Genomic DNA, 49,166 nt, shown 5'->3' with positions numbered 1-49,166 from the left:
TAATCCACCCAATCGCAATGGACCCAGGTCTACGTTTTGCGATCCGTGAAGGTGGTCGTACAGTTGGTGCTGGTGTTGTTGCGAAAGTAACTGCATAATAGGTACACAAGTTTTAAGTCGAGAATTTCGATTCTCGACTTACACTGCAGGCTAGTAGTTCAATTGGTAGAGCGTCGGTCTCCAAAACCGAATGTTGGGGGTTCGAGTCCCTCCTAGCCTGCCACTTTTTTAGTAAAAGAGCTTGATGCTGGCTAAACTAGTCATATAATAAATCGCGAATTCTACGACGAGTAAAAAAATGTCGAATGATAAATCGCGTGACGCATTAAGCGACGCGCCAATCCCTCAAAGAAATAATTCTGCTGAAGTTGTTAATTCTGGCTCACCATTAGATGTTGTGCTGTGGATTATTGCATTAATTTTAATTATTGGTGCAACCATGGTGAATCAGCATTTGCCAGCATATTGGGCACCAGCAAATAATGTTTGGGTGTGTGTTGGTGTAATTTTGTCTTGTATCATTGTGGCTTTAGGTTTAATATACGCCACCCATCAAGGCAAAGGCTTTGTTCGTTTGCTAAAAGATGCGCGCATTGAATTACGTCGTGTCACATGGCCAACCAAGCAAGAAACGATGACCACTTCGTGGCAAGTTCTTGCAGTTGTAGTTATTGCATCCTTAGTATTGTGGTGTTTTGATTATATTTTAGGCTGGTTTATGAAGTTTATTATCGGGTAAGAGAGCTATGAAACGTTGGTACATTATTCATGCCTACTCAGGTTATGAAAAACAGGTGATGCGTTCACTTAATGATCGAATCCAGCGTAGCGCTGTAGCCGATAGCTTTGGTGAAGTTCTTGTTCCTACCGAAGAAGTGGTAGAAATGAAGGATGGTAAGAAGCGTAAGTCTGAGCGTAAATTCTTTCCTGGCTATGTGTTAGTTGAAATGGAAATGAATGATGAGACTTGGCACATTGTTAAAGAATGTCCTAAAGTTTTAGGTTTTATTGGTGGCACGGCGGAAAAACCTGCACCAATTACGCAAAAAGAAGCTGATGCGATTCTTGCGCGTGTACGTAATACTGGTGAAGCACCTCGTCCTAAGACGATGTTTGAGCCAGGTGAAGAATTACTCGTAATTGACGGTCCATTCACCGACTTTAAAGGCGTGGTGGAAGAGGTTCTATACGAGAAGTCACGTTTAACGTTGACGATTAATGTATTTAATCGACCAACGCAAGTTGAATTGGAATTTCGCCAAGTCGAAAAAACAATTTAATTAAGATTGGTTAAAAACGCCCGATTTATTCAGTCGGGCATTGTTGTTGTAGTGGTTCTTACTACATAAAATATTGGGGAGCTGTAAAAGGCGTTTGTACCCAGAGGTAATTTGAAATGGCTAAGAAGATTGACGGCTATATCAAGCTGCAAGTTCCAGCTGGTAAAGCGAATCCATCTCCACCGATTGGTCCTGCATTGGGTCAACGTGGTGTTAACATCATGGCATTCTGTAAAGAATTCAATGCTGCAACACAAAAACTTGAAGTTGGTTTGCCAATTCCAGTCGTGATCACTGTGTACAACGATAAGTCGTTCACATTCATCATGAAAACTCCACCTGCATCTATTCTTCTTAAGAAAGCTGCTGGTATCCAAAAGGGTTCATCTGTACCTAACAAAACTAAAGTTGGTAAGTTGACTCGTGCTCAATTGGAAGAAATCGCGACTACTAAAGAACCAGATTTAACTGGTGCTGATTTAGACGCACGTGTTCGTACCATCGCTGGTTCTGCACGTTCTATGGGCTTGGAAGTGGAGCTATAAGACATGGCAAAGTTAACTAAACGTCAAAAAGCCATTGCTGCTGCTATTGAAGCAAACAAAGTTTACACTTTAGAAGAAGCAGTAGCTGTTCTTGCTGGTCTTCCTGCTGCGAAATTCAAAGAATCTTTGGATGTTGCGGTAAACCTAGGTGTTGACCCTCGTAAATCTGACCAAGTTGTTCGTGGCGCGACTACACTTCCTGCAGGTACGGGTAAAACTGTACGTGTTGCTGTGTTTGCTCAAGGTGCTGCTGCTGAAGCTGCTAAAGCTGAAGGCGCGGACATCGTTGGTTTTGATGACTTGGCTGAAAGCATTCAACAAGGTAACCTTGACTTTGACGTAGTAATTGCTGCTCCAGATGCAATGCGCGTTGTAGGTAAGTTGGGTACGATCCTTGGTCCACGTGGTTTGATGCCAAACCCGAAAGTGGGAACTGTAACTCCAGATGTTGCTGGTGCAGTTAAAAATGCTAAAGCTGGTCAAGCACGTTACCGTGTAGACAAAGCGGGTATTATCCACGCTGCGATCGGTCAAGTAGACTTCTCTGCTGAAGCTGTTCGCCAAAACGTTGAAACTTTGATTGCAGACTTGAAAAAGTTAAAGCCTGCAACTTCTAAAGGTGTATACATCAAAAAGATCACTTTGAGCTCAACTATGGGTCCTGGTCTTGTTGTTGATGTAAACAACGTTTCTAACTAAGTTTTTACTTAGACAGAATTTTAAAGCCCTGAGTAAAACTCAAAGTACTGCTTTGAGTTTTAGGCAAGAAAAACCAGTTTTGGTGAAATTGCAAACTTAGGCAAACTTTGAATTGATAAATTTAATTTATCAGCGTCAAAGACCTCAGGCGAAAGTGATTTCGATTACTTTCTTAATTTTCCAGCCTGAGTAGACGCGGTGGTGTGATTTGTTCATCCTCCGCGTGTAAGTTCAGTGATGAACTTGCGAATTGGGAGTGTGCCTGTGTATTCGGGTACATAAATCACCGTTAGGAGGTTTTACAATGGCTCTTCTTATCGAAGGCAAAAAACAGATCGTTGCTGAAGTAACTGAAGTTGCTTCTACTGCGTTTGCTGCTGTTGTTGCTGACTACCAAGGTTTAACTGTTGAGCAATTAACTGCTCTTCGTGTTGAAGCTCGTAAGTTGGGTGTTGCTACACGTGTTGTACGTAATACTTTGGCTAAACGCGCTCTTCAAGATACTCCTTTCAATATCTTGAACGACAACCTTGTTGGCCCAACAATTTTAGCTTTCTCAACTTCTGCAGATGATATGGGTGCTGCGGCACGCTTATTTGAAGAATTTGCGAAAACTAACAAAGCATTTGAACTTAAAGCTGCTGCATTTGAAGGCAAACTTTATCAAGGCGCAGAAGTTAGCGTTATCGCGAATCTTCCAAACCAAGAGAAAGCGCTTACTATGCTTGCAAGCGTTCTTCAGGCTCCTATTTCGAAATTGGGTCGCTTACTTACAGCGCTTCAAGAGAAAAACGAGTCAGAAGCTGCATAAGCTCAAACTTAAACACACATCATTCAATACCCATTTGGAATTAATCTCATGGCTTTAACAAACGAAGAAATCCTAAACGCAGTTGCTGAAAAAACTGTTCTTGAACTTGTAGAACTTATTTCTGCTTTTGAAGAAAAATTCAACGTATCTGCTGCTGCTGTAGCTGTAGCTGCAGGTCCTGCTGCTGCTGCTGTTGAAGAGCAATCAGAATTCAACGTTGAGTTGACTTCTTTCGGCGCGAACAAAGTAGCGGTAATTAAAGCAGTTCGTGAAATCACTGGTCTTGGCTTGAAAGAAGCTAAAGATTTAGTTGAAGGCGCTCCTTCAGTTCTTAAAGAAGCAGTTTCTAAAGAAGAAGCTGAAGAACTTAAGAAAAAACTTGAAGAAACTGGTGCTACTATTACTATTAAGTAATGTTACCAGGGGGAGGAATATTAATTTCACCCCCAAAAATTGGCTGATGGCTCTTGGGTCATCAGCCTTTTTGCGTTACAATAATCGGCTCGACTTTAATTTGATTGATTTAAAAACCATCAAATTTAAACAATAAAGATAAATTTTAAACGCTTACCAATATTTTTCTATTCAAAAAATATTGTTAAGCGTTTTAATACCACTAAAAATTGCAGCATTTGTAAACAGTGGTGGCCATATCGGCCTGCGTAATTCCTTCTAAACCCGTTCTGCAGGCGGGTTTAGTTTACTTTCCGAGGACTCCAGATGGCATACTCATATACCGAAAAGAAACGGATCCGTAAGAATTTTGGTAAATTGCCTAGTGTTATGGATGCTCCGTACTTGCTCGCGATTCAAGTCGACTCGTACAGAACGTTCTTGCAAGATGGCAAATCACCAAAAAACCGCGAAGATATCGGTCTCCAAGCCGCATTTCGTTCAGTTTTTCCTATAGAAAGTTATTCTGGCAATGCTGCTCTAGAATTTGTTGAGTATAGCCTTGGTAAGCCGGAGTTTGATGTTCGCGAATGTATTCTTCGTGGCTCAACTTATGCGGCACCAATGCGTGTAAAAATTCGTTTGATCATCAAAGATCGTGAAACGAAATCAATCAAAGACGTGCGTGAGCAAGAAGTGTACATGGGTGAAATGCCACTCATGACGGATAACGGGACATTCGTTATTAATGGTACTGAGCGTGTAATCGTATCTCAGTTACATCGTTCACCTGGCGTGTTCTTTGATCATGATAAGGGTAAAACTCACTCAAGCGGTAAAGTGCTTTATTCAGCACGTATTATTCCTTACCGTGGTTCATGGTTAGATTTTGAATTTGATGCGAAAGATTTAGTCTATGTTCGTATTGACCGTCGTCGTAAATTGCTTGCGACTGTGGTACTTCGTGCATTGGGTTATAGCAACGAACAAATTCTAGACTTATTCTACGAGAAAGTACCTGTCTATTTAGATATGGGTAGCTACCAGATTGACCTTGTTCCAGAACGCCTGCGTGGCGAAATGGCACAATTCGACATTACCGATAATGAAGGTAAAGTGATTGTTGAGCAAGGTAAACGTATTAACGCGCGTCATGTACGTCAAATGGAAGCTTCAGGCTTAACTAAGCTTTCTGTTCCAGATGAATACTTATATGAGCGTATCACTGCTGAAGATATCACTTTACGTGATGGCGACGTCATCGCTGCGAACACCTTATTAAGCCATGAAATTATGGTGAAATTGGCTGAAGGCGGCGTGAAACAGTTCAATATGCTGTTCACGAATGACATTGACCGTGGTTCATTCATTGCAGATTCTTTACGTGCAGATACAACAACAGGTCGTGAAGAAGCGCTTGTTGAAATCTACAAAGTAATGCGTCCAGGCGAGCCACCAACAAAAGAAGCTGCTGAAAACCTATTCAATAACTTGTTCTTCTCTTCTGAGCGTTATGATTTATCGCCAGTAGGTCGTATGAAGTTTAACCGTCGTTTGGGTCGTCCTTACGAAGTGGGAACTGACCAGAAGTCACGTGAAGTTGAAGGCATTCTTTCGAACAGCGATATCACTGATGTATTAAAAACATTGGTTGAAATTCGTAACGGTAAAGGTGAAGTCGATGATATCGATCACTTGGGTAACCGTCGTGTTCGTTCTGTTGGTGAAATGACAGAAAACCAATTCCGTGTTGGTTTGGTTCGTGTTGAACGTGCTGTAAAAGAACGTTTAAGCCAAGCAGAAGCAGACAACTTGTCTCCGCAAGATTTAATCAATGCGAAACCAGTTGCAGCTGCAATCAAAGAATTCTTTGGTTCAAGCCAATTGTCTCAGTTTATGGACCAAAACAATCCATTGTCTGAGATTACGCACAAACGTCGTGTATCGGCGCTTGGTCCTGGCGGTTTAACACGTGAGCGTGCGGGCTTTGAAGTACGTGACGTACATCAAACTCACTATGGTCGTGTATGTCCGATTGAAACGCCTGAAGGTCCAAACATTGGTTTGATCAACTCGCTATCTGTTTATGCAAAATGTAATAACTTCGGTTTCTTGGAAACGCCATACCGTAAAGTTGTTGATGGTCGTGTAACGGATGAAGTTGAATACTTATCTGCGATTGAAGAAGTAGGCACAGTCATTGCACAAGCCGACTCTGCAGTTGATGCAGAGAATCATTTGACTGAAGAATTTGTTTCTGTACGTCACCAAGGTGATTTCGTACGTATGCCACCTGAAAAAGTGACGCATATGGACGTATCTGCTCAGCAGGTTGTTTCTGTTGCTGCATCACTGATTCCATTCCTTGAACACGATGATGCGAACCGTGCATTAATGGGTTCGAACATGCAGCGTCAGGCTGTTCCAACATTATTGGCTGACAAGCCGCTTGTTGGTACTGGTATGGAAGCAAACGTAGCGCGTGACTCAGGTGTGTGTGTTATCGCAAACCGTGGTGGTGCGATTGAATACGTAGATGCTTCTCGTATCGTGATTCGTGTAAACGAAGAAGAAATGATTGCGGGTGAAGCGGGCGTAGATATCTACAACCTCATCAAATATACACGTTCTAACCAAAATACATGTATCAACCAAAACGTTGTTGTTCGCATGGGTGACAAAGTTGCTCGTGGTGATGTATTGGCTGACGGTCCATCGACTGATGGTGGTGAACTTGCGCTAGGTCAAAACATGCGCGTCGCGTTCATGACATGGAACGGTTATAACTATGAAGACTCGATCTTGCTTTCTGAGCGTGTACTTCAAGAAGATCGCTTAACGTCGATTCATATCCAAGAATTATCGTGTGTTGCACGTGATACCAAATTGGGTGCTGAAGAAATTACTGCTGATATCCCGAATGTGGGTGAAGCTGCACTGTCTAAGCTAGATGAATCAGGTATCGTATATATCGGTGCTGAAGTTGCTGCGGGTGACATTCTAGTCGGTAAAGTAACGCCTAAAGGTGAAACGCAATTAACACCAGAAGAAAAACTGCTTCGCGCAATTTTTGGTGAAAAAGCGGCTGACGTTAAAGACTCTTCTTTACGTGTTCCATCTGGCACCAAAGGTACAGTGATTGACGTTCAAGTGTTTACACGTGACGGTCTTGAAAAAGATGAACGTGCACAAGCAATTGAAAAAGCTCAATTAGATGCTTACCGTAAAGACTTGAAAGAAGAATACAAAATCTTCGAAGAAGCAGCACGTGAACGTGTTGTTCGCTTGTTGACAGGTCAAGAGTCGAATGGCGGTGGCGGTACAAAACGTGGCGACAAAATGTCTGAGGATATGTTGTCTGGCTTAGAGTTGGTTGATTTACTTGAAATCCAGCCAAGTGATGAAGCCATTGCTGAGCGTTTAACGCAAATTCAAGTGTTCTTGAAAGAGAAGAGCTTCGAAATTGACGAGAAATTTGCTGAGAAAAAACGCAAGCTTTCTACGGGTGACGAACTTACAACTGGCGTATTGAAAGTTGTGAAGGTTTACCTTGCAGTTAAACGTCGTATCCAGCCTGGTGATAAGATGGCAGGTCGTCACGGTAACAAAGGTGTTGTTTCTAACATCTTGCCAGTTGAAGACATGCCGCATGATGCCAATGGTGTACCAGTCGATATCGTATTGAACCCATTGGGTGTACCGTCACGTATGAACGTGGGTCAGATTCTTGAAACTCACTTGGGTATGGCTGCGAAAGGTTTGGGTGAGCAAATTGATAAGATGCTCAAACAACAGCGTGAAATTGCTGAGCTACGTATTTTCCTAGACAAGATCTACAACAAAGTGGGCGGTCAGCAAGAAGATTTAGACAGCTTAACTGATGACGAGATTCTAATCTTGGCGGGTAATTTACGCGCTGGTGTGCCTTTAGCTACTCCTGTATTTGATGGTGCTGAAGAAGCTCAAATCAAAGAGTTGCTAGAGCTGGCTGAAATTCCACGCTCGGGTCAAACCGTATTATATGATGGACGTACAGGTGAACGTTTCGACCGTCCTGTAACTGTAGGTTATATGTACATGCTCAAGTTGAACCACTTGGTTGACGACAAGATGCATGCGCGTTCTACTGGTTCTTACTCATTAGTAACGCAACAACCATTGGGTGGTAAAGCACAGTTTGGTGGTCAGCGTTTCGGTGAGATGGAGGTCTGGGCACTTGAAGCTTATGGCGCAGCTTATACACTGCAAGAAATGCTTACTGTGAAGTCGGATGATGTTGAAGGTCGTACTCGTATCTATAAGAACATTGTAGATGGTAACCATTATATGGACCCGGGTATGCCTGAATCGTTCAACGTATTGACCAAAGAGATCCGTTCTTTAGGTATCAACATTGAACTGAAAAATGGTGACTAAGAAATCTCCCCCGACCCTTCTTTAAGAAAGAGGGGAGAAGTCCCCCTGAGTAAAGGGGGACTTAGGGGGATTTTTTGAGATTCCCTGTTCAGTGAAAAAACAATATTTGTGACCCAGTCGAGAAGTGAAAATCTCCTCGACACACGGAGAAAAAAATTGAAAGACTTGCTCGATATCATGCGCAAAAAGACGGACTCAGACGGTCATGCTCCTGTAGAGTTTGATCGCATCCGTATTGGTCTTGCGTCACCAGAAATGATTAAGTCATGGTCTCACGGTGAAGTGAAAAAGCCAGAGACAATTAACTATCGTACGTTCAAGCCAGAACGTGATGGTTTATTCTGTGCCAAAATCTTTGGTCCAGTCAAAGATTACGAATGCTTGTGTGGTAAATACAAGCGTATGAAATACAAAGGCGTCATTTGTGAAAAATGTGGCGTTGAAGTTACAACTGCGAAAGTTCGTCGTGAGCGTATGGGTCACATCGAACTCGCTTCTCCAGTTGCGCACATCTGGTTCTTGAAATCATTACCAAGCCGTATCGGTTTGCTTCTTGATATGACGCTACGTGATATCGAACGTGTATTGTATTTCGAATCTTATGTAGTCACTGACCCAGGTATGACTCCATTTGAGAAATACCAACTTCTTAACGATGAAGAATACTTCAATGCGTTAGAAGAACACGGTGATGAATTCACTGCAAAAATGGGTGCGGAAGCGGTTCAAGACTTGCTGAAAGATATCGATCTTGAAGCTGAGATTTCTCGTCTTCGTGAAGAAATTCCACAAACAACTTCTGAAACGAAGTTGAAAAAAGCGTCTAAGCGCTTGAAGTTGATGGAAGCATTCAAAGAGTCGAACAACAAGCCAGAATGGATGGTGATGAACGTACTTCCTGTACTTCCACCAGATCTTCGTCCGTTGGTTCCACTTGAAGGTGGTCGTTTCGCGACGTCTGACTTGAACGATCTTTACCGTCGTGTCATTAACCGTAACAACCGTTTGAAGCGTCTTCTTGATCTTGCTGCACCAGACATTATCGTACGTAACGAAAAACGTATGTTACAAGAGTCTGTAGATGCATTGCTTGATAATGGTCGTCGTGGTCGTGCAATTACTGGTTCGAACAAACGTCCATTGAAATCTTTGGCAGACATGATCAAAGGTAAACAAGGTCGTTTCCGTCAAAACTTACTTGGTAAGCGTGTTGACTATTCGGGTCGTTCGGTAATTACTGTAGGTCCTAACTTACGTTTGCACCAATGTGGTCTTCCGAAGAAAATGGCACTTGAATTGTTCAAGCCGTTTATTTTTGCGAAATTACAAGCGTCAGGTCAGGCAACAACCATTAAAGCTGCGAAGAAAATGGTTGAGCGCGAGACTCCAGAAGTTTGGGACGTTCTTGCATCGGTTATTCGTCAACATCCAGTCATGTTGAACCGTGCACCGACACTTCACCGTTTGGGTCTTCAAGCATTTGAACCGATCCTAATCGAAGGTAAGGCAATCCGTTTACACCCGCTCGTTTGTGCTGCGTTTAACGCCGACTTCGACGGTGACCAAATGGCGGTACACGTACCATTAACACTCGAAGCTCAATTAGAAGCGCGTGCGTTAATGATGTCAACCAACAACATCTTGTCACCTGCAAACGGTGAACCAATCATCGTTCCGTCTCAGGACGTTGTATTGGGCTTGTATTACATCACGCGTGATGCAATCAATGCCAAAGGTGAAGGCATGGTGTTTGCGGATACGCATGAAGTTAACCGTGCATTGGCGACAGGTCAGGTTGCATTACACGCTCGCGTTAAAGCACGTGTACATCAAACTGTCATTGATGAAAATGGTAACCGTGAACAACAAACCATCGTTGTAGATACAACACCAGGTCGTTGCTTACTTTGGGAAGTTGTGCCTGAAGGTATGGATTTCCAACAAATTAACGTTGAGATGACCAAGAAAAACATCTCGAAGTTAATCAACTCTTGCTACCGTAAATTGGGTCTAAAAGATACTGTTATCTTTGCCGACCAATTGATGTACCTTGGTTTCCGTCAAGCGACACGTTCAGGCGTATCGGTAGGTATGGAAGACATGGTTATTCCGCCGACGAAGCAAGTGATTATTGACAAAGCAGAAACTGAAGTTCGTGAAATTGAACAACAGTTCGAACAAGGCTTTGTAACTGCGGGCGAGCGTTATAACAAAGTTGTCGATATCTGGGCACGTACTAACGACCAAGTTGCGAAAGCGATGATGGACAACTTATCTTACACCACTGTGAAAAATAAACAGGGTGAAGATGAGAAGCAAAAATCATTCAACAGTATCTACATGATGTCTGACTCAGGTGCCCGTGGTTCGGCAGCTCAGATTCGTCAGTTAGCAGGTATGCGTGGTTTGATGGCAAAACCAGATGGCTCGATCATTGAAACGCCAATTAAGGCGAACTTCCGTGAAGGCTTAACGGTACTTCAGTACTTTATTTCGACGCACGGTGCGCGTAAAGGTTTGGCCGATACAGCATTGAAAACGGCGAACTCTGGTTACTTAACCCGTCGTCTGGTAGACGTAGCACAAGATTTAGTTATTACTGAGCCTGATTGTGGTACTTTGGGCGGTCTTGTGATGACTCCGTTCATTCAGGGCGGTGACGTGATCGAGAACTTAGGTACTCGAGTATTGGGTCGTGTGGTTGCAGAAGACGTGAAGAAAGCGGGTTCTGACGACGTTATCTTGCCACGTAACACTTTAATTGACGAAAAACTTGCAAACTTCCTTGAAGAAGCAGGTGTCGATGAAGTTAAAGTCCGTTCAGTTGTAAACTGTGAATCTACATTTGGCGTGTGTGCGAAATGTTATGGTCGTGACTTGGCGCGTGGTCACTTGGTGAACCCAGGTGAATCTGTGGGTGTAATGGCTGCTCAATCGATTGGTGAGCCAGGTACACAGTTAACCATGCGTACCTTCCACGTGGGTGGTGCAGCGAGCCGAACTTCTGCCGCAAACAGTGTACAAGTACGTAACAAAGGTACTGTACGTTTCCATAACGTGAAAACTGTACAACATGCTAAAGGTCATTTGGTTTCTGTTTCACGTTCAGGTGAAATCGGTATTGCAGATGACTTAGGTCGCGAGCGTGAGCGTTATAAACTGCCGTACGGTGCGTCAATCTTGTTGAAAGATGGCGAAGCTGTAGAAGCAGGTGGTATCGTAGCGACTTGGGATCCACATACACATCCATTAGTAACAGAAGTTGCAGGTAAAATCCGTTTCAGCCAGATCGCTGACGGTGTAACAGCAACTTCTAAGACTGATGATGCAACAGGTATGACGACTGTTGAAATCTTGCCTGTAACAGCACGTCCTGCTTCTGGTAAAGATTTACGTCCTGCGGTTGTTCTTGATACGACGGATGGTGGTGAACAGTTCTACTTCCTACCACAAAACACCATTCTTTCTGTCCGTGATGGCGAAACAATTGGTGTGGGTGACGTTATTGGTCGTGTACCTCAAGAAACTTCACGTACGCGTGACATTACCGGTGGTCTACCACGTGTAGCTGACTTGTTCGAAGCACGTAAACCGAAAGAACATGCAATTCTTGCTGAAATTTCAGGTGTTGTAAGCTTTGGTAAAGAGACCAAAGGTAAGAACCGTTTAGTGATTACACCAGATGATGGTTCTGAGATCTACGAAGAACTGATTCCAAAATGGCGTACCATGAACGTGTTCGAAGGTGAACATGTGAACCGTGGTGAGACTGTTTCTGACGGTCCGCAAAACCCACATGACATCTTACGCTTGAAAGGCGAAGTTGCGTTGACCAACTACATCGTGAACGAAGTTCAAGACGTATACCGTCTGCAAGGTGTAAAAATCAACGACAAGCACATTGAAGTGATCGTACGTCAAATGTTGCGTAAAGTTGATATCACTGATGGTGGTGATACTAGCTTCATCAAAGGCGAACAAGTGGATTACATCCGTGTTATGGGTGAAAACCAAGCTGTGCTTGCACAGAATAAGTTCCCTGCGAAGTTTGAGCGCCAGTTGATGGGTATTACCAAAGCGTCGCTTTCTACTGACTCGTTCATCTCTGCTGCATCGTTCCAGGAAACAACACGTGTGTTAACTGAAGCTGCTGTAACAGGTAAAGAAGATGATTTACGTGGTTTGAAAGAGAACGTAGTTGTAGGTCGTTTGATTCCTGCAGGTACAGGTTTGGCATATCACTTAGAGCGTCGTCGTCAAGAATCTGAAGCTGCAGAGCTTGAGCTTCACAATGACTTCTCTGATGTAGACCAAGCACTGAGCCAAGCATTTAGTGATGAGTTTAATGGTCTTTAATTAGTCCTTAAACCCTGATGAAAAGCCACCTTCGGGTGGCTTTTTTACATTTTGAAGCAGAACAACTAAAAAAAATCACATAATAAAATGCTTAAAGCTCTATGATTAAACGTAAATCGATAATTAAAAACAAGGTTTAATGGTATGAATTTTAACAAAAAAATATTTTTAAGTGTGTTTGGGGTGATGGCGGCGAGTTCATCATTTGCAGCACCAATGCCCAACACAATTGTGATTGAAGATAAAGCTGTAGTTCCTATTGTAAAAACTCAAGTTATTCGGACTCTGCCAGGTAGAGAGCCGGTACGTACTGTGAATGCCACTATTTTTGAAGTGACGAATAAGGGTAAGGATGTTGTTGCGCGTGATGTGGTCATTGTAGATGACAAGGCTGAATTTTCCGATGAGAAAATGAGAACACCCGTTGTGCAACAGGGCGGTGTGATTGTTCCAACTTCTAAAATTGAAGTGGATTCAAAAGTGATGAGAGATGGGGAAGTGGTTGCTGAAGCTAAGCAGCTAGATGCTTCTGGAATTGAGTTTAAAAAAGGGCAAGAGCCTGTCCAGAAGAATTTGAAACTTAATCAGATTCAAAATCATGAGCATAGTAAAAGTGCAACCCATGCCGTGATTCAAAATGATGGTAAAACCACTAAAGATGTAGTGGTCATTAAAAATGAGTAGTAGGGGATAAACTTTTTCAGTTTTGAGGTTACAAAATTCTCGTAATTTTACGGGGATTTTTTTATAAAACTTCATCTTCACTCCTTAATGCTTCGATAAAGTAGGCACTAAGGTAATGGGAAAAGGAGATACTCTCATGAAAAAATTGATGAATTTAGCCATTATTGCAACAGTTTCTGCATTCGTATTCACAGGATGTAGCAATATGTCGACATCAGAGCAGCGCGTAGGTGCAGCCGCCTTAGGTGGTGCTGTAGGTGGTAGTGTTGGTAGTCGTGTAGGTGGCAGTACGGGTGCTGCTCTTGGTGCAGGTGCAGGTGCCGCGGTAGGAAGTAAATCTCAAAGTGGTTCGACCAAGAATGCAACGTATAGTGGTGTAGGTGCAGGTGTAGGTGCTGTTATTGGTAAGTCGGTATTTGGTGGCGATGCTGGTGCTGCAATTGGTGGTGCGATTGGTGGTGGTGCGGGTGCAGCAATAGAAAACAATAATCGTTAAATCTCTTTTGCACCGCATCTGAGATTTGAAGGATTGAAAAAAGGCGCTGAATATAGCGCCTTTTTTATTTTAAATCGGGTTTAGCTTTTTTACGTCGAATGTAGACCGTTTTTTCTACTTCAGCAATGCGAACTCCAGTTTCATCATAAATACTTAACTGATAAATACGATTTACTGCAGAATAGTCTTCTGCCAAAGTTTTAATTTGTTTAATTTCTGCTGCATCAATTCGAATATCTGCATAGACAGTGCCACGCCCAGGGGATAAAAACTGAATCTTGGCAGCTTTGTCCCAGACGATGTATTTTGAGCCAAGGTGATGCATCAGCAACAACATGTAGAATGGATCAATCATCGAATAGAGACTGCCGCCAAAATGTACCCCAACAATATTTTGGTTCTTGCGTGTCAGGGGCATTTTGACCCGAATATGGTAGTTGGGAAAGTCAATCTTTTCGACCTGAATACCAGCACCCCGATAGGGAGCGTAACGATTCAAAATAAATTTAGTGATGGCTGGAACGCTTTGTAATCTTTTGAGAACACTCATGATGCAAAATATTTTTCTTAAAGTCTGATCTCATCTTAACCTGACACCCAAAAAAAGCAAATGAAGTGACGGTAGCTCGTCTGATTGTAGAAAAATTACGATAAAACAAAAAGGAAACACAATATGCAAGTCCAAACCCAATGGGTAAAAACCACTGATCAGCAGCGCCTTTATGTCAAAACATGGGGAGAGGTGCACAACCTAGCCTTAGTCTTGGTGCATGGTTATCCAGATAATCAGGAAGTGTGGGAACCTGTAATTCGGTTATTGGCCAACCAGTTTTATATCATTACCTATGATGTACGTGGCGCAGGGCAATCTTCTGTACCCAAATCCATTCAGGCTTACGCATTGTCGCAACTTTCAGCAGATTTACAGGCGGTGGTCGATGCGGTACTTCCAGAACGTGAATTTCATCTGGCTGCACATGATTGGGGATCTATACAATCTTGGGAGTCGGTTACAGATCAGCACTTTGGGCAGCGGATTTTATCCTACACCACCATTTCTGGACCATGTTTAGACCACGCCGCTTTTTGGATGCGTGAGCAATTTAAGACACAGCCACAACAGTTTTTAAAACAACTGGGTAAGTCATGGTACATCATGGCATTTCATTTACCATTTGTAGCACCTACGCTCTGGCGATTCTTCAAACCTAAACATTGGGGGCAAGTGCTACAAAAGTTGGAACACACTCAGAACTTGCCATTAAATACACATATTGCCAAAGATGGTCAGTATGGCGTAGGGCTGTATCGGGCGAATTTTCTGCCTCGACTCAGTAAACCGCGACAACGTTTTGCACAATGTGCGGTACAAGCCATTGTGTTGAAAAAAGATAAGTTTGTCAGCCCAGCACTGATTGATGAAATACCAAAATGGAGTCCTGATTTTCAGCGGGTCGATTTAGATGCAAACCATTGGGCAATTTTGAGTCAGCCTGAGCAAGTGGCTTCGTATATTCAGCGCTTTATTGAACGTAATCAACTCACCAGTTAAACCGTCACTTGCTTTGCTATTCCTGTTCTTCAAGCAGCATGAGAAAGAGAAGTAATTTTCAGTTTTAACTCTGTTAGAATGCTTCTTTTTTCTCATACTTGTTTGTTATGTTCGCGATTATTGCTGCTATTACAGTCATGTTTGGACTGTCTTTGGCTCGTGTTCCTGTGGTATTTGCATTGGTCACTGGTGCAGTTACAGGAGGTTTATTGGCTGGTTTAGGCTTACAAGGTACCTTGGATGCTTTTAACAATGGGCTAGGAGGCGGGGCAAAAATTGCTTTGGCTTATGGCATATTAGGCGCATTTGCCTTGGCTTTGGCACGTTCAGGCTTACCTGATTTACTGGCTTATAAATTAATTAAAACGGTGAAGAACGAAGCGGATCACAAGGCACAAACCAAAGTGAAATATGTGATCTTTTTTACCGTAGCTTTAGCAGCAGTATTTTCACAGAATTTAATTCCTGTGCATATCGCTTTTATTCCAGTATTGATTCCACCGCTATTAAGTGTATTTAACCACTTAAATTTAGACCGACGTGCAGTTGCGTGTTTGCTGACGTTTGGTTTAGTCGCAACCTATATGTGTTTGCCTGTTGGCTTCGGTGCTATTTTCTTAAATGACATTTTGGCACATAACATCAATACCTTTGGTAAGCCTTATGGTTTTTCCATCACCAATGAGCAAATTCCACATGCGATGATTATTCCCGTGGCTGGAATGTTCTTGGGTTTATTGATCGCAGTCTTTTTTAGCTATCGAAAACCACGTGTATATGAAGATTTAGAAGTCGGTAATACCCTTCACCGTATTTCATCGGATGTGAATCAAAGCCATGATGGTAAACCGCAAATCGCACAATTTACCTTGTGGATGGCAGCATTTGCAGTGATTGCGACGCTGGCTGTGCAGCTCTATTCAGATTCCATGATTCTCGCAGGTCTGGTCGGGGTTGCCATTTTAAGCTGTGCGGGCATTTTCAAGTGGAAAGAAGCGGATGATGTCATCATTAGTGGTATGCGTATGATGGCTTTAATTGGCTTTATTATGATTGCAGCACAAGGCTTTGCAGCAGTGATTGAAGCGACCAATCAGGTTCCTGCCTTAGTTGAAGCATCTGTTGAGTGGATTGGTAACAGTAAAGCACTTGCTGCTTTCCTTATGCTACTGATTGGCTTATTGATTACCTTGGGGATCGGTTCCTCTTTCTCGACAGTGCCGATTTTAGCAATTATTTATGTTCCTTTATGTCTACAGTTTGGTTTCAGTCCATCAGCGACGATTGCGATTATTGGGACTGCTGCAGCGCTGGGTGATGCAGGCTCCCCAGCATCAGATTCAACATTAGGCCCAACCTCAGGTTTAAATATGGATGGTCAACACGATCACATGCGAGATAGTGTAGTGCCAACGTTTATTCATTTTAATATTCCTTTGTTGGTCTTTGGTTGGATTGCAGCCATGGTGCTTTAATTAAATTCTGAGATTTTAATCTATTTTATTTTAATAGATTAAAAGGTATATTTAAAATATATTAATATGTGTGGTTATATTAAAAACTTGAGTAATATACTCTGAATATAATAATAAATATCTGATTAATATGGTTGGTTTTAAATACCAACCATATTAGTCAAATTAAAATAAATAACATTATTAATCAGTGGTTTGAAATAAGTTGTATTTATATTATTTAATAAGTGTTGCATATTAATAACAGTCTTGTTTAATATTAATTAAGCGTTAGGTTTTTTATTATAAAAGGGTTGTTTAATATGTTAAAACAAGCTGCACTTATTGCATTATTGGGGTTTTCTGCATCTGCGATGGCAGGTGGCTGGCAGGCAAAAGTAGGAGCTTCAGTACTTTCTCCAACTGGTGACTCGACTTTGGCGCCAGGCCTTTTGGTTGAAGCAGATCACGAGTTCGGTTTTACACCATCTATTGAATATTTCTTTGGTGATACACCTATTTCTGCTGAATTATTATTGGCTACGCCATTTAATCATGATGTGCTTTTAAATGGCAGCAAAGTGGCGAAGGTGAAACATTTACCGCCAACTATTACGGCAAAATATAACTTTAAAAACTCAACTCGTTTCACACCATATATTGGGGTAGGTGGTACTGCATTTATTGCTTGGGATGAAGAAGGGGTCGCAAAAGACGTTAAAAACGATTATGGCTTTGCAGGTCAAATTGGTTTTAATTTCCAACCAGCAGATGCGAAAAATTGGGGCGTATATTTAGATGTGCGTTATGCCGATTTAAGCCCAGAAGTTACATTGGATGATGCGACTGCTCAGGCGGTAGGTAAAAGTAAATTTGATTTAAATATTGATCCAGTGGTTTATACCATCGGCTATAGCTATAAATTCTAAGTAATAAAAATAAGAATAATAATAACAGCGCTAAAACCTCATCTTTTGATGGGGTTTTTTTATGTTCTTTATTTAAATATCTGCAACAATCTTTCACTGTGCAGACGCAAAAGATTACACTTTATCCTACTGATTTTGTTTAAATTGAATAAAAAATAGAGTGTGCAAACATGAGAATTTTAAAAATAACTTTATTAATATTGTCTTCATTAACTGCAATGGGAAGCTATGCTGCCAGTTTTGATTGTGCACGTGCAGCAACCGTGACTGAACACAAGATTTGTAACCAGCTTAGCTTGAATGATGCCGATGTGAAAATGGCAACAAGTTATAATATTTTAAAACGGTTGGTGCCTATGGGAACACGTTCTGTGATTCAGGATGAGCAAGTGAAATGGCTGCGTTTACGTGACCAATGTCGGGATAATCTGCGTTGTTTAAACGATGTGTATGCCATGCGGCAGCAACGATTGGATTTATATTTACAGCAGATTTATCAACGTGGACCGTATTAAAAAATATAAATGATTAAAAAAAGAACACTTGCTATTGAAAAATCATCGAGTCACTCCAATTCATAAAGCATCTGATAAAAACACTGTGTGAATGAATTCGAGGAAGGTTGTATGAACGAACACAATACACAAAAACATAGCTTTCAGGCTGAAGTAGCGCAATTACTCCATTTGGTGACTCACTCACTTTATTCAAATCCAGAAATCTTTTTGCGTGAGTTAATTTCGAATGCTTCGGATGCCTGCGATAAACTGCGTTTTGAAGGTATTAATCACCCTGAATTTTATGAAAATGATCCAAATTTACATGTGCGGGTCATTTTAGATAAAGAACAAAAAACACTGACTATTTCTGATAACGGTATTGGTCTGACACAACAAGAAGCGATTGATAACCTTGGAACGATTGCTAAGTCGGGCACCAAGGACTTTATGTCGAAGTTGACGGGCGATCAAAAAGCCGATGCACAGTTGATTGGTCAGTTTGGTGTCGGATTCTATTCGGGCTTTATTGTGGCGGATAAGATTACGGTTGAATCGCGCCATGCAGGTACACCTGAGAATGAAGCGGTACGCTGGATCAGTGGTGGTACAGGGGACTTTGAAGTTGAGCAAATTGAAAAAGCAACCCGTGGTACAGACATTATTCTGCACTTACGTGAAGATGCTTTAGATTATTTAGAAAGTTATAAAGTTAAGCAAATCATTAACAAATATTCCGACCATATTAGCCTGCCAATTGAAATGCAAAAAGAGGTTTGGCAGGAAGAAGAAGTAGCCGAAGGTGAAACACCGAAAGGCGGTCAGATGGTCAAAACCGATGAATGGGAAGCGATTAACTCGGCCAGTGCTTTATGGACACGCAGTAAAAATGAAGTCACTGAAGAGCAATATATCGAGTTTTATAAGAACTTGAGTCATGATTTTGACGCTCCATTGGCATGGGCACATAACCGTGTCGAAGGTAGTACCGAATATACGCAATTACTGTACATTCCAAGCAAGGTACCGCACGATATTTTCACTCGTGAGGCTAAAGCAGGGATCAAGCTGTATGTGAAGCGTGTCTTTATTATGGATGATGCAGATAATTTAATTCCAAATTATCTTCGTTTTGTACAAGGTGTGGTGGATAGTGCGGATTTACCGCTGAATGTCAGCCGTGAATTGTTACAAGAAAGCCGTGATGTCCGTACCATCCGCGAAGGTAATGCCCGCCGTATTTTGACAATGCTGGATGGTCTGGCGAAGTCGGAAAATGAAAAAGACCAAGAGAAATTCAAAACTTTCTATGCTGAATTTGGTTCGGTCTTGAAAGAAGGTTTGGGTGAAGACTTTGGTAATCGTGAGCGTATCTTGAAGTTATTGCGTTATGCGACTTCAACCAATGACGATATCAGTACCTCTTTAGCAGACTACAAAGCGCGCATGAAAGAAGGGCAAAAAGCCATTTACTATGTGACCGCAGATAGTTTGAATGCTGCGAAGAACTCACCACAATTAGAGTTGTTCAAGAAAAAAGGCATTGAAGTGTTGTTAATGGCAGACCGTGTGGACGAATGGGCAATGAATTTTGTCCAAGACTTTGATGGCACGCCAATGCAAAACGTATCTAAAGGTGCGGTGGATTTAGGTGACTTGCAAGATGCAGAAGAGAAGAAAGCACTTGAAGCTGCTGCAGAACAATTTAAACCTGTCGTAGACAAATTGTCGGATGCTTTAAAAGCAAAAACCAAAGAAGTCCGTGTGACCACGCGTTTAGTGGATTCACCGGCATGCTTGGTAACCAGTGAAGGTGAACTTTCGCCACAACTCATCCGTATGTTGAAACAAGCGGGTCAGGCAGTGCCTGAAAGTAAGCCAATTCTGGAAATTAACCCTGAGCATCCACTGGTGAAAAAACTGGATGGTACAAGCCATTTTGAAGATCTCGCTAATGTGATCTTTGATCAGGCGGTAATTGCAGAAGGGGGTTTACCTGAAAATCCTGCTGAGTATGTGAAGCGTATTAATCAGTTATTACTTAAATAAGATAAGGACTGATGCAAAAAGGCAACCTGTTATCGGTTGCCTTTTTTAATAAGACACTTTTGTGGATAACAGAGAAGTTATCCACAATTGGGTTAAAAGAGTGCTTCTAAGCGTAATAAAGTACTTAAATAATGACTACGGTCTGCACGATGATCATTGTAATAATTGATATCGGTTTGCACATAGAACCATTCACGCCATAAAGGCTGCCGCCACGAAATAAAGGGTCCCCAACTATTCAGACGTAAATCTGAATTATCCAAATAGCCACCTGTGTAGAGCCCATAGTTAAACTGGTTGCCCTGGAAGAATTGATGTTGGCGAAAAGCATAGTTGTCCCAGTTCAAATCATCCTGCTGCATATCGGCATAGGTTAAGCTGAATTGATCCCTTAGAAATGCTTCATTTGGTCGTGCATGGGTGAGTTCTAAGTTGGTTCTTAAATAATTTTCGCTGTCGACACCATAACGGTAAATCTGTTCTGCATGAAAGAAAAAGTCATTTTCTAGCGTCCAATCTTTTTTGGCTTTCAAACGGAGGTAGATATCATCGCCAGAACGAACCCCGATATCAAAGTCGGTTTCAAATGGGAGGCGTTTGGAAATATCTGACCAACGTAAAGCCAATGAACTGTTGGCATCTCGGTTTTGACGCCGATCATAGGCTTTGTCATTGTCTGGGCTAGGTGGATTCTCATTGGTAATGGCCACGTTGTTGGCCAATTCGTTATCGAGTGAGTCATCACCAAAAACCAGACTGAGTTTTTTTTCTAAGTTGGGCAAACTGATCTTACCGCGAATACGTGGTTTAATGTCGTATTCATCATGTTTGTTCCAACGGTTATCAATCAGGACCCTTAAGGTTGCGGAAGCAGGAATGTTGGTATTTTTTTCACCAAACCAACCATCAATGTTCTCAGAGGTATCATCAGCCCAGTTGCGAATGAGCTTTTGTTTACGATCTATCCAAGTTTGATTTTCTGTGACCATCGTTGAAGGCACAATTTGTTCATCGGATTGTTCTGGCAAAATCGTTGGGGCTGAATCAATCCAACGTGGAATAGTATAGAGCAAGCTATCTTCAGTAGTAGGTGCTTGTTCTATGCTATACGGGGGAGAAGCTGGGGAGACGTCTTGTACGTCACTCGTATTTGCCCAGCTTGAAGTATGGCCCATCCCCAAGGCAACCATCAACACAAGTGGCTGTGTAAAAGTTTTTCTCATTGTAGGCATTCTTTTATTCTAAATTTACCTTCCAAGTTTGGTAAATTTTAGGGATGAAAATCAAGCTTTTGCTACAAAATAAAATAAATTAACTGCCAATGTGTATTTGAATGGCATCATGCAATTTTGAAGCCGAAATGGGTTGGGGGAGCGTTTGAATAATCCTTTGGATTAATTGCCATGACACACCTTGGTTGCGGTCTAAGAGAATATAAGGATAAGCCATTTCTTCACGCGATAACTGTAGTCGAGCCTGACCATGAATGACACGAATTTTCTGCCGTTCTTTAAGCAAGATAATTGCGGTTGTGTAGTTGGCAGAAGTTTCTTCAAATGCAATTAATTTATGCTTTTGAATACATTTTGCAGGAATAAACGGTTGATAAGTTTCAGTGTTCCAGACCAATTCGGCTTGTTCGCTATACAGTTCGAAAAATTGCTCCGCATTTTTACATTGTTTGAGTGATTGCTCATTGGGCAGGAGTTTGAGTGCCACAAGTTCGTAGGCATAATGTTGGCTGATAATATTGCCAAGGCGTATGGCATGTAATTGATCTTCTGCGCCTAAAATCACGATATATTTAACAAAGCATCCTTGAGCATTGATTTGCTCGGCTAAATAAACGGGTTGATTGACATACTGTTGCAGTTGCGAAACCGAGATAATAATCTCAAGTAATGGCATGATTTCTGGCACATTTTCCACTGTTAAGCTACAAAGCGCTAACTCTTGTGCTTGAGGGAATCCTAACGCGGTTAAACGGCATTTCCACTGTCCAAGTTCAACGACTTGTGGAAGCAAATGATTGGAGTTGAGAGGCGTAGTCGCTGCTTTAGGCAGTGGAGTTACTGTTGCCGCTTTGGTTGAGAACAATGAGGGTGCTGCATCATCATCTTTCGAACTCAATTCAAACGTGTGGATTGCGATGCTTGGTGAATCTGACTCCAGAGGCTGAATTGGGGCGGTTGAGGAAGCAGAATTTTGCTGTAGCGCGAGTGGTTCAAAAGAAAAGGGGCGATTGGCCGTGTTGGGTGCAATGATGCTGTCATCTTTTCTGGAACTTGCAAATGAAACAGAGCCTTTCTTACTGGTTTTAAAATTTTTAGCTGTTTCGACAGACAATTGATTCAGCTCGGCATCCGTTTTTAATGCCGCATAGATTTCTTGTTGTTCTAACATCCAGGCATAATTCTGTTCGAGCCCATCCCAGTCACTGATTAGTGCAGTACGAAGCGGAGCAGGGATATACCAGATTTGAAAGCCTAAATTGGCACGATGTAAAATTGCCCAGCCCATTTCTGGGTACTGTTCAAGTGCCTGTTCTAAGGCTAAGTCATGCTTAAATACGCCACGAAAGGTTTGTCTATATAACGAATGTTGAGCAAACTCATCTGCTGCATGCTCGGGATGCATATAAGATTTAAAATTTAGAATTTGCTTTTTAAAAATAGGTTCATCACAACGTAAAAAGATTTCTTTTAGACGACATTTTGATTTTGCAATTTCATAAAATGACAAAGACCGTTGGTCTAAGCCATGAATAAGACCTTGTAATTCCTTGGCTAAATGGGCTTTTTCTAAAACATTCATAGATGGTCTTTATAGATGCTGTTGAGCCTTTTCCAAATAACTTGCCAAAACAATATTGGCTGCTATTTCTAACAATTTATATTCTGTAGATGTGTGTTGAGGATAGCGTTCTGCCATGGCAATCAATTCATCCAAATTAATTGCTTGAGGGGGAACTGTTCCTTGAATCAGTGCTTGAATATCTTGCATGTACATAAAATCAAATTCCTCGATTAATGCCTCTAGATCACTTGATTATATGGATTTATCAGAAAAAAACATGAAAATTTTTGTCATCTTTGACGCATTTTTAGGTGAATATGACATTTATTTAAAAGTTTTGATTAAAAATTATTCGTAACAATTCATTTTAACCGAATCACAACAACGCCAGTTGTTGAAAAAGGCAGATCGTTTCAACATTTTTACTTTTTGTTTTAGACATTTATGCATCGCTCAACAATAAAAAACAGCCCTTAATCGGGCTGTTTTTTAGCATACGAAAAACTGAGTCTTAGGCAGCATCTTTTGCTGGTGCAGATGCATCTTGAGCAATCTGTTCAGTTGGTGTTGCAGTTGAAGTTTGTGCTTTCACCTCTTTTTTCACTGGGAAATTGGGTACATAAACGACTTGTGCAGAAACTTGAGCAGAAATAGCAAACGCGGCAATAGCCAAAATAGATTTCATGATTGACATAAAAATCACCTTGATAACAGAGAGAATATCCAAAATGGATAGGGAGAAAAAATAAGCAAATGAATGGTATCAAAAAATGATCAAAATGGGGTGTATTTCAGCCCGAAAAAGATGAATGCTCAGTTAAATTATTGTTTTAAATCAATGTAATATAGTTATTGCTCTAAGATTGCCTTAGCTATTAAGACAATCTTGTGGTCGTGAAAAAAATAGTGAAAAATAAAACATTTAACGGTGTTTAGACTGGTGCTTTTGATACATTTTTGCACTCATAATCCCGATGACTGCACCCGAAAAAGGGCTAAGTTTAGGAAGAAAACGCCCCGCAATTGCACCCATCACAGCACCTGCAAAAGCAGGCGAAACACGAGATTTCTTTTTTGTTTGGGTTGATCGGGTACGGGAAAAATCTTGTGTAGCAGGTGAGTCAATCGTTTGATCTAGAGTCGCTTGATGGTTCATATAAACCTCGCCAAAAGTTGGATGAGTAACTGTACTGTTCTAGCCTATCCCCATGTTATGTAAGAACTGTCATGTTCCTGTGTAGTCAAGGCTGACTTTATGCAAGCGAATTGTTTTGATTGTTAATGAAAATGTGTACTACGTATGGATTCGGTTGTACCTGCTTTTTAGGGGAGCACTTTTATTTGCGGCAGAAAAAACCTCCGAAGTTTGCACTTAGGAGGTGGTTTGAAAACCGAAGCAGTTAAATTACGGAAGACTTATTTCGGTTGTTCTGAGACAGGATTACATTGTCCATCCACATCACATTGATTTACTTCAGGTGCTGTATCGGCATCATCTGCTGTTTCAATGGCTTTCTCTAAGACTTGTAAGAAGACTTCGCGGGGTTGTGCACCAGCTAAAGCAACGCGTTGATCAAACACAAAGAAAGGTACACCTGTGACTTTGAGTTGATCGCGTGCGACTTCCTGATCGAATTTGACAAAGTCTGCATATTCATCTGAATTGAGTACATCATCGACTTCGACAGGGTTCAGTCCAATACGCGCAGCAACGTCTTCAATGGTTTCACGTTCACCAATCGGCAAACCTTGGGTCATATAGCTATAAAAGAATGCTTCCTTGGCATCAGAACCCAAGCCTTTGCTTTGCGCCAAGTGGATAATACGGTGTGCATTAAAGGTATTGCCAGAATTGGCATTTTCCCAATTAAACTCAATACCTTCTGCTGCTGCCATCGCTGCAATATTGCGTTGCATGTCTTCGACTTCGGCAAGTGTGCGACCATATTTTTGTGCTAGACGTTCAGAATTTGAAATTTCTTGGCGTGCTGGAGCATCTGGATCAAGTTCAAAACTGTGCCAATGCACTTCCAGTTCTATGCCCGCTTGCTCCGCTGCAGCTTCTAAACGTTTTTTTCCGATATAGCAAAATGGGCAAACGACATCGGACCAGATATCAACACGCATGTAATTTCTCTAAAAAGTAACAATAGCAATTCAGAAAATGATGGGGATGATTCCTGGAATTTAAAGCAAATGAGATGAAAAAAAACGTTGTGTTGAATGCAATGGGCATCGTGCACTTTCATCCACAATTGACCGTTTATCTGACAAGCAAACTGGATGTAGCTGAAAAAATATACAATATGCTTGGGGCTATGTATCGAATTATCCTGCTTATATCTCTAATTTTTGGATGGTTTTATGAATTTTTTGAAATATCTTCCTGCACTTTCTTTTATTTGGGTCCTCATATCGATGGATGTTCGAGCCAACGGTGAAATCGTGAGCTTACCGACATTTAAAGTCATGGCAGAGTCAGAACTTCGCGCAGAATCAGGCCTCATTCCTTATCAGCAGGATGAAAATATTCGTAAAGCGTTACAGCATCGGATGATGCAATTACAGGATGATACCCAGTCTTTTGTGGTTAATCCGACCCTCGTTCACAATCTAGATGTTTTAGCGCCTGCTGCAATACCCGATCTAGATTCATTACCCCCGTTATTGCGCGAGCATGTGTTAAATATTGCCGCGGGTTTACAGTCATCTGACCCGACTGAGGGGTTGTATATTATGTTGCAACCTTTTGGTATTGATCGGAATGCGAAAAATGTCCAGATTGTGCGTGAACAAATTTCCATTGGACAAGTCGATTATAATTTTATGCAGGGTAATCAACCAAATACACAATTACCACGCGCACCAAATACAAAATAAAACGTTCAGGATTTTGACCGTAACCCATTGTTAATTTGGCTGAATTTACAGCAGCGTATATTTTTTAAAATGTAAAAAAATGCTGAAATATTCAGCATGTTCTGATGTTTGTTATGATAGATACAACGGGGAATCGGAGCGAACTATGCCACGTATTTTTCTGATTTTAGGATTAGCGACAACTGTCGTGTTTGGTGGATTATTTTATCAATACTACGAGCAACAAAAAGAAACGACTCAACTCGAACAATATCAAAAGGTGCTGTACGAAAAAACCGATTTAATTTACGCCCAAGCCAAAGACTGGAACAAGCCCATAAACGTCGATGTGACCGATGCACGCTTACAGGGTGATTATAAAGTAATGGCCAGTTTTGTTTTGAGCCAGATGATTCAAAGTGCTGAAGCACGGAATGCTTATTTGCGTGAGTTAAAAGAGATACATTGGGATGAATTTTTAAATATTGACCGCTTGAACAAGGATAAAAAACAGAATTATCAAGAAACGGATTTAATGTTGCAGCAAGCACATGCCTTGGCGACAGAGTATCAGGTCAAGATTGAACAAGCACAACAAAATGCCTTAGAGCAAGCGAAACAACTGCCGATTCAATCGCGTTATCGGCATCAACTGGCAGAAAATTTGCGGGAGAGTAAAAAGCAGAATGAGGCTTTAGCATTATTTGAAATTGAAAAACAAGTACTTGAAAAAGCCGATCAAATTTTCTTGGTGTTAAAGAATAACCGCTGGCAGAGTAAAAATAATACCTTCATGTTTTATGATGCTGCGGCCTTAAAACAATTTAATACGCTGTATCAGGACGTATTAAAACTGAATGCACAGATGCAACAGATCCAGCAGCAAAATCAACAAGCACTTGAACAGAAAGATGAATAAGCACTGAGTTGGTGTCATATAACTTTAAAACGATTGCGTTAAGTTAGAACTGTTGAGCACATTCACGCATCAGATTTAAAGCAGGTACAGCAATGAAAACCATTCAGGTCTTTGATGATATTCAACAGGTGTATGTCGAATTTTTACAAAATAAAGCCTATCCCAAACTGGAAAGTCTGAGTAACTGGGGTAAAAACCGTTTCTTCTTTAGCCAATATTTCCGTTTAATTGAAGATTGGCACCATACCGAACAAATTGTGATTGAGTTTAATCGGCAGTATTACAGTTTGGATACGGGCAATGCCCCCGATTTTATGGATCAAGAAAAATACATGGCATGGTTGATGGCAGAGTTACTGGCTTAGCAGTTGGCACTGGTTCTAGAAGTCCATCCATTGAGTTTGGACTTCTCGTTGTTCATAACATTAATCAAAGATTTTTTCGGCTGCTTGGAATGGCAGGCTGACGACATCAATCGCTACAGCAAAAGGCAGTAACACCAGTTTTTCAAAAGGATTGAGTCCTGATTTTGATTTGTAGCTTTCCTCTTGATAGGTATAAATGCTGACTTGATAAGGCTTACTCAACGGTTTCAAAGTATTGAGATTATTGGCGGCAGGGTAGACCACACCAGCCAAAGCAACGTCGAAACAGAAGCGTTGCGCCTTCATGCGTTCATCACTATAAGTTGAACACTCTTTTGCGCCATTTTCGATAAAGAATTCGAGGTCTTTTTTACTGATGTCTTCTTTGAGTTTGACATAAGACAGTGGCAGTGTACCTGTGAAATGACCATCATTTTTCTCTGAATAGAAACTGAGTTCTTTGGTCATTTGAATATTTTTCGGGTCTAGTTTAGTGATCAGCGAGACAAACTGAGTTCCGCCTTGGGTCAAGATGTAGCTATTTTTTTGCCCTGCAATCACTAGACTATTGGCGGGTAGCGTACTGAGTACTTGGGCAGGTTTGCCAAATGCCACCACTTGGTCTTCGACTAAAGTGACTTTGTTGGAACGGGTATAGGTTTTATTGTCTTTGGTCATCAGGGTTTTGGTGGCGCAGCCTGTGAAAAGTGTCGCTATGATGCTTGCACTGATGATCGTTTTTACTGGTGATGAAAACATCAAGTTCTCCTGCTCACTTTATTGTTAAGCTTTAAAATTAATATTTATAAAATCTTGAGAGAACCATAATAAAAAATCCCCGCCAAAGCGAGAATTTTTATACATCAAATTAGTGTATTTAACACGTTCGATAGTGGTCACGATACCTTGCCCCAAACCGATACACATGGTCGCAAGCCCAATCGCACCACCATTTAAGTTAGTGATGTCTTATCATCAATGCCTAAGCTTCTTTAAGCTAAAGAATCTTTCTATTGCTTGATATAGCGTTCAAAAATTGTTGAAAAATCATAGTTCTCAATTTGTTTACGGCGTTTAATCAGGTTTTCCTCAACTTGCAGTGTTGTTTGGCAAATAATATCGGGTAAGTTAAGTACAACTTGTTCAGGCAGCTCACGCAGAGAAAACATAGTATTCACGGCTTGCTGTGTTTGCATGAGCGTCGATGTTTGACGTTCAATTTCTTTGCATGCTTCGCCAATACTAAATAATGCTTTGTATAAATCTCGGACTTTATCAATTTGGGATTTTTCAATATCAATGGAATAGCTTGTTCCGCCCAGTTGGAACTTTACTTCTACATCTCGATCAACCGTGCCAGCAGTTTCAAGTAAGACTCGACTAATCTGATGATATTTATATGGATAGCGATGTAGCGTTCGTTTTTTGCTGACTGCACTTGTACCATCAAGATGAATAAATGCAGTGTTAGTGAAACAATATTCATCTGTTTTTGCTTTAATTAAAAAGAAAATTTTTTCGTTATCTTCATGGAAAATATAGTCATCAATATCTGTTTTGTCATAATCTTGAGGTTCAATAATCTTACCGATATCACTGGTTCCCATTAAATCTGCTGCCATATTTTTAAACATTATTAAAACCTTATTATTGATTGGAGTGGTGATCATAATTTGCTGTGTATTGTTCTGTCTAGATCGTGTTTTTGAATTTTAAGCTTTTCAATAAAAGATAGAGACTTCATGTTATGCAATAAAAAATCCCCGCCAAAGCGAGGATTTTTATACATCAAATTAGTGTATTAAACACGTTCGATAATGGTCGCGATACCTTGACCCAAACCGATACACATGGTTGCAAGACCAATTTGCGTATCTTGCTGTTCCATCACGTTCAACAATGTTGTTGTAATACGTGCACCAGAACAACCCAATGGGTGACCCAACGCAATCGCACCACCATTTAAGTTAATGATGTCTTGCTTGTCATATACGCCTAAGCCTTTCATGACGGATAAGCCTTGAGCCGCAAATGCTTCGTTTAACTCGATAGTTTGGATATCTGCCATCGTTAAACCAGCACGTTTCAACGCTTTTTGAGTTGCAGGCACTGGACCATAACCCATAATCGCAGCATCACAACCTGCAACCGCCATAGAGCGAATCACAGCACGTGGCTTAAGACCTAAAGCAAGAGCACGTTCAGCAGACATCAATAACATTGCAGACGCACCATCAGACAAAGCTGAAGATGTTGCTGCTGTTACTGAACCACCTTTAGGATCGAATACAGGGCGTAATGCTTTGAATGCTTCAAGGTTTGCATCGGGACGAATTACTTCGTCGATGTCGCAAAGGATTTTAAAGCCATTTGCATCGTGACCTTCAACACCCACGATTTCGTTTTTAAAACGACCTTCTTGCGTTGCAGCCCAAGCACGACGGTGAGATTCCACACCAAACGCATCTTGTTCTTCACGAGAGATACCATTCATACGACCTAACATTTCAGCAGTTAAGCCCATCATGTTAGATGCTTTAGCGTAGTGCTTAGATGCTTCAGGATTCAGATCGATGCCGTGCATCATGCCGACGTGACCCATGTGCTCTACACCACCGATGATGAAGATATCACCTTGGTTGGTTGCAATCTGAGCAGCAGCCGTGTGCAGCGCTTGCATAGAAGAACCGCAAAGACGGTTTACCGTTTGACCTGCCACAGTTTTTGGAAGATCAGCCAATAAGCCAATGTTACGGCCAATGTTCATCCCTTGCTCTAGAGTCTGGTTTACACAGCCCCAGATCAGGTCTTCAACTTCATTGGTATCAAACTGGTTACGAGCAACGAGTGCACGAACCAATTCAGCAGATAAGCTGTCGGCACGCACATTGCGGAACATACCGTTTTTGGTTTTACCCATTGCTGAACGTACGCCATCAACGATGACAACGTCACGTGGATTTAAAGTAGCCATTCACGTTGCTCCTTAACCGTAGAATTTTTTGTTGTTAGCAGCCATGTCACGCAACATTTGTGGCGCTTCATAAGCCTTACCTAAGTGTGCATATTTGTTGCAAAGTGCAACGTATTCAGCAACACCTGTTTGGTCGATGTAACGGCATGGACCACCACGGAATGGAGGGAAACCTACACCCATAATCATCGCCATGTCTGCTTCAGAAGCAGTCGCCACGATGTTGTCTTCTAGGCAACGAACAGTTTCGTTACAGAAAGCCAGCATCATACGGTCAATGATTTCTTGAGCATCAAACTCATGTTTTTCGGCAGTCGCAACAGAAGCAACCAGCTCATACGCCGTTGGATCAACCACTTTGGCTTTTTTGCCTTTACGGTCAAGTTCGTATTTGTAGAAACCAACGTCGTTCTTTTGACCCAAACGTTTGTTTTCGTACATGATTTCGATTGAGCCTTTGAAGTCTGGCTTCATGCGGTCAGGGAAACCTTCCGCCATGACTTCTGCACCGTGAACGCCCGTGTCGATACCGACCACGTCGATCAAGTAAGCAGGACCCATAGGCCAGCCGAATTTTTCCATCACTTTGTCGACTTGTTGGAAGTCCGCACCATCTTTAAGCAGAAGGTCGAATGCACCAAAGTAAGGGAACAATACGCGGTTAACCAAGAAGCCTGGGCAGTCATTCACCACGATTGGTGTTTTACCCATTTTCTGAGCAAGAACAACTGTGGTTGCAATCGCTTCAGCAGATGTCTTTTCACCACGGATCACTTCGACCAATGGCATCATGTGTACTGGGTTAAAGAAGTGCATACCCACGAAGTTTTCAGGACGTTGTAGGTTTTCAGCCAAACGTGTGATTGAAATTGTAGACGTATTTGAAGCAATGATCGTGTTGTCACGAACATTTTTCTCAGTTTCAGCAAGTACAATGCCTTTTACTTTTGGATTTTCAGTCACCGCTTCAATCACGATGTCCACTTCTTTAAACTCGTCATAGCTTAAAGTTGGACGGATGCGCGCAAGCGTTTCACCCATTTGAGCAGGTTTCATTTTCTTACGTTCAACTTGTTTGGTCAGTAAGCCATTGGCTTCTTTCATACCCAAAGCAAGTTGCGGATTACCAATATCCTTCATGATGATTGGTGTGCCTTTGCTTGCCGCTTGGTAAGCAATACCACCACCCATGATACCTGCGCCCAATACAGCCGCTTGGTTGACAGGATGCGCACCTTTTTCATATTTTTTCGAAGTTTTCTTCACCACTTGGTCATTGATGAATAAACCGATCAATGCACCTGCTTGTGGTGTAATGGCAGCTTTGGCAAAACCCGCTGCTTCTGCTTTTAATGCTTCATTACGTGGAAGGCTTGCACCTGCTTGTAATGAGTCAAGTAGAAGTTTAGGCGCAGGGTATTGCGCAGGATTTGCTTTTGCAAGAACCGCACCTTTCGCCGAGTTGAACGCCATCATTTGTTCAAGTTGGTTCAACTTGACTGGGTCAATTTTTTCCTGACGTTTTGCTTTCCAGTCTACACGACCTGCAAGGGCTTGTTTCACCAAGTCAATTGCAGCATCTTGGAGTTTGTCAGCCGTTACAACCGCATCAACCGCGCCATCTTTGAGCGCAGCAGCAGGTTTTTTCGGCGCAGCCATCGCCATCCATTCAACTGCATTGTCGATACCAATGACGCGGCTTAAACGAACTGTACCACCGAAACCTGGGAAGATTCCCAATTTGATTTCTGGTAAGCCGACTTGAGCTTGTTCAGACATGACACGGTAGTCACAGACTAAACACATTTCAAAACCACCGCCCAATGCCATACCATTGATTGCAGCAACTTTAGGAATGTCTAAATCTTCAAAGCTGTTGAAGATGTCATGTACAGGCATTGCCCAGTCGATAATCGCTTGTTCACCTTGCGCGAAGTTTTCACCAAATTCTGTGATGTCTGCACCAACGATGAATGTAGATTTACCTGAAGTAACGACCAAGCCTTTTACTGAGCTATCTGCTTTTACAGCAGCAATAGCAGCTTTAAAATCTTCAATCGTTGCACGGTTAAATTTGTTGACCGACTCACCTTGTAAGTCAAAGCGGAATTCTGCAATTCCGTCCGAAAGCATTTGGACGGTAATGGCATTGCCAGCGTGGATCATGCCTGATCTCCTTTATTTTGGAGGACTTCTAAGTTGATGTTTTGAAGCGTGTTCGCTTGTTCTGCGCACGAAAATGCTTCGCTAATCTTACGATAACTATATCCAAAAAGAACATAACAAGTTGTATCAAGCAGTGACGCAATGGTCATCAATTTTAATTTCATTTACAGCAAAAATTATTGAAGTGAAAACCGTACTTAAAATTGTTCAATAAGATGCATCTGTTTTTTATACAAAAATTGTACTGCTTATGCTTTTGTTGTGTTTGATGGCGAATGAAAAACCACCATCCATCACTATGCAATCTGTGTCAAAAAAGTCAATTGTATTTTGGAAGTTTCCACTAATGATAAAGAAGAGGACTTTATTTTATAGGACTTGATTATCTATTAAGAAAAGTTAAAATTTGTGCGGGTTTTATTTTAACAATCATTCAAAAAAGAAAATATCATGACTTTAAAAAATAAACATTTATTGCTGTTGCCTTTAATCGCATTGTTGCTCAGTGCTTGTGGAGGGGGTGGCGATGGTGCTAGCAACTTCAAACCTGCACCCGCGGATACTGCCAACGGCACCAAATATTATCGTATCCAGTATTATTTTGATGATAAAGGTGATGCGTTCACTGCTTCCCATTTTGAATTGCAAAATAGAAAAATTGTCACCGCTGACAGTCGTCAGCCATTGAATCAATATATTGTGACTCAACAAGCAGTGTATGAGCCATCTCAGCGCTATCAAGCTGACATTGATGTGCATTCAATGTCACACTGGACTTTAAATCTAATTGCCGATTTGAAAACAGACTGGAAATTCGAAAAGGTCGCGTTAAGTGGAAAAAACGTCTTTGATACGGTGATGCCGGGCTATCGCGACTTACGTTTTGATACGCAAAGTCCGTATGCCAATGCACGAATCTTTTTAGCTTCACATGGTGCAGAAAAATTCCCACAAGGCAGTACCTGTTACCGTTTGATCTCCACGAAAAATAATCAATCTTATTTTAGCTTTCAAACTGATCGTGCAGAAACACAAACCTTTGCTCAGGCGCAAGCGCAAAATCAGTTGACCGCCAGTTTGGCACAAAAACAGTGGCCTAAGCTCGGTGTAGAACATGCTACAGGGCAGTGGGCAGATCGCTTAAATTGGAGCGCTGTTTTTAGCAGTGTGACGGGACAGGAAATTTCAGGTTTAAGCAAAGTACAATTTAATGATCAGGTTTATGCTGCCAATTTGAATAGTGCCAGTGAATGGACAGCAAAGAATCAAATGCAGTTTGAACAAGACAGCATTGCCTATGGTGTTTATCAAGATAATCCAGAACAACTCAGAAATTCTAAACTCGCGATTGCCAGTTTGGAGCGAGGCTGTTTCATCTATAACCAAGTTGCAGCAGACAAATTGGCGACTTTAAGCTTTATTCGATAATGTGTTGGGGAGACTGTTCGGATGGCATTGATCGGATACTGGCATGAACTTGTGCATTAAATTTGATAAAATTTTGCCAAAATTAAGGTCTAGCCCCATGGTCACGTTGTAAGACGTGACCATCAGAAGCAATGAAACGAGTGCTGTATGATTAAGTGGATTATCTTGGCGATTTTTGTGATTTCTGCGTTGTATATCCAAAATCGCGGTAAAGTGCGTCATTCTTTTTACCGTCAATTTTTTGACCATTCGACCTTATTGGCGCCCATCAACTTTTTAATGTACCTCTTTTCCAAGGTGCCGAATCAGCCGTATATTGAAACCCAATATTTTCATGATTTGAAAATTTTGGATGAAAATTGGGAAATGATTCGAGATGAAGCCCAAGCATTGTATGAGCGCGGTGGTATCAAAGCATCGAGTAGTTATGATGACCTCGGTTTTAACTCATTTTTTAAAACAGGTTGGAAGCGTTTTTATTTAAAATGGTATGACTCTGCGCATCCGTCCGCTGCCGAACTATGCCCCAAAACTACCGAATTATTAAAGACTTTACCTAGCATTAAAGCTGCAATGTTTACCGAACTGGCACCTGATAGCCGTTTGGTGCGTCATCGAGATCCTTATGCAGGTTCACTACGTTATCATTTAGGATTAATCACCCCAAATGATGATCGCTGTTTTATTGATGTTGATGGGCAACGTTATTCATGGCGTGACGGTGAAAGCGTCGTGTTTGATGAAACGTATATTCACTATGCCGAGAATAAAACGGAACAAAACCGCATTATTTTCTTTGCCGATGTTGAACGTCCCTTAGAGACGCGGTTGATGCAAAAGTTTAATCGTTGGTTCGGTCAAAATGTCATGACGGCCGCCAGTTCACCCAATGAAACAGGGGATCAAACGGGTGGTTTGAATAAGGTTTTTGGAACAGTTTATCAAGGTCGGTTAAAGGCCAAAGCCTTAAAGAAAACCAATCGTAAATTGTACTATTTTTTAAAATGGTTCCTGATGTTAGGTATTTTTTTCCTGATCTTTGTCCGTCCTTACGTATTCTAAGCCTTGCTAAACCAGAACGTCCTGCGGGACGTTTTTTTAGGTCTGAAAGTCGTGAGTACTTGCTCTTACAGTTTGCTATTTTTTGTGTAAGATAAGAGCAAATGGGGGAGAATATGCAAAAATTTCGTTCAAAAAAAGATTGGTGGATTCTCGGTTTTATCATTGCGATGACGGGCTTATTGCTTCAATTGTTATTGACCATGTATGCCAAAGGAAGCATGGCACAATATCCTGTGCATACTTTGATTTATGTGTTGACCATAGCGGTGCTGTGGTGGCCTGTATGGAGCACACAATATCGGATTGACGCAGAGCAATTGGTCGTTAGCAGTATGTTTTTGACCTGGAAAATTCCATTGTCTACCATCCAGAAAATTAGTCCTAGTAGTAATTCAGTTTCTTCACCTGCACTTTCTTTGGATCGTCTTCGAATTGATTATCAAAAAGAGGGTAAAGCCAAATTCATCTTAATTTCACCTAAAGATAAACAGGCTTTTACACAAGCTTTGCAACAGGCGCAGCAGTCGATCAGTTAAATTGGTCTCTGGTTGAATCGTAAAAAAGCCCGCTTTCATCAGTTAGACAGCGGGCTTTTTAGCATTTAAAAACCTTCAAGCACCAGTTTGCCTTGAGTCCGTTCTGATTCAATCGCATGGTGGGCTTGACGGATATTCTCCGCATTGATACTGCCCACGACCTGATTCAAGGTGGTTTTAATTTTCCCTGTTTCAATCAGTTGCGCGGCCTGTTGCAGAAGATGGGATTGTGCTGTCATGTCAGGCGTTTGGAACATAGAGCGGGTAAACATAAACTCCCAATGTACTGCAATTGATTTACGTTTAAACAGATTAATATCTAACTGTTCAGGATCATCAATTAGACCAAACCGACCTTGTGGCGCAATCAGTTCAGCAATCTGGCTAAGATAACTGCCTGTGTGCGTGGTGGAAAATACGTAACGTGGTGCCGTTATATTTTGTGCCTGTAGTTGCTCGACCAAGGATTGACGATGGTCAAGTACGATGTCCGCACCCAATTGTTTCACCCATGCCTGTGTTTCAGGACGAGATGCCGTGGCAATCACTTGCAATTGGGTTTTGGCTTTGAGCAGTTGAATGGCCATAGAGCCGACACCTCCTGCACCGCCAATAATCAAAATGGATTCATGAGGGTGATCATGCTGTTGCACTTGTAGACGGTCGAACAACATTTCCCAAGCGGTAATGGCAGTGAGTGGCAATGCTGCCGCTTCAGCAAAGGATAGATTCTGCGGTTTTAAACTGATAATTCGTTCATCGACCACATGAAATTCGGCATTGGTGCCGGCTTTGGTTAAGTCGCCTGCATACCAGACCTGATCGCCCACTTTAAAGTGTTCTACTTCTGGACCAACGTCGACCACTTCACCTGCGGCATCCCAACCCAAAACTTTATATTGTCCTTGTTCGGGTGAAACGCGGGTTCGGATCTTACAATCGACGGGATTCACCGAAACGGCTTTAACTGCCACCAAGACTTCGCGGTTTTTTGGAGTGGGCGTTGGGAGTTCAATATCTTGTAATTGTTCGGCAGTACCTGCCTGTAAATATCCAACAGCTTTCATATTTTTAATCTCAAATTGGGTTTATGATTAAAATCTTAACGTCGTTTTAAATTTGGTATATACGGTTAAATTCTGCATATAGTGTAGAAAAGGATACTATTGAAATGAGTAAAGCAAAGCACTCTCGCTTTAATTGCAGTCCAGGCTGTGCAGTTGAGGCTGCAATCGGTATTTTAGATGGCAAGTGGAAAAGTATCATTCTATGGCATTTGTTGACCGAGCATACCTTACGTTTTGGTGAAATTCGTAAACGAATTCCCAATGTCACCCAACGCATGCTGACCAATCAACTGCGTGAGTTGGAAGAGGATGGAATTATTCATCGTGAAGTTTATCCGCAAGTTCCGCCAAAAGTGGAATATAGCTTGACGCCTTTAGGTATGAGCTTACGTGAGATTTTATTGGCGCTCAAAGCTTGGGGAGATGAGCACATGGATCTGTATGGACAAGTGATGCCACAACCTCAAGCTGTAGAGCCGACTTGAGATTTTTAACTTTAAAGCCCGCTGTATCGCTTTAAATTCACCAGAATAAGATTGTCGATCAAACGATTTGATTGACTGGCTTGAAAAAGCCTCTTTGCACATCCACATCATTGAATAACTTTCCAAGGTTTTAACGCACTGTGAACGAAAACGCCCGCGAACATATCGAAAAGATTCTGGCCAATATGACCACCTTGCCCGGGGTGTATCGGATGTTGGGCAAAGAGGGGGAGTTACTGTACGTCGGCAAAGCCAAAAATCTGAAGAATCGGGTGTCGAGTTATTTTGTGAAAACCATTGAGCATCCTAAAACTCAGGCGCTGGTGGCACGGATTTATGATATTGAAACTTTGGTGGTTCGTTCTGAAACCGAAGCACTTCTGCTCGAGCAAAATCTGATTAAACTGCATCGTCCGCCGTACAATATTATGCTGCGCGATGATAAATCGTATGTCTATATCTTTATTTCAGCAGACAAACCTTATCCGCGCATAGCCAGTGGACGCGGGAAAGGAAAACATCAAATCGGCAAGTTTTTTGGACCTTATCCGAGTGCATATAATGCACGTGATACGCTGTTGGTGCTTCAGAAACTGTTCAATGTACGGCAGTGTGAAAATAGCTATTTTTCACAGCGTAAGCGTCCGTGTTTGCAGTATCAGATTAAACGCTGTTCTGCACCGTGTGTCGGCTTGATCAGTCCTGATGATTATGAGGAAGACGTGAATAACTCCATTCGCTTCTTAAAAGGTGATACCAAAGAGCTGAATCAGGAATTGATTCAGAAAATGGAAGCCGCGGCTGAAGCGTTAGAGTTTGAGAAAGCGGTGTTTTATCGTGATCGTATGGCCTTATTACGTGATGTACAGGCGCAGCAAGCCATTTATAAAATTAAGGGCGAAGCCGATATTCTGGCAATTGCCTTTCAGGCGGGCGTGACCTGCGTACAAATTATGCATGTCCGTAATGGCAAAATGCTAGGCGGAAAAGCTTATTTCCCTGATATGTTGGGTGATGATCTAAGTGAAATGCTGTCGGAATTTATGGCCAACTTCTATTTTCAGGTGGCGGATGAAGTGCCGAATGAATTGATTGTGAATGTCGAAATTCCCAATCGAAAAGAATTGGAACAGGCTTTACAGCAGCATTTTGAACAAAAAATCCAGATTAAACATAATGTGCGTGAAACGCGTGCAGAATGGTTAGAGTTGGCACAGATGAATGTGCAACACGCCATTAAAGGCAAATTGGCCAATCATTTAGAACTTAATGAGCGTTTTCATCAACTCGAGCAGGTGGTCGGGCGTCCTGTTGATCGGATTGAATGCTTTGATATTTCCCATACCATGGGTGAAGCTACGGTTGCTTCTTGTGTGGTGTTCGATGCAGGAGGCGCGCGAAAACGCGATTATCGTCAGTTCTCGATTCAGGATATTACCGAAGGCGATGATTATGCAGCGATGCGCCAAGCGCTGACTCGCCGTTATAAAAAAGCCATGCTGCCTGATTTACTCTTGATTGATGGCGGTAAAGGTCAATTGCATATGGCAATGCAAGTGATGCAAGACTTAGAGCTAGATGCTTTTATGGTGGGGGTATCGAAAGGTGAGGGGCGTAAACCTGGATTGGAAACCCTACATTTCACCGATGGCACTAAAATCCAATTGCCCGAAGATCACAAGGCTTTACATTTAATTCAGCAAGTACGTGATGAAGCGCATCGTTTTGCCATTACCAAGCATCGTGCCAAACGAGATAAGAAGCGGGGTTCCTCCATTTTAGAAGTGATTCCTGGGCTTGGACCGAAACGTCGTCGTGACTTACTGACGCATTTTGGGGGTATTCAAGGGGTGCTGAAAGCTTCGGAAAATGAAATCATGCTCGTGCCTGGTTTGGGGGAAGTCATGGCGCGTACCATTTATAAAATTTTGCATGAATCACTGTGAGTAAATAGCAGAAACGCTCAGTGACGCGTGAGTCATATGGTATTCACAAATGCGAGTACATGGTGAACAATCTTTGCTAAAGAATAAAATAAGAGACAGGCATGACACTGTTAGCTGTGTATCAAGCACTTGAGCAGAATGAATGGATTGAAATACCGACCGGCTGGTTACAGGGCCGAACAATTTACGGTGGCGTGGTTGCGGGCCTGATGATGCAAAAGGCATTGGTGAGCATTGCGGATAGTTCTAAACGGTTATTGAGTACCAGTGTCACTTTTGTTGGACCTGTACAACAAGGCGCAGCACGGCTGACCGCCGAGATTTTACGTCAGGGTAAGTCCGTGACCACCATTGAAGTCCGCTTATGGCAAGACGATGCCGTACAAAGTATTTTAATTGCCAGTTTTGGTGCTGCCCGATCTTCTGAAATTCATGTGCGCCAAGAACGCATGGCGCCAAATTATATGGCACCCCAGCATTTACAAGATATGCAGTTGAATGCCCAGTTTCCACAGTGTTATCAGCAGTTTGATGTGCGTTGGGCTGAAGGTGAAATACCATGTACTGGCAGTGAACAAAGTGACTTTGGGGGTTGGTGTCGGTTTCATCCTGAAAAGCATAGTGATCGGCCTTTTGAGGTTGCCGACCTAATGACGCTTTTTGATATCTGGCCACCAGGGGTTTTTCCGCTATTTAAGACGTTTGCACCTGCCAGTTCTTTGACATGGCATGTGACTTATGTCAATCCATTACAGCAAAATTTACATGATTGGTTTAAATATAAAGTATTTACTGACTACGCTGCGGAAGGCTATGCCACGGAATATGCGCATTTGTGGGATGCAAAAAATCGTTTAATTGCGATTTCAAGGCAGACAGTTACCGTGTTTGCCTAGTGACACTGTACCTCAATTCGTATAAAGTGGCGCTAAATACGATGAGTTAAATGTGTTCGTTTGAACCATTAAAGTCATCGCTCATAAAGGGGAAAAGTTGGCGGTGTCTATGACAGCAGGTCGAATCCTGAATATTCCAAATATCTTGACCTTGGCGCGTATCGCCTTGATTCCTGTATTTTTATTAATTGCCTATTGGCCACCCGCCATTGGGGTTGCAGGACATGATGGGGGCTTAACACGGCATCTTATTTTGACTGCGATTTTTGTCCTTGCTGCGGTGACAGATTGGTTTGATGGTTATTTGGCAAGAACTTTAAATCAGACGTCTGCCTTTGGTCGTTTCCTTGATCCTGTGGCAGATAAGCTCATGGTTGCAGCGGCATTAATTGTCTTGGTGCAATGGCAGCCGTCAATTTCAATGGCTTTTGCGGCAATTGTGATTATTTCGCGTGAGATTACGGTCTCTGCATTAAGAGAGTGGATGGCAGAGCTTGGGGCGCGGACCAATGTGGCCGTTTCTACCGTCGGTAAATACAAAACAGCTTTTCAAATGATTGCAATTTCAGTGTTTTTACTCAACTGGCAACCTTTAGAAACGCTGGCTTATTTACTGCTGTACACGGCAGTTGGGCTGACTTTATGGTCAATGTTCATTTATTTAAAAGCGGCATGGCCGTATTTAAAGCAGCCTTAATTGATCGCATAAAAAAAACTCCAAATATGGAGTTTTTTTTATGCCTGAAAATTAAAAACAGCAATCTAAAATACTCCACACATTAAAAAGCCCAAGACACTGCTTGAGCTTTTTAACTCTGAGGAGAATCACGCATGCAATATGTCATGGAAACATAAAGCCGCTGAAGAACTATAATCATATTATGAGAATATATTGGCTTTATCAACCAGAAAAGCTAAATCAATTTGTTCAATTCTTGTATACGTGACACAACTTACATTTCAGTTGGTGTCGTCGATAAAGCAAGAAATTGTTGTTCAATCAAGGCAGCATTGCTATGTAAGACTTCAATGAGTTTGTCTAAGTTGACAAATTCAAAACGTTTTCTGGAGCCGAGTACGGTTAACGCCAAAGGGGGTTCTTTACTGGAAAATTTGATTGGAACAGACAGCCCTGATACGTTTGGATCGACTTCACCATTTGAGAAATAATAGCCTTGTTTCTTGATTTTTTTCATTTTATTCAGAAATTCTTGGTCATTCTGAGCAAATCCAACTTCCGCCAATTGGGTCGAAAAACGTTGGTAATAATCTAAAATACCTTGTTTGGGTAAGTGTGAAATAATGGTTTTTGGAGATGACCCTACATAGACTGGGCGAGGGCAGCCTCGACCGTAGGACAATAAAGTTACCCCTTTGGTGACTTCATGATGTAAGTCGATACAAGAATCATGATTTAAATGCGTCAATAGACAGCAAAATTCTGTTCGTTCAGCAATTTCTTTCATGAACGGAATACTGATTTGAATCAATGGATTAGATTTATGCGAAATATAATCTAAAACGGCAATTTTTGAGCCAAGCGTATAGTCGCCAGATGTCCCACTTAGGCGCTGTAACAGTTCAGCAGAAACCAATTCTTTTAAATAGCGATAGCTGGTTGGTTTAGAAAGGCCAAGTTCTTCACTAATGATATCGACATTAATGATTGGGCGAGACACTGAAAACAGGTCTAAAACGGTGAGAATTTTACCAAAACTAGAAAGTGTCATAAGAAGAAGCCACAACGTCAAAAAGAAAAAGACATTTAAAGTGATGTTATAACAAATTGTTGTTGGTCATGCAGAGCTTTTGTCATAAAACGATGGCAGATTTTAAATTAAACGATCATCGATAATTTGATTAAATTTAATGCCAATAAGCTTATAAATAATAAATCAAATTATCACAATAAGATATTTTATTTGACTTTTACCGTAATTATTATGAAAATAATAGGATTGAACTTCTCACTGTAAATTTTTCTGTTCAAAATTTACGCTTGAATTGCGGCTATGACGTTTTCCTCACGTTAAAAGCTGCCCTCTCATTTTTGAATATCTTCTGTTACCGCAATTCAGCGGATGGGACAGAGCTTGCATATTGATATTGTCGACCTTGGTGTGACTTTGAAAAAGATGATCTATTTAACTTCGTCTACAGGATGGGGTGATGTTGTTAATTAAGCCAATTTTGGCCTTTCGTCCTAGTCGCATGGATATGGTTTTTGCCGTTAAAACCTTTGTAGCGATGTTATTGGCGCTTTTTATTGCATTTTCACTCGACCTGACCTATCCCATGTGGGCAGCAGGCACGGTGATTATTGTGGCACATCCCTATGCAGGGATGGTGTCCTCTAAGGCGGTCTACCGCATTTTGGGGACGTTGATCGGTGGGATTGTTGCCATTGTGCTGACGCCACAATTTATTGATCTTCCTATCTTTTTTACACTGGTTCTAGCAGGGTGGGTGGGGCTATGCCTGTATCTCTCTTTATTGGACCGTACGCCGCGTAGCTATGTCTTTATGTTGGCCGGTTATACCACGGTCATGGTGGTGTGTAGCTCAATCAATAGCATTAGTACCCATAGCGTGTTTGATATGGCTTTGGGGCGAATTTTGGAAATCTCAGTCGCTGTGTTATGTAGTGCGGTGGTATCGAGCACCTTGTTTCCAGTGCATTTAGGTGCGCTAGTGCAAAAGCGAGTGCAAAAGACATTGGATGATACCCGCCAAGTGTTTCGCAGCATTTTAACCGATCCAGAACACAGCAATCGTTATACCCAACTGTTGGCAGCAATTACCCGTGATACCTCAGATATTCATGGCTTGGCGGTACATTTAAGTTATGAACGTGGCGCCCTACAAGGCATGACCAAGTCACTGCAAGAATTATTGCACCAAGTCAGCATGACTGTGGCTAATCTGGTGGCTATGTCTGAACGGGTTGCACAGCTAGATCAAATAGATATCCGTTATCGGCAAGTTTTACCAGTGCTGCATGAGCATGTATTACAGTTTTTACGCGCACAGCAACATGTGCAAGTTGATCAACTAAAACAATTACCTAACAATTTTGAGCAAGATTTTACTGCGTTATCGGAATTGGCGACGGCTGAACAACAGATCATTTTGCATGCTTTGAAAATGGACATTCGCCATTTTGTAGAAAATGTAGTGACCATTAAGTGTTTATGGGATTTGATCCAGCAAGGCAATAAACGTATTCCAGAACAGATTGTCACTTTAACTACCTCGTACCCGAGTTTGCATCGAGATCATGGTGTGGCGGTACGAAGTGCTGTCGCCGCAGTGATTGCCACGATTATTTCATTTTTGCTCTGGATTTATAGTGGTTGGCATGCGGGCTATATGATGGCGCAGTTGACCGCAGTCACGGTGTGTATTTTGTCAGGCTTAGACAACCCTGTACCTGCGTTGCGCTTGTTTATTCGTGGTTCAGTTTATGCGGCAATCATTACTATGTTCTATGCCTTTGTGATTATGCCCGAAGTGCATGAATTCTGGCAGTTGGCATTTGTACTGGCGCCTCTGTCGTTGTACTTGCTGAGCATGTTGCCGAATCCACCTTTAATGGGTTTGGCATTACCGATGTTGATTAACTTCATCATGAGTTTAAATTTGCAAAATCGTTATAGCACTGATGCAGTCTTACTGATTGATACCGCTTTGGCAGGGGGTGTGGGTCCAATTATCTCGATTTTTGCTATTTATTTTATTCGAGCCATGTCGCCAGAAACCAGTGCTAGTCGAATTTTGGCGTTGCATTACCGTGCCATGCGTGAGGCCTTGTTTATTCCTTATGGGGTTCAGTTTCGGATTCATTTACGCAGTATGCTTGACCGTATAGGGGTATTGAATACCAAGCTGGTTCAATCCGAGCAGCTCAAACAGGCCATGAATTTAGCATTAATTGAAACCAGTGCGGCCATCAATCTGAGCCGGTTGGCTGAATTTGTCCAGAACCCGAAGGTCAGTGTGAACTTACAACAGGCTTTTATTGCCTTACAACACAGTTTAGAACAAGCCTTTTGGGTGCAAGAAAAGCAACAGATTTTACCTGAAGGCTTAAAGCAGCAGGTTTTTGCTGAGTTACAGCATGTAGAGCAGTGCTTAGAAGACGAACCGAATGCGGATTTTTGTATGCGGGTAAAAATGAATATCAACAATATTCGCAGCAGTATTTTCCATGAGCCACCCTCAGAGGAAATGATACATGTGATAAAGACAGGAGCTTGAGATGGGCGAGTTCAATGCGTATGGAGTTTATATTCCTGTTTTCTTGATTCAAGCAATTGTTGCATTTTTAGTCTTTAAATTGGTTTCAATCTTGACCAACCCATGGCTGGATCAAGGTTGGGTCGCATTGCCAGGGGTCTTCAATATCTGCCTCTACATTATTTTATTAATGGGCGTGCATGAAGGGTTTTTGGTGTTTTGGGGTATTTAGGCCATACAAATGATTGAATTAGATAAGAGGACACAGAAATGAATACCTTAGATACACGTAAAGTAATACGCCCCATCGTCACAGCCGTGATGTTACTGGCAGCGATCTACGTGGTGGTGCATTTATGGAATTATTATAATTCAGCACCTTGGACACGTGATGGTCGTGTTAGAGGGGACGTTATGCAAGTATCTTCGGATGTTTCTGGCTTAGTCACTCAGGTTTTGGTTCAAGATAACCAAAGCGTTAAAAAAGGACAGGTGCTGTTTAAAATTGATGTCGCACGTCAGGCACTGGATGTAGAGCAGGCAAAATCAGATTTAGCAAAAGCCCATGCAGGTTTGGCAGAAGCAGAAGCTGCACTGGCCCAAGCGAGAGCCAACGTGATTAAGTCGCAAGCCAATGCCAATTTGGCAGATAAAAATGCCAGTCGTTATGGCAATTTGATGGAGGGCGCAATTTCTAAACAAGAACAGGATCAAATGTTCGCAGCGCGCGATCAATCGCATGCCGAGCATGAGCAAATGTTGGCAGCCATTGAACAGGCCAAAGCCAATATTGTGCAACAAAAAGCGTTAATTGAAGTGGCAAACAGTAATTTGCATTTGGCGCAACTCAATTTGACTCGCTCTGAGGTACTTGCGCCTGCGGATGGAAGCTTATCTAACTTTAGTTTACAGGTAGGTAATTATGTCAAAACAGGGGATGCTGTTGCCGCCTTGGTCAATCGTCAGCAATTGTATGTGGTCGGTTATTTTGAAGAAACCAAATTGAACCATATTCAAATTGGTGATTCTGCTACGGTACAGTTGATGGGGGATGATCAGAAAATTAAAGGTCATGTGCAGGGGGTTGCTTCAGGGATTGAAGATCGTGAACGTTCGAGTAGCTCTACCTTGTTGGCAAATGTAAATCCAACTTTTACTTGGGTGCGTTTGGCACAGCGGGTACCTGTGAAAATTGTGTTAGATGAAATGCCGAAAAACCAGTTGGCTTTTGTTGCAGGTCGAACCGCAACCATTCATATCCAGACCAAGCAGTAATAAATATGGAAAAGGAGATATTCGTCCTTTTCCAGATCAAGCTTTAAGGTTGTATACCTTCGGGGTGACGATACCAACTTTCGATCAGTAATGCGGCAGCAAGACTATCGGCAGAAAGTTTTTTCCCACGACCTTGTGCTTGATAATGATCGAGTTCATCGCGTGCTTCGCGGGTGGTTAGGCGCTCATCGACCATCAAGGTTTCAATATTGGTTTGATGGCGCAAACGACGAGCAAATTTACGTGCGCGGGTTGAAAGCTCCGATTCACTATCATCCATATTCAACGGTAATCCGACTAAAAATAAGTTCGGTTGATGTTGTTTGACCAGTTTTAGTAAATTGTCCCAATGGGGAATACCATCTTTCATGGGAAATAAAGCCAGTGGATTAGCACTGGAAATAATAGACTGCCCGACAGCCATGCCCATTTTTTGTGTGCCAAAGTCAAAGGCCATAATTAATTGCGGTTGAGATAAATCAGGCATGACCAATCTCTGAAGATAACCAATTACGGTCGACGCCCATTTTTTTGTATGCTGCGTCCCAACGGTCGCCATAAGGCAAGTTAAAAATTAGATCCATATCAGCATCACAAATCAGCCAGTCACCCCGAGTGATTTCATCTTCCAGTTGATGTTTGGCCCAACTGGCATAGCCTAAGGCAATTTGATAGCGTCCCACACCTTCGTTATGCGCAATCGCATCTAAAATATCTTTAGAGGTGGTAATGCAGACGTTTTCTCCAACGGCAATCGATGAATGCCAAGTCGGTTGTCCTGTATGCAATACAAAGCCTGCTTCTGGGCGTAAAGGGCCACCTTGTAACACATCATGCGGATGTACATTATCTGCATCAATTTCTAGATCATTAAGTAATTCTTTTACGGAAATGCCAGAAGGTCGATTGATAATAATGCCTTGCGCACCTTCATCATCATGTCGAGCCAAATAAATGACGGTATGAGCAAAAAACTCATCTTTCATTTCTGGCGGGGCAATCAGGCAACGATGCGTGAGATATTGTTTGGTCACCTAAGCATTTCTCCTTTAAAAGTCATCTATGCGATGACTACAGTCCGTATACTTTCAACTTACAAGACTTTGCGTTATTCACCAATCTTTTTTTACAGCTTTGACCTTAAATTTATACGGGCTGGAATTTTAATTGTCGGAGTTGTTTTGCGTGTTGTAGCGTAGTTTCACTAATTTCAACACCACCTGTCATCCGTGCCAATTCCAAAATCCGCTGCGGTTCTTCGAGTGAAATAATGGTACTACTCGCAGGATCGGTTTGCTGTTTTTTCACCAGTAAATGCTGATCAGACTGAGCTGCCACTTGCGCCTGATGAGTAATACAGAGAATTTGCACATGCTGGGCTAAATCCGCCAGTAGACGACCCACAATTTCCGCAGTTCCGCCACTGATCCCCACATCAATTTCGTCAAAGACCAAGACTTCAGCTTCGGTTTTTTCGGCATTCATGACTTGCATCACGAGGGCAATACGTGAGAGTTCTCCCCCTGAAGCCACACGTGCCAAAGGTTGTGCTGGAATGCCTTTATTGGCAGTGAAGAGTAATTGGATAAAGCTTAGTCCATCGGCAGAAGCTTGTTCTAGCGGTTCAAACTTAAACTCAAAATGTGCCTCAGGCAGCGCCAGTTGCTTCACTTGTTCGGTCAATTGTTTGGCCAATGGTGTTGCTGCCGCACGTCGGATTTCATCTAGATGTTGCGCTTTCGCTAAAAAGTCCTGATGTGCCAGTTCGACTTGTTCAGCTAAAGTTTCAGGGTCTTCTAGGGCATGTAACTGTGCTAACTCTGCTTGCCAGCCTTGGTATTCCTGATTTAAATCTTCTGGTTGGGTGCGGTATTTACGGGCAAAACGATGGAACACTTCAAGTTGGGTATTTAATTCTTCCATGCGCTCAGGGTCATAGCTTTGACGGTCAATGAACTGGCGTAAATTTGCCGTTGCATCATCCAATTCGCTTTGCGCATTCAGAATCGAGTTATGTATTTCTGCCAATTGTTCACTGCGTCCTGCATGGGATTCTAAGCGACGAATGAGTCCAGACAATTCTTGATTGATATTCTGCTCAGCTTCATCCAGGGTATTTAAGGCATAACTACAATCTTGCATGATGTGTTCATGATGACTGAGTCGGTCGAACTCCTGTTCAATCTCTTTATACGCCAATTGAATCACTTCTTCTAATTCTTCGAGTTGTAATTCAAGGGTTGCAATACGTTGTTTACGGCTGGCTTGGGCATCGAGAGCAGCTTGATGCTGACGAATGGTTTGCTGCCAATTTGAATAGGCTTCTTTGACTTGTTGTGCAGGTTGCGCAAAATTACTGTAACGATCAAGCCAGTGCTTCGGATAAGGTGGCTCTAAAAGTTGCTGTTGACTGTGCTGACTATAGAGTTGAACCAGAAGTCGGCCTAACTCTTTGAGTTCAGACAAACTGCTGGGACGACCATTAATCCAAGCTTTACTGCGGCCTGTAGCGAAGATGACGCGTCTTAAATGGATTTCACCTGAATCGTCATCTAACTCATGTTGCTGTAACCAAGAGGCTTCGGGGCTATGCTGTTCATAACTAAACACGGCGGTAATATCGGCCTTATCTGCACCATAGCGCACATAATTGGTGTCTGTGCGGTCGCCTAAGCTGGCTGAAAGTGCATCCAGTAATAATGATTTTCCTGCACCAGTTTCACCTGTAAGAACATTAAAACCTTGATCAATATCAATGGCTAAGTGATCAGCTAAGGCAAAGTTGATGAGAGTTAAATGTGTCAGCATAAACGCGTCCAAGCTGCGAAAAGTTTGGTTTCTGTAAGATAGTCAAATTTTTTAATTCTCACAAGTTTTAGTCTGTGCTGAAACTGTGTTGGATTCTATATTAGCGTAAATTTTTCAATTGCATAGTAAAGATTTAAGACTAAAGCAATTTGAGTCTCAAGCATCAATCATATACAATTTTTCAGTTAAAATGGGGCTGTAAAAGTGTGACTCTAGGTTTTCTAGTAAAAATGCTGTTTACAGATAAACACCGATTGATTAGTTGCTATTGCCTATTTAAACTACATCAATCATTAAGATATTTATCCGCATCATCTGGAGAATACGCATGTCAGCTCAGTTTGATCATGTATCAGTTATCAAAAAATCGAACGTTTACTTTGGTGGATTATGCATTAGCCATACCGTTCAATTTGAAGATGGAACCAAAAAAACCCTAGGCGTTATTCTTCCAACTGAACAAGCCTTAACGTTTGAAACACATGTGCCTGAGCGTATGGAAATTATTTCGGGTGAGTGTCGTGTAAAAATTGCGGATAGTGAAGAAAGTGAATTGTTCCGTGCAGGGCAATCATTTTATGTACCTGGCAATAGCCGTTTTAAAATTGAAACAGATGAAGTTTTAGACTATGTATGCCATTTAGAAGGCTAAGTCTAGGACGGATAAGCAAAGCTATTTTAACGAAAATCAGTTAAACTATGGCTTAAGTTAAAATCCTGTAAAGGCAACTTTGCAGGATTTTCTGTTTGTAGTTTCTCCCTATCTTTTTGCTTACTCGAGGTTGTTCATGGCAAAACCTGAATATTATTATGGCGTTCATTCAGTAGAGTCGCTCTTAGAATTGGAGCCTGAACGTGTTCTAACTTTGTTCACCTTGAAAGGGCGTGATGACCAACGTTTAAAACGTGTACTTGAGTTGGCTGAACCTTTTGGTATTAGTGTGCAACAAACAGGTCGGGATCGATTAGAAAAAATGGCTGGCTTGCCATTTCACCAAGGGGTCGTGGCCGCTGTTCGCCCTAATCCAATTTTAAATGAAAAAGATCTGGAAGCCTTACTGAAGCAATCACCAAATTGTTTATTGCTGGGGTTAGACCAAGTCACCGATCCACATAACTTAGGTGCGTGTATTCGTACTGCGGCTGCTATGGGTGTGGAAGCTGTAATTGTGCCACGTGATCGTTCT

The 49,166-nt window shown here is 41.9% G+C and carries 46 protein-coding genes, 1 tRNA gene and 2 pseudogenes (1 of these 49 running past the window's edge); 32 read left to right on the top strand and 17 right to left on the bottom strand.

Going from position 1 to position 49,166, the window contains the following annotated elements; translation table 11 throughout:
• The 12 genes and pseudogenes from DCO44_RS01320 to DCO44_RS01265 form a co-directional block, all read left to right on the top strand.
• Positions 1–98: pseudogene (locus DCO44_RS01320) on the top strand (elongation factor Tu); the annotation flags it as partial.
• A gap of 49 nt (positions 99–147) precedes the next feature.
• A tRNA-Trp gene (locus DCO44_RS01315) sits at positions 148–223 on the top strand.
• 75 nt (positions 224–298) lie between these two features.
• The gene (gene secE, locus DCO44_RS01310) at positions 299–739 is read left to right on the top strand and encodes a preprotein translocase subunit SecE (RefSeq protein ID WP_116758816.1); all 441 of its coding nucleotides are present in this window, start codon (positions 299–301) and stop codon (positions 737–739) included.
• 7 nt (positions 740–746) lie between these two features.
• Positions 747–1,280 (top strand): transcription termination/antitermination protein NusG, encoded by a 534-nt coding sequence (nusG, locus tag DCO44_RS01305; RefSeq protein ID WP_116758815.1) that lies wholly within the window; start codon positions 747–749, stop codon positions 1,278–1,280.
• 116 nt (positions 1,281–1,396) lie between these two features.
• Entirely contained in the window at positions 1,397–1,825 is a 429-nt protein-coding gene (rplK, locus tag DCO44_RS01300) for a 50S ribosomal protein L11 (RefSeq protein ID WP_004637639.1), read from the top strand.
• Positions 1,826–1,828: 3 nt separating this feature from the next.
• Positions 1,829–2,524: a 50S ribosomal protein L1 gene (gene rplA / locus DCO44_RS01295; RefSeq protein ID WP_100242784.1), complete on the top strand. Its 696-nt coding sequence runs from the start codon at positions 1,829–1,831 to the stop codon at positions 2,522–2,524.
• Positions 2,525–2,828: 304 nt separating this feature from the next.
• Positions 2,829–3,335, top strand: a complete 507-nt coding sequence (gene rplJ, locus DCO44_RS01290; RefSeq protein WP_116758814.1) for a 50S ribosomal protein L10 — start codon at positions 2,829–2,831, stop codon at positions 3,333–3,335.
• A 48-nt stretch (positions 3,336–3,383) separates the two neighbouring features.
• Positions 3,384–3,749 carry a 50S ribosomal protein L7/L12 gene (gene rplL, locus DCO44_RS01285; protein ID WP_116758813.1) on the top strand — a complete coding sequence of 122 codons (366 nt, stop codon included), beginning with the start codon at positions 3,384–3,386 and terminating at the stop codon, positions 3,747–3,749.
• A 306-nt stretch (positions 3,750–4,055) separates the two neighbouring features.
• Positions 4,056–8,144: a DNA-directed RNA polymerase subunit beta gene (rpoB, locus tag DCO44_RS01280; protein ID WP_116758812.1), complete on the top strand. Its 4,089-nt coding sequence runs from the start codon at positions 4,056–4,058 to the stop codon at positions 8,142–8,144.
• Between the two features lie 156 nt (positions 8,145–8,300).
• A complete protein-coding gene (rpoC, locus tag DCO44_RS01275; protein WP_116758811.1) occupies positions 8,301–12,500 on the top strand; it encodes a DNA-directed RNA polymerase subunit beta' in 4,200 nt (1,399 codons plus the stop codon).
• Between the two features lie 144 nt (positions 12,501–12,644).
• Positions 12,645–13,184 (top strand): hypothetical protein, encoded by a 540-nt coding sequence (locus tag DCO44_RS01270; RefSeq protein ID WP_116758810.1) that lies wholly within the window; start codon positions 12,645–12,647, stop codon positions 13,182–13,184.
• A 136-nt stretch (positions 13,185–13,320) separates the two neighbouring features.
• A complete protein-coding gene (locus DCO44_RS01265; protein ID WP_116758809.1) occupies positions 13,321–13,680 on the top strand; it encodes a DNA transfer protein p32 in 360 nt (119 codons plus the stop codon).
• 64 nt (positions 13,681–13,744) lie between these two features.
• Here DCO44_RS01265 and DCO44_RS01260 read toward each other — a convergent pair whose 3' ends face one another.
• Positions 13,745–14,230 (bottom strand): PaaI family thioesterase, encoded by a 486-nt coding sequence (locus DCO44_RS01260; protein ID WP_116758808.1) that lies wholly within the window; start codon positions 14,228–14,230, stop codon positions 13,745–13,747.
• A 123-nt stretch (positions 14,231–14,353) separates the two neighbouring features.
• Here DCO44_RS01260 and DCO44_RS01255 point away from each other — a divergent pair, with 123 nt between their 5' ends.
• The 5 genes from DCO44_RS01255 to htpG all read left to right on the top strand — a co-directional run bounded on the left by DCO44_RS01255 (position 14,354) and on the right by htpG (position 20,161).
• The gene (locus DCO44_RS01255) at positions 14,354–15,232 is read left to right on the top strand and encodes an alpha/beta fold hydrolase (protein WP_116758807.1); all 879 of its coding nucleotides are present in this window, start codon (positions 14,354–14,356) and stop codon (positions 15,230–15,232) included.
• A gap of 107 nt (positions 15,233–15,339) precedes the next feature.
• Positions 15,340–16,707 carry a Na+/H+ antiporter family protein gene (locus tag DCO44_RS01250; protein WP_116758806.1) on the top strand — a complete coding sequence of 456 codons (1,368 nt, stop codon included), beginning with the start codon at positions 15,340–15,342 and terminating at the stop codon, positions 16,705–16,707.
• A gap of 302 nt (positions 16,708–17,009) precedes the next feature.
• Positions 17,010–17,615: an OmpW/AlkL family protein gene (locus DCO44_RS01245; protein ID WP_116758805.1), complete on the top strand. Its 606-nt coding sequence runs from the start codon at positions 17,010–17,012 to the stop codon at positions 17,613–17,615.
• Between the two features lie 170 nt (positions 17,616–17,785).
• Positions 17,786–18,130, top strand: a complete 345-nt coding sequence (locus DCO44_RS01240) for a lysozyme inhibitor LprI family protein (protein ID WP_116758804.1) — start codon at positions 17,786–17,788, stop codon at positions 18,128–18,130.
• 111 nt (positions 18,131–18,241) lie between these two features.
• Positions 18,242–20,161, top strand: coding sequence for a molecular chaperone HtpG (gene htpG / locus DCO44_RS01235; protein WP_116758803.1), 1,920 nt, complete (start codon positions 18,242–18,244; stop codon positions 20,159–20,161).
• Positions 20,162–20,253: 92 nt separating this feature from the next.
• On the opposite strand, the gene DCO44_RS01230 is transcribed toward htpG, so the two are convergent.
• The 6 genes from DCO44_RS01230 to DCO44_RS01205 form a co-directional block, all read right to left on the bottom strand.
• Complete coding sequence (locus DCO44_RS01230; protein ID WP_416224507.1) at positions 20,254–21,393, bottom strand: hypothetical protein; 1,140 nt, start codon at positions 21,391–21,393, stop codon at positions 20,254–20,256.
• A 79-nt stretch (positions 21,394–21,472) separates the two neighbouring features.
• The gene (locus DCO44_RS01225) at positions 21,473–22,975 is read right to left on the bottom strand and encodes a hypothetical protein (RefSeq protein WP_116758801.1); all 1,503 of its coding nucleotides are present in this window, start codon (positions 22,973–22,975) and stop codon (positions 21,473–21,475) included.
• Between the two features lie 9 nt (positions 22,976–22,984).
• Complete coding sequence (locus DCO44_RS01220; protein ID WP_116758830.1) at positions 22,985–23,164, bottom strand: hypothetical protein; 180 nt, start codon at positions 23,162–23,164, stop codon at positions 22,985–22,987.
• 304 nt (positions 23,165–23,468) lie between these two features.
• Positions 23,469–23,651 (bottom strand): hypothetical protein, encoded by a 183-nt coding sequence (locus DCO44_RS01215; RefSeq protein WP_116758800.1) that lies wholly within the window; start codon positions 23,649–23,651, stop codon positions 23,469–23,471.
• Positions 23,652–23,879: 228 nt separating this feature from the next.
• Complete coding sequence (locus DCO44_RS01210; RefSeq protein ID WP_228157487.1) at positions 23,880–24,113, bottom strand: hypothetical protein; 234 nt, start codon at positions 24,111–24,113, stop codon at positions 23,880–23,882.
• A 260-nt stretch (positions 24,114–24,373) separates the two neighbouring features.
• Complete coding sequence (locus tag DCO44_RS01205) at positions 24,374–25,084, bottom strand: DsbA family oxidoreductase (protein ID WP_116758799.1); 711 nt, start codon at positions 25,082–25,084, stop codon at positions 24,374–24,376.
• Positions 25,085–25,321: 237 nt separating this feature from the next.
• Between DCO44_RS01205 and DCO44_RS01200 the strand changes: the two genes are divergently transcribed.
• The 3 genes from DCO44_RS01200 (at position 25,322) to DCO44_RS01190 (ending at position 27,100) form a co-directional block, all read left to right on the top strand.
• Positions 25,322–25,837 carry a hypothetical protein gene (locus tag DCO44_RS01200; RefSeq protein WP_116758798.1) on the top strand — a complete coding sequence of 172 codons (516 nt, stop codon included), beginning with the start codon at positions 25,322–25,324 and terminating at the stop codon, positions 25,835–25,837.
• Positions 25,838–25,982: 145 nt separating this feature from the next.
• A complete protein-coding gene (locus tag DCO44_RS01195) occupies positions 25,983–26,735 on the top strand; it encodes a hypothetical protein (protein WP_116758797.1) in 753 nt (250 codons plus the stop codon).
• 92 nt (positions 26,736–26,827) lie between these two features.
• Positions 26,828–27,100, top strand: coding sequence for a hypothetical protein (locus DCO44_RS01190; RefSeq protein WP_116758796.1), 273 nt, complete (start codon positions 26,828–26,830; stop codon positions 27,098–27,100).
• Between the two features lie 60 nt (positions 27,101–27,160).
• Here DCO44_RS01190 and DCO44_RS01185 read toward each other — a convergent pair whose 3' ends face one another.
• From DCO44_RS01185 to fadB, 5 genes and pseudogenes are all read right to left on the bottom strand, one after another.
• Complete coding sequence (locus DCO44_RS01185; RefSeq protein ID WP_116758795.1) at positions 27,161–27,859, bottom strand: hypothetical protein; 699 nt, start codon at positions 27,857–27,859, stop codon at positions 27,161–27,163.
• Positions 27,860–27,979: 120 nt separating this feature from the next.
• Positions 27,980–28,069 (bottom strand): annotated as a pseudogene (locus tag DCO44_RS16975) (hypothetical protein); the annotation flags it as partial.
• Between the two features lie 41 nt (positions 28,070–28,110).
• Positions 28,111–28,734, bottom strand: a complete 624-nt coding sequence (locus DCO44_RS01180; protein ID WP_116758794.1) for a PH domain-containing protein — start codon at positions 28,732–28,734, stop codon at positions 28,111–28,113.
• Positions 28,735–28,901: 167 nt separating this feature from the next.
• Entirely contained in the window at positions 28,902–30,074 is a 1,173-nt protein-coding gene (gene fadA, locus DCO44_RS01175; RefSeq protein WP_116758793.1) for an acetyl-CoA C-acyltransferase FadA, read from the bottom strand.
• 12 nt (positions 30,075–30,086) lie between these two features.
• Complete coding sequence (fadB, locus tag DCO44_RS01170) at positions 30,087–32,240, bottom strand: fatty acid oxidation complex subunit alpha FadB (RefSeq protein WP_116758792.1); 2,154 nt, start codon at positions 32,238–32,240, stop codon at positions 30,087–30,089.
• Between the two features lie 450 nt (positions 32,241–32,690).
• Between fadB and DCO44_RS01165 the strand changes: the two genes are divergently transcribed.
• The 3 genes from DCO44_RS01165 (at position 32,691) to DCO44_RS01155 (ending at position 35,266) form a co-directional block, all read left to right on the top strand.
• Entirely contained in the window at positions 32,691–33,668 is a 978-nt protein-coding gene (locus tag DCO44_RS01165) for a hypothetical protein (protein ID WP_116758791.1), read from the top strand.
• A gap of 147 nt (positions 33,669–33,815) precedes the next feature.
• On the top strand, positions 33,816–34,730 hold the full coding sequence (lpxO, locus tag DCO44_RS01160; protein ID WP_116758790.1) for a lipid A hydroxylase LpxO: 915 nt from the start codon (positions 33,816–33,818) through the stop codon (positions 34,728–34,730).
• A 113-nt stretch (positions 34,731–34,843) separates the two neighbouring features.
• Positions 34,844–35,266, top strand: a complete 423-nt coding sequence (locus tag DCO44_RS01155; protein ID WP_116758789.1) for a PH domain-containing protein — start codon at positions 34,844–34,846, stop codon at positions 35,264–35,266.
• 65 nt (positions 35,267–35,331) lie between these two features.
• Here DCO44_RS01155 and DCO44_RS01150 read toward each other — a convergent pair whose 3' ends face one another.
• Entirely contained in the window at positions 35,332–36,333 is a 1,002-nt protein-coding gene (locus DCO44_RS01150) for a zinc-binding alcohol dehydrogenase family protein (protein ID WP_116758788.1), read from the bottom strand.
• A gap of 104 nt (positions 36,334–36,437) precedes the next feature.
• Here DCO44_RS01150 and DCO44_RS01145 point away from each other — a divergent pair, with 104 nt between their 5' ends.
• The 4 genes from DCO44_RS01145 (at position 36,438) to pgsA (ending at position 40,357) form a co-directional block, all read left to right on the top strand.
• A complete protein-coding gene (locus DCO44_RS01145; RefSeq protein WP_116758787.1) occupies positions 36,438–36,818 on the top strand; it encodes a winged helix-turn-helix transcriptional regulator in 381 nt (126 codons plus the stop codon).
• Between the two features lie 140 nt (positions 36,819–36,958).
• Positions 36,959–38,764, top strand: a complete 1,806-nt coding sequence (gene uvrC / locus DCO44_RS01140) for an excinuclease ABC subunit UvrC (RefSeq protein ID WP_116758786.1) — start codon at positions 36,959–36,961, stop codon at positions 38,762–38,764.
• Between the two features lie 101 nt (positions 38,765–38,865).
• Positions 38,866–39,660, top strand: a complete 795-nt coding sequence (locus DCO44_RS01135) for a thioesterase family protein (RefSeq protein ID WP_116758785.1) — start codon at positions 38,866–38,868, stop codon at positions 39,658–39,660.
• Between the two features lie 109 nt (positions 39,661–39,769).
• The gene (pgsA, locus tag DCO44_RS01130; protein WP_116758784.1) at positions 39,770–40,357 is read left to right on the top strand and encodes a CDP-diacylglycerol--glycerol-3-phosphate 3-phosphatidyltransferase; all 588 of its coding nucleotides are present in this window, start codon (positions 39,770–39,772) and stop codon (positions 40,355–40,357) included.
• 256 nt (positions 40,358–40,613) lie between these two features.
• Here the strand turns inward: pgsA and DCO44_RS01125 are convergent, their stop codons facing one another.
• Complete coding sequence (locus tag DCO44_RS01125; RefSeq protein WP_116758783.1) at positions 40,614–41,390, bottom strand: IclR family transcriptional regulator; 777 nt, start codon at positions 41,388–41,390, stop codon at positions 40,614–40,616.
• A 439-nt stretch (positions 41,391–41,829) separates the two neighbouring features.
• Between DCO44_RS01125 and DCO44_RS01120 the strand changes: the two genes are divergently transcribed.
• From DCO44_RS01120 to DCO44_RS01110, 3 genes are read left to right on the top strand one after another with little or no spacing between them, the layout of a single operon-like run.
• Entirely contained in the window at positions 41,830–43,917 is a 2,088-nt protein-coding gene (locus tag DCO44_RS01120) for an FUSC family protein (protein WP_165815667.1), read from the top strand.
• A 1-nt stretch (position 43,918) separates the two neighbouring features.
• Entirely contained in the window at positions 43,919–44,128 is a 210-nt protein-coding gene (locus DCO44_RS01115; protein ID WP_116758782.1) for a DUF1656 domain-containing protein, read from the top strand.
• A 38-nt stretch (positions 44,129–44,166) separates the two neighbouring features.
• Positions 44,167–45,171, top strand: a complete 1,005-nt coding sequence (locus DCO44_RS01110) for an HlyD family secretion protein (protein WP_116758781.1) — start codon at positions 44,167–44,169, stop codon at positions 45,169–45,171.
• Positions 45,172–45,214: 43 nt separating this feature from the next.
• Here DCO44_RS01110 and ruvX read toward each other — a convergent pair whose 3' ends face one another.
• The 3 genes from ruvX to recN form a co-directional block, all read right to left on the bottom strand.
• Complete coding sequence (gene ruvX / locus DCO44_RS01105; RefSeq protein WP_116758780.1) at positions 45,215–45,658, bottom strand: Holliday junction resolvase RuvX; 444 nt, start codon at positions 45,656–45,658, stop codon at positions 45,215–45,217.
• Positions 45,651–46,205: a YqgE/AlgH family protein gene (locus DCO44_RS01100; RefSeq protein ID WP_104441194.1), complete on the bottom strand. Its 555-nt coding sequence runs from the start codon at positions 46,203–46,205 to the stop codon at positions 45,651–45,653. Before DCO44_RS01100 ends, ruvX begins: the two co-directional genes overlap by 8 nt.
• Positions 46,206–46,317: 112 nt before the next feature.
• Positions 46,318–47,979: a DNA repair protein RecN gene (gene recN / locus DCO44_RS01095; RefSeq protein WP_116758779.1), complete on the bottom strand. Its 1,662-nt coding sequence runs from the start codon at positions 47,977–47,979 to the stop codon at positions 46,318–46,320.
• Positions 47,980–48,307: 328 nt separating this feature from the next.
• On the opposite strand from recN, the gene DCO44_RS01090 reads away from it, so the two are divergent.
• The gene (locus tag DCO44_RS01090; RefSeq protein WP_016168405.1) at positions 48,308–48,631 is read left to right on the top strand and encodes a pyrimidine/purine nucleoside phosphorylase; all 324 of its coding nucleotides are present in this window, start codon (positions 48,308–48,310) and stop codon (positions 48,629–48,631) included.
• 136 nt (positions 48,632–48,767) lie between these two features.
• Positions 48,768–49,166, top strand: the 5' portion of a protein-coding gene (gene rlmB / locus DCO44_RS01085; protein ID WP_116758778.1) for a 23S rRNA (guanosine(2251)-2'-O)-methyltransferase RlmB. It continues 354 nt past the right edge of the window; 399 of the gene's 753 nt are visible here — the first part of the coding sequence; it begins with the start codon at positions 48,768–48,770; its stop codon lies off the right edge, out of view.

The sequence above is a fragment of the Acinetobacter sp. AM genome (assembly GCF_003105055.1).
GTDB lineage: Bacteria > Pseudomonadota > Gammaproteobacteria > Pseudomonadales > Moraxellaceae > Acinetobacter > Acinetobacter tibetensis.
This window is presented reverse-complemented; position numbering and strand designations above follow the sequence as displayed.

Coding starts and splice junctions, on each gene's coding strand:
- ruvX (WP_116758780.1), bottom strand. CDS start 45,658: ATGCCTGATTTATCTCAACCGCAATTAATTATGGCCTTTGACTTTGGC.
- DCO44_RS01185 (WP_116758795.1), bottom strand. CDS start 27,859: ATGTTTTCATCACCAGTAAAAACGATCATCAGTGCAAGCATCATAGCG.
- DCO44_RS01180 (WP_116758794.1), bottom strand. CDS start 28,734: ATGTTTAAAAATATGGCAGCAGATTTAATGGGAACCAGTGATATCGGT.
- DCO44_RS01220 (WP_116758830.1), bottom strand. CDS start 23,164: ATGCAAGATATTCAAGCACTGATTCAAGGAACAGTTCCCCCTCAAGCA.
- rplJ (WP_116758814.1), top strand. CDS start 2,829: ATGGCTCTTCTTATCGAAGGCAAAAAACAGATCGTTGCTGAAGTAACT.
- rplL (WP_116758813.1), top strand. CDS start 3,384: ATGGCTTTAACAAACGAAGAAATCCTAAACGCAGTTGCTGAAAAAACT.
- DCO44_RS01150 (WP_116758788.1), bottom strand. CDS start 36,333: ATGAAAGCTGTTGGATATTTACAGGCAGGTACTGCCGAACAATTACAA.
- DCO44_RS01195 (WP_116758797.1), top strand. CDS start 25,983: ATGCCACGTATTTTTCTGATTTTAGGATTAGCGACAACTGTCGTGTTT.
- htpG (WP_116758803.1), top strand. CDS start 18,242: ATGAACGAACACAATACACAAAAACATAGCTTTCAGGCTGAAGTAGCG.
- DCO44_RS01120 (WP_165815667.1), top strand. CDS start 41,830: ATGTTGTTAATTAAGCCAATTTTGGCCTTTCGTCCTAGTCGCATGGAT.
- DCO44_RS01215 (WP_116758800.1), bottom strand. CDS start 23,651: ATGTCAATCATGAAATCTATTTTGGCTATTGCCGCGTTTGCTATTTCT.
- DCO44_RS01240 (WP_116758804.1), top strand. CDS start 17,786: ATGAGAATTTTAAAAATAACTTTATTAATATTGTCTTCATTAACTGCA.
- DCO44_RS01260 (WP_116758808.1), bottom strand. CDS start 14,230: ATGAGTGTTCTCAAAAGATTACAAAGCGTTCCAGCCATCACTAAATTT.
- DCO44_RS01255 (WP_116758807.1), top strand. CDS start 14,354: ATGCAAGTCCAAACCCAATGGGTAAAAACCACTGATCAGCAGCGCCTT.
- lpxO (WP_116758790.1), top strand. CDS start 33,816: ATGATTAAGTGGATTATCTTGGCGATTTTTGTGATTTCTGCGTTGTAT.
- DCO44_RS01205 (WP_116758799.1), bottom strand. CDS start 25,084: ATGCGTGTTGATATCTGGTCCGATGTCGTTTGCCCATTTTGCTATATC.
- secE (WP_116758816.1), top strand. CDS start 299: ATGTCGAATGATAAATCGCGTGACGCATTAAGCGACGCGCCAATCCCT.
- DCO44_RS01115 (WP_116758782.1), top strand. CDS start 43,919: ATGGGCGAGTTCAATGCGTATGGAGTTTATATTCCTGTTTTCTTGATT.
- recN (WP_116758779.1), bottom strand. CDS start 47,979: ATGCTGACACATTTAACTCTCATCAACTTTGCCTTAGCTGATCACTTA.
- DCO44_RS01090 (WP_016168405.1), top strand. CDS start 48,308: ATGTCAGCTCAGTTTGATCATGTATCAGTTATCAAAAAATCGAACGTT.
- DCO44_RS01145 (WP_116758787.1), top strand. CDS start 36,438: ATGAGTAAAGCAAAGCACTCTCGCTTTAATTGCAGTCCAGGCTGTGCA.
- DCO44_RS01225 (WP_116758801.1), bottom strand. CDS start 22,975: ATGAATGTTTTAGAAAAAGCCCATTTAGCCAAGGAATTACAAGGTCTT.
- DCO44_RS01210 (WP_228157487.1), bottom strand. CDS start 24,113: ATGAACCATCAAGCGACTCTAGATCAAACGATTGACTCACCTGCTACA.
- rplA (WP_100242784.1), top strand. CDS start 1,829: ATGGCAAAGTTAACTAAACGTCAAAAAGCCATTGCTGCTGCTATTGAA.
- DCO44_RS01250 (WP_116758806.1), top strand. CDS start 15,340: ATGTTCGCGATTATTGCTGCTATTACAGTCATGTTTGGACTGTCTTTG.
- DCO44_RS01155 (WP_116758789.1), top strand. CDS start 34,844: ATGCAAAAATTTCGTTCAAAAAAAGATTGGTGGATTCTCGGTTTTATC.
- DCO44_RS01190 (WP_116758796.1), top strand. CDS start 26,828: ATGAAAACCATTCAGGTCTTTGATGATATTCAACAGGTGTATGTCGAA.
- DCO44_RS01265 (WP_116758809.1), top strand. CDS start 13,321: ATGAAAAAATTGATGAATTTAGCCATTATTGCAACAGTTTCTGCATTC.
- pgsA (WP_116758784.1), top strand. CDS start 39,770: ATGACAGCAGGTCGAATCCTGAATATTCCAAATATCTTGACCTTGGCG.
- fadA (WP_116758793.1), bottom strand. CDS start 30,074: ATGGCTACTTTAAATCCACGTGACGTTGTCATCGTTGATGGCGTACGT.
- DCO44_RS01230 (WP_416224507.1), bottom strand. CDS start 21,393: ATGCCTACAATGAGAAAAACTTTTACACAGCCACTTGTGTTGATGGTT.
- rpoB (WP_116758812.1), top strand. CDS start 4,056: ATGGCATACTCATATACCGAAAAGAAACGGATCCGTAAGAATTTTGGT.
- nusG (WP_116758815.1), top strand. CDS start 747: ATGAAACGTTGGTACATTATTCATGCCTACTCAGGTTATGAAAAACAG.
- rplK (WP_004637639.1), top strand. CDS start 1,397: ATGGCTAAGAAGATTGACGGCTATATCAAGCTGCAAGTTCCAGCTGGT.
- DCO44_RS01200 (WP_116758798.1), top strand. CDS start 25,322: ATGAATTTTTTGAAATATCTTCCTGCACTTTCTTTTATTTGGGTCCTC.
- DCO44_RS01270 (WP_116758810.1), top strand. CDS start 12,645: ATGAATTTTAACAAAAAAATATTTTTAAGTGTGTTTGGGGTGATGGCG.
- DCO44_RS01245 (WP_116758805.1), top strand. CDS start 17,010: ATGTTAAAACAAGCTGCACTTATTGCATTATTGGGGTTTTCTGCATCT.
- DCO44_RS01125 (WP_116758783.1), bottom strand. CDS start 41,390: ATGACACTTTCTAGTTTTGGTAAAATTCTCACCGTTTTAGACCTGTTT.
- DCO44_RS01165 (WP_116758791.1), top strand. CDS start 32,691: ATGACTTTAAAAAATAAACATTTATTGCTGTTGCCTTTAATCGCATTG.
- DCO44_RS01110 (WP_116758781.1), top strand. CDS start 44,167: ATGAATACCTTAGATACACGTAAAGTAATACGCCCCATCGTCACAGCC.
- DCO44_RS01135 (WP_116758785.1), top strand. CDS start 38,866: ATGACACTGTTAGCTGTGTATCAAGCACTTGAGCAGAATGAATGGATT.
- fadB (WP_116758792.1), bottom strand. CDS start 32,240: ATGATCCACGCTGGCAATGCCATTACCGTCCAAATGCTTTCGGACGGA.